Here is a 57,671-nt window from a genome sequence, read left to right as displayed (position 1 = left end):
TTAGCTGACTATGTTATTGAAATTCCCGATGCTCACGAATTCGTTGTTCCAATTTTAGCAACAATTCCGCTTCAATTAATTTCATATTATATTGCTGTAATGAGAGGTTGTAATGTTGACCAACCTAGAAACTTAGCCAAATCAGTCACTGTAGAGTAAGTTTTACTGACGTTTTGGCATAAGATGAAGCACGGCAACATATTTGCTGCTGCTTGATTATGTTCAATAGTAAAGTAACACGTATATCTTTTACAATCGCACTTTCCGTGCTAACCATTATGTGGTTGGTATTTATATTGGACTATTCGCTTGGCTTAAAATTGTATAAATACGGTGTTTACCCACAGCGGAATTCGGGATTAATTGGAATAATTACAGCTCCATTTATTCATAGTACTAAGGACTTTTCACACATTTTTAGCAACTCAGGTCCTATATTTATTTTGACCTGGTTATTGTTCTATCATTATAGAGATATTGCAACTAGAGCTTTCGTTTCTATTTTTTTGTTAACCGGAATTAGTCTTTGGTTTTTAGGCAGAGAGAATTATCATGTGGGAATGAGTGGAGTTATATACGGACTAACAGCATTCTTAGTATTTAGTGGTTTCTTTAGGAAAAATATGCGTGTAGCTGGAATCTCACTATTTGTTATTTTTATTTACGGCAGCATGGTTTGGGGTGTGTTACCCTGGAAAGAACAAGTGTCTTGGGAAGGACATTTACTTGGACTTTTTTCCGGGTTAATTATGGCTGTCCTTCTTAAATCTATCGGACCTCAGCCTGAGAAACTACGATATGAAATTGAAGAAGAATTAGGTATTGAACCGGAATTAGAATATTGGAAAGAGGATTTTGTTCCTCCAACTACAATAGACCCCGATAGCGGAATAGAAACGCCGGTATATGTTTATAGGTTTGTTCCTAAACCTCCGCCCACCGAAAATAAAGAGCCTAAAAACGATTAATCTTCGTCTTTGTCAAATTGATTGTAGTCCTGGCTCTCAACATTATCATTGATTCGATCCTGTCTATCATCAACTCCATTTTTATTTTTATCGATTTTAATTTTTGGCAATTGGCCTAAAAGTACTTCTCTTACATTTTCTCCTCGATGAGCAATCAAAGCAATCGTCATAATGATACTCGAAATCAATACGACGAATAATAAGATGCCTGCATCAAAGTTTTCTATTACAAACTCCTTATGACTAGTTACAACAAAGAATAATAAAATAGTTATTAACCCTCTAGGCGCAATATAAAGTTGTGGTGTTATATCACGTCCAACTATCAATTTAAGTAGGATAAAACGCACGAGATACAACAAACCGATGATAGCTAAACTAATTAAAGCTACATGATAATCTAGGATCGACGCAATTGTAATGGACATCCCGAAAATAACAAAGAAAAATGTTCTGATAACAAAAGCAGATTCTAGCGTTAAAATGTGAAAATCATGAAGAATTGGTTTCACCGTCGCTTCACTCACCCAATTTTGCATCTTTTTCCCAATAAAAAATATTCTTACGTTATTGAGGACTAATCCAAAAGCTAAAATAATTAGCAACGACGATAAATGTAGTTTTTTACCCAAGGCGTACATTAACATTAAAACCGCAATCACCAAAAATAATTTTACTTGTGATGTTAAACGTTGGAAAATAAATACCAATATATAAGCTAAAACAATTGACACCACTAAAGTAAGCGTAATATCAAAAGCAATGTCAATTGCTATGTTTCCAAAGTTTTCTTCCTGATCAGCACCAATAAGGAAATAGAAAAACATAATTCCAAGTATGTCTGAAAATGTACTTTCATACACCATAAACTCCTTTTTAGCGCCAGTTAAACCACCAACACTTGGAATGATAATAGCAGAACTCATAATAGATAATGGAACCGCATAAACCATACAATTATAAAAACTATCGGCACCAGGAATTAAATAATAAATGATGCCAGCGATGCCAAAAGATGAGACAACTAAAGCGATTAAGGCCACGAAAAATGAATTAATAATCAAGCCCCTTTTATCTTTGGTCAACTTTAAATCTAAAGCGGCTTCAAGGACAATCATCACCAAACCAACATTTCCGATTATTTCCAAAACACCTAGGTTCACAAAAAGATCAACGTTAATTGAAGCTGGTGCAAATTCTTTAATTAAAACACCTAAAGTTATCAATAATAAAACACTAGGTATGTTTGTCTTTTTAGATATTATATTAAAGAAGAAAGAAATAATAATAATCAGCGAAACGCCAATAATGAGGGAATACGTATCCATTTAATCTTTTAGTTTGGCGAAAGATACAAAAAAACTTGTGCCTCGCCCTAATTCTGATTCAAACCAAATTTTACCTTTTAAGTTTTCTACTATTTGTTTTGACATTGCTAAACCTAGACCAGTACCTTTGGATTTTGTTGTAAAGTAGGGTACAAACATTTTAACTTTTGCCTCATCACTTATGCCAATTCCGTTGTCTTTGACTTCAAATAAGTACCTTTCTTCTACCGATTTAAGGCGAACATGAATTATACCTGCTTGCCCAGACTGAACGGCTTGAATAGCGTTTTTAATTAAATTGTTAAAAACCCTTAGTAATAAATCTTTATCAGCCCATATCATAGGAGTTTCGGTTAATTCAATATCTAATTTTATATTGTGTTTGTCATATTCAGCGAACATAGAAACCGCGCTTTCGACAATATCTTTTAAGTTAACTTCTTCCTCATTCGCTTTTGGCATTTTCGCAAAATTCGAAAACTCATTCGCTATATTCGTTAAAGCATTAATCTGCTCTATGAGAGACTTAGAAACCCGACTTAATTTATCCTTCGACTCATCATCTGCCAAGTTGATGGATCTACTCAAATGTTGAATAGATAATTTCATTGGCGTTAATGGGTTCTTAATTTCATGTGCGACTTGTTTCGCCATTTCTCTCCATGCACTCTCTCTTTCACTTTTTGCCAATGCTTCAGCACTTAATTGCAGTTCTTCAACCTTCTTATTATACTCTTTAACCAATTTGCCTATCTCGTCGTCGTTCTTGTAAACAATAGGTTTATACAATGGTCCAATTTGAACATTTTTTAAGCTGAGTTGGATTTCTCTTAACGGTCTAATTAAACGATTGGATATGGCAATTGACAAGATCGTTGAAAAAGCCAACATAAATACCATTATATTAATTATCGCCAACAATAACCCAGAAATCTGATCTTCTAAATCATGTTGTCTTGAAATGTATTGCACATTAACATAGGCTAAAAACTCTCCTTTTTGATTAAAAAATGGCATATAAGCAGATAAATACTCCAAATTTCCAACCTTTTCGTTGTGTATTAACTCGCTTTGTTTTTGCAAATGAATTGCTTCATATGCCGTTGAATTCATTCTAGCAGATATTAAACCGTGCGAATAAATTTTTGGTTGCGATGAAGCCAATAACACTCCGAACCGGTCATAAAGATTCACATCAGTAACAAAAACATTCGAAAATTTTCTTGAAATAAACGCTAAATAATCCGCTAGATTACTGTTTAATTCAGTCTCATTCTTTAGTTTATTCTCTAATTCAATTTTAACTGATCCTAATTTCTCTTTTATTGCATCTTTATTCGATTCATAATTCTGCTGTGCGACATAAGTGCCCGCACCAATTGCAAAGGCAACTAAACTTAACAATGTAAGTCCAATAAGTACCACTTGAATTTTTACATTTAATTTGATTGTTTTAAAATTTATTCGCTCGTGCAGTTTATTATAAGTCAACGGGAAAAGCAACAATACCCCGAATAGAATTAATAGATATGAAAAGGACGTGAAACGCGTTAATAATGAACTGTCTATTTTAGATACGATAGTATAATTCGAATAGCCATCTTTGTATACATAGTGACTATAATCGTCCTTATAAATAAAATCAGCATCAATATCAAACCAACTGGCATTAACTATAGGGTAATTAAAGTCTCCTTTACGTAAAACTAATTTATGATTCACATATTTGGCTATTGAATACTTATCAAGCGGATTGATATTGTCTGCAGTACCATCTAATAATAACGAAGGTAAACCAATGTCTTCCGGGAAATTTTTAGATCTAAATTCAGTAACTAAATAACCTTGTAATGAGTCGTCATAATCAACCGTCATCATGGCGATATAATTAATCTTTTCCGTATAATCTTTTATGTAAAATAGATTCTCAGATATACTGGATACTTTACCAGAATTTACTATGATATCATCATACCGCTCGAACGACTTTTGATCAAAATTGCCAGCATCTTTAATTAAGTTCTTCTCAGCATCAAAAAGGTAAAAACTCAATTCATAATTAGCCATTAAGCCAGTATAGTATTTCTCTTCTATTTCTGCGCTAAATTTCTTCTGATCAAAACGACCATAGAAATAAGGGAGAACGAATCTATCAGCAATCATTTTACCCTCTAATTCTTGATAGTCAAATTCGGTCACTACATCGTCATCATGTGCTATCTTTTCAGCTTGAAGTTTTCGCAACTCTTTTTCCTTATCATTACTATAACCTTGAAGGATATATGATCCATAAAATGCAATAAATGCGAGCATTATTATTACATGAATAAATTTGATGTCTTTATCTTTATAATGAAACCAAAGTAAAGAACCCGATAAAAAGATTGGCCAAAACGATGTCAACAATAATTCGTTAAAATAAAATTGATCAATTATGATGTAAATAAAAGAAGTAATAACCCACAAAAACGCCAACTTATTCCATTCAAATCTGCAAATTTTAAGTTGGATAATGATGTACTGAAATAGTCTGAAATAAGCATAAAAACTGGCGCCTATCAACGCTAAACTAATAAAACTATACTTGTCCAACTCGAATAAATGTTCGAGATGAAATGATATTTTCGAATTGTAAACCAACGAATAAATTATTTCGTTGATTTGAAAAGCCATATAAAAACTGATTAAGAACAACGGTATAACAACAAAAGCCAATTTTAACTTTTGATTCCCATTAGAAAACCAATCCCTTGTACGTTTCAATAAAAAATGAACGATAAAATAAAAAATCGCAATATTTATAGCTAAATCACCCAATGAGGGCGCTAATTCTGACGATGCAAATAACTCTGGATTGAATAATTGAAAATTCTCAAACAAAAAATTAATCTCAAGTTTAAGCCAGAAATATCTGAGTAAAACAATGCCTACAGGAAATAAGATTAACAAATACGGCTTGGCTAACAAGACCTTTTGAAAGGCATTAATCAAGAGTTGCAACAAAATAAACAACCCAGTTAAATAGAGCAAGAATATTAAAACTTCCAGCGATTCATTTTGTGAAATTTGCTCTAATGGAACTATATAAAAAAGTAAATCACCTCCCTGCGATTTAATTGCAATACCTTCACCGGTGGTATTTAAGTTCGCACTAAAATGAAAATCAAGTTCAGGAGAAAACCCATTCACTAAATCTACATTTTCATACTTATATTCAGTTTTAATTAAAAATGTACCTACAAATAACCGGTCATCTCTAGTAATCGAGCTCAAATAATACCAGCCATTATTTAATTTTACAACCGTATCATTATATTGTTGAATAGTATCTGGCAAGGTTACTTGGTTACTCGTCCAAACTTCAAGTTGATCACCACGATAACTGAAAAAAGAAAAATCAGCATGTTTACTTAGCTTTTCAGCATAAGAAAATTGAGCTATTTGCCCATTCGAATCTGGATAGTTCTCAGAAAAATGAGCTAGACTTTGTGTTAATTCAAAAATTTCGGATTGAATATGCTCTTCGAATTCAACTAATTTATCATCGCTGAATTTTGGCTGTAGTTTAAAATGAAACAAGTACGAACCTAATGCCCAAAAAGCAAATCCTATGATTACAGTCCATAAAAATTTTCTACTCAATTTCATTATTGCGCGCTTATTACAGCTTCTATCTTTTGCTCTAAGATAAGGATATTCTCATCAAATTTTTCATTATTTACCAAGACAATGTCAGCCGCATCCTTATACGGTTCTATATATGCTTTGTTAGATGGCAAGACATGATTGTGCCATTGATATAAGGCATCCTCTTCTGTAATCTTACGCTCTCTAAAATCACGTTCCAATCTGCGTTGCAATTGTAATTTTTCGTCTACGGTAATGAATACTTTTAGATCGAGTATTGAATTGATAAAATCAAAGTGAAAAACAAATAAACCTTCGATGATTAATATTGGTTTTGGTTCTATAAGAATACTTATGACTGCTTCATCTGCATTATTAAAATTATATTTCTTTCTATGCACCACTTTATCTGACAATAGCTCTGCAATATCAGCTTTAATAGCAGCTATGTTTAAAGCCGTTGGTAAATCAAAATTAATCTTACCATTTTCATCTTTCTGCTGATCTTCGATGGGTAAATAATAATTATCCAGTGTGATTTTAGCAATGTTATTCGCATACTTATCATCAAGAATTTTTAATAGTGTGCTTTTGCCTACTCCACTTCCTCCTGCAATTCCTATTATATATTTTACCATTCAATAATTGTCTTTTTAGAAAAATACAAATTTAATGCCTTTAGCTACATTGTTAAATTTGATTTCCGTTTTTTTATTGTACAATTGCAAACATAAAAATGCTTTTTAACCGTTAATTCCTTTTAATTTAGTTGTTTTGTTGCCTATTAATTCTCTAACTAAAATATCGCTTGTTTTACCATGCTTTAATCCACCTGAAAATTGGGAAAAAGTAGTTGTTCAAACGGTTTTAGATTTGATCTCTAAAAATCATGTTTTTATTGAATTGATTTTGGTTAATGACGGCTCAACAAATGGTGTAACTAAAGAACACATCAATTATTTAAAGGATCATCTTGATAATTTTATTTATGTTGATTGTTCAAAGAACAGTGGAAAAGGTGCTGCGTTAAGAGCAGGGGTTAAAAAAGCAAGTGAGGAACTAGTCATCTATACTGACATCGATTTTCCATATACTGAAGAGAGCCTATTGTCTATCTTGAATAAATTAAATGAAGGTAATGATATTGCATTAGGACATCGCGGTGAAAATTATTATACCAAAACGCCATTTGTAAGAAAGTATGTTTCGAAATTGTTGAGATGGTCGCTAAAAACTTTTTTAAGATTGCCTACTGACGATTCTCAGTGTGGAATTAAAGGATTCAATTCAAAAGGAGCAACAATATTCTTAGACACGCAAATTGATCGATTTTTGTTCGATTTAGAGTTTATAAAATTAGCGAGTAAATCTGATTGTAAAATTGTAATTTCAGAAGTTGTATTGAAACCGAATGTGGTTTTTAGCAAAGTTAATTTGAAGATCTTATCTCGCGAAGCACTTAATTTTATCAAGGTCCTATTCCGAAAATGAATCCGATTTTAACCAGTGATTATTATAAATTAAATAAGACATTCCGTCGTGTTCCGCTTTTCTAAACAATGGTGGTGCACCTCTTGGATAAATGAGTAATTCATCAACTAAGAATGATTTATTGTCAACATTAGATGAATTAATTAAAATAACATCTTTCATTTCAGGGGTAAAACTAAAATCCATCTCTATCAAACACCAATCGCCTACAATATTTTTTGACTGTCGTATATCAAATTTATTCAATAAATCTAAATCCAAATCTGAAGTAAACGATTTAGAAGCGATGTGCATTTCTATAGGCAAAGAATAAGCATAATTGTACCAAATTCTTAACGTATAATCACCGTAAGCTAGTTTTGAGCTATCTAAAGTATAAATGTCTTTCCAACTGTGGTTAAGATCGCTGTATGAATCTCCTTTCCCAAGTGAATAAGGCGAAGGTACCGCATTGAGATCATCAAAGTTCTCATAAATAAAATCAAAAGTTGAATCCGAATACCAGCCGTCTTTCATTTTGATGTTTGATTTTTCCTCTTGCTTTATAATCTCATCATAATAAATAGATGAATTCCATTTATCTCTGTCAAATTCAAACACATCGTATTTATCATTTTGCATACTCAAGTCAAACGTCCAAATCATTTTTAATTCAGATTCATCCAAAACTGCGCGTGATTTAACTACTCCAATTTTAGCATCCTTCGGTAAATGATCAATAAATTCTTTGTCTACATATTCGTTCGCAAATAAACTTTGAACAATGGCTGCTTCACTCAATGACATTCTAGATGAATTGGAATTAATAAGTGGCACGCCGGCATGATAACTAACCATAAAAGCATCGTAATTCGTTGGCTCTTCACCAAGTATCATTAAACTCTCACTGGACATATGATGGAACGGCAAAAAGATTAAAGCATCATACTTTTCCTTTTCCACAAAGTCAATTAATTCTAATAATTCAGCGTCTAAGTTTTCTTTTATGAAAGCGTTATTCTTTGATGTGATAATTTGATGATTGACACGATGAGGAGTAAAAAATTCTGCGAATTGAAAAATTAAACCAAGAATGAAAACTAGTCTAATTTTTTTGGAATGATTGCGAAGGTATAATCTATATAGTCCTACAACGGCAACAACATTAATGACATAAAAGAATACCCAAGTAAAACGACCTAATATTCTGAACTGTTTCAATGGACCAAAAAAATCGGTTATCCATCTTAGCCAAAAGTATTTAAGCGGAAAACAAAAAGAGAATATTAGAATGACATATGCAGCCAAAAAGAACAACATTAATTCACTTTTGAAAAATTTTTTAAATTCGAATGTTTTACGCCTTTTAAATAGGTCCCATAGAATAATAATTACCGCTACTATTGTTCCAAATCCAATATAAGACCATGATTCCCAATTTCCAATATCAATTTTCATCCAACCATAAAGGCTAGACAATGGTCCATTATGGGCAATCAAAACAGACTTCCAACTTGCATAATATGAAAAGAAACCTGCAGGATTGGATAAGCGATTCAAATGATGATCCGTTAATGCAATAAAGGTCTGCAAAACAATGAATGGCAATATTGTTTGAATGACAATAGTAAGAATCGTCAACCCAATTTCTTTCTTTAAAAGTATAATTTTAAAGAGCCCATAAAACACGCTGAAAAAGGCAAGAATAATTGCCAGATACGGGTGTGTAAAGAAAAAGGCCGTTAAATAAACACCTGTGATTACCGACCAAAATATTTTACGATTTTGACTCGATTTTATCAATAGTAACCACATCATCGGAACCGCAAAAACATATGCCATTGAGAAGTGGCCAGTCATCCGATAAACTTGAGGACTTAAAAAAGTAATAATAATGGCAGCACTAAGCGCCCACCATTTATCTACTTTATAATGAATGAGTATCAAAAATAAAACAACAGCACTAATTGGATAAGAAAGCAGCATCAATAAATTGACGATTCCAATGGTATAATCCGCCATTCCAAATTGCCCAATTATCCATGACAATAAGGGTTGTGCATCTGTATAAATAATGTGTTCTCCAAAAGGATAATGCATACCGGAGAAATCTGCGAAGCTTGTGTCGTATTTTGCATGATAGATACAGGTATAGTAATTTTTTATACCATCTCCATGGGATGAAAATATGTAATCATTGGGATGCAATAAAACGTCCTGATAGAAAAATAACAATAAAAGTAACGCCCCTAAAAACGTTAAAACCGGAAACTTAAAGCTTGCTAATTTATTTGACATTAAATTGAATCTAAAACCAAAATTAATAAAATATCTGGCACAAATTATTCTACCGAACGTGCTAACGTAACGAATTCAAAATTATTAGCATTCATTTTAACGTTAATACCGATTGGCAAGGTGTATTTATTTACAATATGCCCAAAATTCGCACCCTTGAATACTGGATAATTTGCATCCTTGAAATATTGATCAAAAACTTCGTCAATCGTAAATGATTCTAATGGAAACTCAGCTTCACATTTTTCAAAGGCCCCAATTATTAATCCATTAATTTTGTCGAAAACATTGGCTTGCAACATTTGCTGCAATAAACGGTCAATGCGATAAGGTTCTTCTCCAATATCTTCAATAAATAGAATCTTATTCTGCCAATTGGGTTCAAATTCTGTTCCGATCATCGATGATAATACGGTTAAATTTCCTCCTACTAATTTACCAGTAGCCTCACCTCCAACAATTGTTTTAAGTTGATTGTTATCTGATTCAAAGTTTTCGAATGATGTTTTACTTCCATTCATTAAGACTTTATCAAAATAATTCATTGAGTATTTGCCCCAAGAAGAATAAATGCAAGGACCATGGTAAGTTACTATACCGCAATTTTTATAAATAGCGTTCAATAAATAAGTAATATCGCTAAACCCCATTAAAATTTTTGGGTTTTTTGCTATGATATCAAAGTCCAACAAGTCTAAAATACGATTGCTGCCATAGCCTCCCCGCATAGTAAAAATAGCTTTGATGGAGGAATCTTTAAAAAAACGTAGCATTTCATCAGCACGTTGCCGATCAGTTCCGGCCAAATAACCATCTTTCAATCTTGTTGTTTCACCCCATATTATCTCAAAATTATACGGCTTAAAAACCGCTTCTATCTTTGCAAAATGTTTATCCGCCCAAACCGCACCCGCTGGCGCAGTTATTGCAATTTTATCTCCCCGATTCAGCTTTTTTGGTAATTTACTTATATATTCTTTTTGATCAAATTCTATCATCCCAATACTCGCGGCTGCCGCTAACCCAAAACCCGATTTAATAAATTTATTTCTGTCCATAATTGTATCAAGATCTTGTATAAAAATACCCATTCTTTTAAATTACCTCTTGCTTTCTTTCAATCCCAATTTTTTCAGCTTAACTTTGTACTAAATATTTTACGATGGAAGAAACACGTGTACCGATTACATTATATGCAGAAATGACCCCAAACCCAAATACAATGAAGTTTGTGGCGAATAAATATATTCTAATCACCGAACAAACGGTACAGTTTGAAAGTGGCGCAGAAGCGAAGGGTTATTCTCCTTTAGCAGAAGCACTTTTTAGCTTTCCTTTTGTAGATGGCGTTTTTATGTCTGGTAACTTTATTACGATCACTAAAACCAATAATGTTGATTGGGATTTTATTGTGATGGAAGTTCGTGATTTCATTCGTGAGTGGCTCGTAGCTGGCAAAGATGTTATTGTGATGATGCCAAACGAACATTCGAAAAAAGCAGAAGCACTTAAGCCGGATGCTAAACCTCGTAAAACTTTTGACGCTTCAGAATTTGATGAACAAATTTTAGATTTACTTAATGAATATGTACGCCCAGCTGTTGAAAACGATGGCGGTGCAATTGATTATGTAGGGTATGAAGAGGGAATTGTGACTGTAGAATTGAAAGGTTCATGCGCAGGCTGTCCTTCCTCAACTGCCACTTTGAAAGGTGGAATAGAACAATTGCTTATCGCAAACATTCCCGCAGTTAAACAAGTAGTAGCGCTCAGCGAGTAAATTAAGTCATCTCGGCGTAAACAACCGGATTAGCGATTTCTTTTTCAATAAAACGAATGCCAAACGTTTCTAATTCGTTTAGAATTGGACCGTAAACCTCTGGATAAATAGGTAATTGCACACCTTTTAATTTGATTGAACCGTTCAATATCAACTTCGAACAAATGGCTAGTGGAATACCAACCGTATTACTCATCCCTGTATAAGTCTGATCTTCACCAATAGCAATCATGTGACTATTAATTTCATGCACTTTACCGTCTAGTTTATAAACAAATTTGTGCCACATCACAATCATGTCCTTATCATTCGGTTCAAGTTGCCATTTATCTTCAAGTATCATTTGAAGGAACTTCGCTGGCGTAATATCCGCTTTTAACTGATATTTTTTGTCTTCGAATATTCCAAGCCAACATAATTTATCAAAAAGAGGATCATCTTGATCTAACTTTAAATAATGTTTCAACTTTAACTCTACAGAATCAGTAGGATTATAAGGTAAGAAAGAATTGATAAAATCTCTTTTACTCATGTCTTTACTTCCCTCTAAAATATACGTATCGTCTGTTGCTCCTATTTGAACCAGAGCATCCCAAGATCTTGAAAATCCCTTGCGTCTTAAAGTTCCACGAAATATAGTTGGAATGTTGTCTAAACTATAAATCTCACGGTATTTTAACGAATCTCGATTGGCATACCCTTCAAAATAACCGTAATCATCAATATGAATTATTTCAGTTCTTCTGAATAATTTATTGTAAGGAATGTATTTATATTTTCCTTCTTGAATGAATTTTGCGGCACCGCCTTGTCCAGCTAAAACTACATTTCTAGGATTCCAAGTAAATTTATAATTCCATGGATTATTATCACTTTCAGGAGCTACTAACCCGCCGGTAAAAGATTCAAAAATATGCATCTTCCCTCCTTTCGCTTCAATTTCATCTAACACCTTTTTGGCACTCATATGATCCAACCCTGGATCCACTCCAATCTCGTTCATTATTATAATGCCAGCCTCTTCTGCAGCTTTATGTAAAGCCTTCATTTCGTCAGATATATAAGAAGGTGTTATCAAATTTGTTTTGAATTTGATACAATCTTTTGCAATTTCAATGTGGAATCTCGCTGGTAACATTGAAACAACTAGATCTGCCCAAACAATGTGCTCTTCTCTACTTTCAGGATCCAATGCATCTAAGGCAAAACCTTCCGCATTTTTGTAATTTGACACTTTTTTTGCTGCTTTATCTCCATCTTGATCACAAACTCTTATCAACCAATTCTCTTTTTCAGAATTTTGTAAAAAATACCTCAACATTGACGAAGATGACAAACCCGCACCTATCACAAAAATTTTTTTCATTTCTCTTAACCGTTAATTTGATTATAAATTTACAAGAATATTTCTGTTAAAAATAAAACCAACAATTAAAATTTTGCGAATAAATTCACGGATTTATATAAGCCGCTATTCTTCCCGCTTTTAGTTAATTTAAATTACTCCGTATTTAGTTTACGTTCTGCCCCAATATACTTGTATCAAAATAAAGCATATGAACGCAAATACATCTATCTACGAAAAAATTATTGTCAAAGAAGTAACATTCGAAACAGGTGACAATATAGTTAAAGCAAAGTGCGACCTAGTAATAGGAAATGTAAAGCACGCTACAGAAATGTTAATTACGCATACTGACTTAAATAGAATCATTGCTAAACTTTCTGCAACAGGTTTCGAATTCAAACTTAAGCAAAATAAACCATTACAATTCGCTGATGGGACTGAGATAATAGATTATTCTTTCGAAAATGTTTTTGGCGCTGAGGCGATCTTAGAAAATTTTTATTTCACAAATAATATTCAACAAATAAGAGCTTAATTATGGAACAATTAATGAATAATATGCCATTTGAAATTGCAGATAATTTTAATATGAATACGATTGTTGCAATTGAGGAATTGATTAATTACGATATGATTTATATCTATCATCATCTTCAAATTGGTTCGAAGGTAGAATTAAAAAAAGCAACCGAAAACATCAAAGGTGACATGCGGTTTGCAGTATATTTCAAGACATTTAAGCTTGGATACATTACAATCTCATCTTTTTTAGCGCCTATATATACTGACATTTCTGTTATAGCTTGTGAAATTAATAGCTTTGTAAAAGAAAAATTTTTACCAATAAAAGCTATTGATTTAAAATTACAGGCAACCAAAATTAAACTGGTCTCGTAATTCTGTAAAAAAAAGTTTATCTTTACAAAAACTACTATTATGAGAAAACTATATATACTAGGTGTTATAGTGGGAATTATTTCATTTAATTCTTGTGTTGATCACACAATTATTCCCCCACCATTACCACTGGTAGAGCTAGAATGTGAATGTCAAGCATACGTTAATGATTCTTTGGTTAAATATCAAGGACTTTGTGCTTATTCTTCTACGAAAGAAATTGTTGCATTAGGCCCATCTAGAGCTCAGTATAAAACAAAAGTCTCTTCTGATGATTTACCAGGAGGTTTAGAGTTAGAAATTAGATCAATGACATGGGTCGATAACGGTACAAACAATCCAGATCTTGATGATTGGAAAGCTTTCTTAATTGACAATCCTACACCTGGATATTCTGGTGGCATTGAACATGATGGTGTTGTAATTCGTTGGACTGACCCTAACGGTAAAGTTTGGGTAAGTGATACAACAAATGATGCATGTATTCAAACTTTTATCTTTAATAAAATGGTTCAAGAATCTGATACTACTGGTAAATACATGAATTACGAAGCTTCGTTTGATTGTAAATTAGTTAATTCTGATTACGGCGCTGATAGCGTAAAATGTGTAACTGGCGGAACAATTTATTCGTCATTCAAATTAGAATAATAAAAACATTCGATTTATATGTAGGGGAACGCGAAAGTGTTCCCCTTTTTTTATGAAATTTATTAATAAAATACTTGAATGGATACAAAACCAGAAAGAGGATGATGCGTGGAATGTTTTCTCAGATTCTCCTTATTCGTTAATTGTTATTGCAATTGGCGCCCTATTCGTGATTCCTATGATATTTATAATTATTTGGTTGGACAACTTTTTCTAATCAATTTAATCAATCGCTACTTTACCTAAAAGTTATTAAAAGTGTACTTTCTTTGAAACTCACAATATTTTTCATTACCTTAGTACATAAGCGATAAGCAGTGATTATGGAAGAAGCTCTTAGGATAGTAATTATTGGTGACTATAACTTCGCTTATCATTCTCATAACGCGACCAATCAAGCATTGCAACATGCCGAAAGTGTTCTCGACCAACCGGTAAATTATTATTGGCTAAACGAACGAGAATGTTGCGAACAGCCAAATAGCATTTACGAAAGCTACGACGGTGTAATTATTGCTCCTGGACCCTATCAACAGCCATTCTTTTTGAATGAAATAATAAACGTGCTTTTACAAAAAGAAGTCCCTGTACTTGGAACAGGTGATTGTTTTAAATATCTCGTTCAACAATATTTTTCTAATCGCGGATTTGATTTAGGCGCTGAGAAAATAATTTCTGACAATTTAGTCAGCGGGAACCACTTCACAGGTGTTTCATTGGATAAGTTTTCTGCTGAATTTAGTAAGATCTATTTGAATAGAGGGGCGTCAGAATACAGCTCATCAAGATTCTCTGTTTTACCTCAATATTCTGAACTGTTAACTGAAGACTTTGAAATTGGAGCTAGAAACCAATATTTTGATCCAGAAATATTGAAGCTTAAAAAGCACAATTTTTTCTTATTTACCATGTTTTGCCCGCAAATGATGTCGAGCACTGACATACCGCATCCGATTTTTACATACTTTATTAAATCGGTTCGGAGAATATTGGATATTAAAGCAAGCGATATAGTTTAATCGATATCTAATTCGATTAATAATTGATTCTTCTCCACACTCACACCTTCTTCAATTAAAATACTTTTAATTACCGCATCACTTTCGGCCTTTAAGACATTTTCCATTTTCATTGCTTCAAGAATTACTATTCCATCTCCTTTTGAGACACGATCTCCAACAGCAACAATTACTTCTATTACCTTACCAGGCATTGGCGCTTTAACATCAGTATTTACAGTTTCTACTTTACGTTTGATACCCATTTTATCCAACACCAAATCCAATTCGTTTTTGAATACAATATCATAAACTTGGTGATCTTGTCTTACTTTAAGTGTTTTTAGGTCAAAATCTACTGCCAATACTTCTAAAATATAATGTGCGGATTTAGACCCAACACGATAAATACCTTCACCTAGTTTTGTAATGTCTAATTCGTTAAGCTGATCTTCAAGATTGATTGTGTGGATTGTATTTAGCATAATTCTATATTTCTACGTTCAAATCTAATTAAAAATCACTTTAATCAACTGTGATTTCTTTTATTTTTCTGCTCGGTCTGATAACTAAATATACCCCGCTAAAGATTAATAAAGCGGAGAACACCTTAGGCCAAGTAAAATCTTGAGTATAGTTTTCTAAACCTAATAAGAAGAAAAAATAAATGAAAATGGTTGCCCATAAAGGTTGAAAATAAATATAAGTACTGCTAACTGAAGGACTCAATCTTTTCATAGCGTACACAGTCAATAAATAGGTCAGGAACGTTACCCCAACTACCACAAATGTCAATTTACTAATCGAACCGAAGCTTAAACTTAAAAAGTCGACCGTTACAAATTCAGGAATACTTAACGGCCAAATAGCAACATAAATTAATCCGAAAGTAAATACCCAAGTTATAACTGTAAGTGGACGGTATTTAACCATTAAAGGCTTAACTAAAACCATATATAAACTAAATGAAATTGCGTTTAACACTATGTACAAATCTCCTGTAGTGGAACTGTAACCAACATTTATACTAAGAACAGTGAACAATATAGAACCGGTAGCTCCAATTAAAATTCCAATTAATTTTCGCTGATTCACTTTTTCATTTAATATAATAATTGACATAAAAAGTACCAAAATAGGTGTCAAAGTCATTATAATAGGTCCATTCAATGGCGATGTAATCATAATTCCATTAAAGAAAAACAGTTGATTGATCGCAACGCCAAATAATCCACAAACTGCTAAACGAAATAAATCTTTTAATTCTACTTTTTGATAATTAAAAACAAAAAGGATCCAAAACAATATCACGGCTCCTAAAACCCGTAATAAAATAAATCCATTCGGTTTAATAACAGCAGGCATTAGTCCTTTGGCTATCACAAAATTTGCTCCATACATTAAATTCACAACGAGCAATGCTAAATGTGATTTCAAATGACCTTGCATTATTGGCTTAAGCTGAAATTATTTTGGCTTTTGCTGCAGCAACCACCTTCTTAGAATTCCCAACATAAATTTCACCATCTAATAATAAAACAGGTCGTTTAAGGAAAGTGTATTCATCAATAATCAATTGACGCATTTCTGATTCAGAAATTGCTCTTTCATGCAGTCCCATTGCTCTGTATTTCATGGCACGTTTGGAAAATAATGCCTCTGCACTTCCTGCTAGTCGAATCATTTCATCTACCTGCTCGGCTGTCATTGGTTCTGTTTTAATGTCTTGTATTTTAAACGAACTGTCAACTTCCCATTCTTTTAGAATGCGCTGACAAGTTGAACAAGTTGAAAGGAAATATATTTTCTTCGTCATTTTTACAACTTAAAATTCTGCTCTTTTTGGCGTACGTGGGAAAGGAATAACGTCTCTAATATTTGTCATACCAGTTACAAACATCACCATTCTTTCAAATCCTAAACCGAATCCTGCATGGGGTGCCGTTCCAAATTTTCGTGTATCTAAATACCACCAAACATCTTCTTCTGCGATATCAAAAGCTGCACACTTTTCTTTCAATACATCATAACGCTCTTCACGTTGCGAACCACCAATGATTTCGCCTATTCCAGGGAATAAAATATCCATTGCCGCTACTGTTTTACCATCGTCGTTCAATCGCATATAAAATGCCTTGAACGATGCAGGGTAATCCGTTATAATTACTGGCTTTTTGAAATGTTTTTCGACTAAAAAACGTTCGTGCTCACTTTGTAAATCTGTTCCCCACTCAACTGGGTACTTAAATTTCTTTTTCTTATACGGTTTTGAATTTCTTAATAAATCAATTGCATCTGTATAAGTTATTCTTTCAAAATCGTTATTGATTACAAAATCTAAACGTTCAGACAATGAAAGTTCATTTCTTTCAGCCATCGGCTTCGCTTGATCTTCTTTCAATTCACGCTCGTTCAAAAATGCGATATCATCTGGACAATTTTCAGTTACATATTTACAGATATAACTCAAAAAGTCTTCTGCCAAATCCATATTGTCAACTAAATCATTGAATGCAACCTCAGGTTCAACCATCCAAAACTCAGCTAAATGTCTTGTAGTATTCGAGTTTTCAGCTCTAAAAGTTGGTCCAAAAGTATATACTTTACCCAATGCCATAGCCGCTAACTCAGCTTCTAATTGACCAGATACAGTTAGATTTGTTTCTTTTCCGAAAAAATCTTCCGACCAGTTGACTGTACCATCTTCATTTAAAGGCGCATCTGTTGGTCCAAAATTGGTAACACGGAACATTTCTCCCGCGCCTTCTGCATCCGAACCAGTGATAATTGGTGTTGCAATATGATAATAACCATTGTCATTAAAATATTTATGAATGGCAAAAGATGTTGCATTTCTTATTCTGAAAACAGCACCAAATAAATTCGTTCTGAATCTTAAATGCGCCTGTTCACGCAATAGTTCTAAACTATGTTTTTTTGGTTGAAGGATTGTTTTGCTTACCTCATCCGGATCAGCATCTCCAAGAATTTCTATTTGACTTACAATTAAATCAAATTTTTGTCCTTGACCTTGAGACGCTACTAATTCACCAGTTACCGCTACGGCAGCTGCTGTAGTAATTCTCTTTAATGTTGCTTCGTCTGTATTTTCAAAATCAATGACCGCTTGAATATTATGGATTGTTGATCCATCATTAATTTGAATAAATCTATTTTGACGGAAGGCTTTTACCCATCCCTTAATCAAAACTTTGTCTCCAAAATTAGCCTCAGCTAACACTTGTTTTATTTCGCTTCGTTTCATTGATTTTGTTTGAAAAAGCAAATTTAAACAAATTGCTTTAGTATCTCCGTCAAATATGTAATCAGATTTTTGCATCTCAATAAGAAAAAGTCTATCTTTAATCGTTTTCAAGATTGAAAACAGAAACTACTTAACGCTGTATTACAATGAAAAAAATTCAAATTATTGGTTTAACAATGTTAACCATATTAATCATTTCGTGTAGAAAAAAAGACATTCAACCGGTTATTTCCTTGAATGGAGCATACGAACAGACACTTCCTTTAAATGGAACATATTTTGAAAGTGGCGCAACCGCAAAAGATAATCGCGATGGCGATATCTCTGATAAAATCGTAATTTCCGGGAGTGTTGACAATAATAAAACAGGAGAATATCGCCTTTTTTATAATGTGCAAGATCAAGAAGGAAATAAAGCTGCTACTGCTACACGATTTGTAAATGTTGTGAATAGTGCTGATTTTATGATCGGAACGTATGAAGCGACCCCGACCTGTACAGGAACGATGACTGCAGAAAATTATCATACCACAATTACTACCTCTACAAGTAGTAATAACGAAATATATATTAAGAAAATAATGTATAGCGTAGAAGATCAACCAGTTATAGGAAAAGTTTCAGGAGATGTTGTCAATATACCAACACAGTTAATTGGAACCAGAACTATTTCTGGTAGTGGTACTATTAGTTCTGGAAACATACTTTTAGATGTTGACATTTCTGGACCAGGCGCTTATGACTGTTCTATCAATCATGTGAAATTGTAGTCATTAAAAACTTGCCAAATAATTTTATTTTAAAAGGAATACTGATCTTAGTATTCCTTTTTTTTCTTTGCTGCCCATGGGTATGTGAAGCTTTCTGCATCGAACCAACCAATGTTCCGCGGTTTTTTGTTGCCTCTCTTTTTCTTATACTCGGAATAATAATTCATTTTTTTAGAAAAAAAGTATACATTCTGCCTCCAACAACATTAATTGTGTTGATATTTGCCTTCTATTTCGTTAATATAATTAGTGCAACATGGGCACTTAATGCAACAGATGCCATATTCGAAAGTCAAAAAATCGCATTGGGGATTCTCCTTTTTATTTGGGTTTATGATCAAATATCATCAGCAATAAATGAACGATTTATCTTAAACACATTATCTATTGTCTTCTTTACAACACTATGCATCACTTTCTATGAATGGTCTATACAAATCAATGAATTTAAAACTTCAATTTTCGGCCATAAAAATCTTTTAAGCTCATTCCTTTTTCTCAGCTTAGCATTTTGGCTGTATTGTTTTCGTGTTGTCACAAATAGACTTAAATGGGTTTATTTGATCGGTTTTATTTTAACTGTAAGTTGCATTCTATTAATCCAAACAAGAAGTGCCATTTTAGCATTAATAGTTGCTGTCTTCTTTTTTATTATGACTTGTATTTATGCTCACTTAAAACTGAAAGCGAGAAGGATATTTTTGACAACAATTAGCGCCACCTTTTTAATCGTAGCTTTTTATGGTTCAAAACATTTTACAAATATTTTGAGCAATACAAATGATAAAAATGCCTCTCTAGTTGAGCGTGTCGAGCTTTGGAAGAATACCACTGAATTAATTAAAGAAAATCCAATTATTGGTGTAGGCACAGGTAATTGGCAATACAATTATTCGAAATTTTCAATCAATAATATCGATAAAGCAAGGAATTACAATACCTTTTTTAAACGTCCGCATAATGATTTTTTATGGGTACTCTCTGAAAACGGAATTATTGGATTTGTTTTACTCATTTGTATTATTGGCTATATCGGTCGGGTGTCAATAAAGATGTTTCTAATAGATAAAGACATCAATCGTTTAATCCTATTATCAGGCGCTGTTGGATTTATAATGATATCGTTTTTTAGCTTTCCAAAAGAAAGGGTGCCACACATTATACTCGTAGCCATATTATTGGCATTTCAATTCAAAGGTATACACTTTGACCATGCTAAAAAGTTGAAGTTAAATTTCAAAAACGTATTTGTAATAATCGCCTTACTACTTCTAAATTGCACAATCGGATATTATCGATTAAAGGGTGAGTTTTATACCAAAAAAGCTGTACTCGCGCAAACATCAAAGGAAGCAGATAAGGTTATAGAATTTGGCACCAAAGCAATTTCTTATTTTTATACAACTGATCCTTCAGGCACACCAATCTATTCCTATATTGGTTGGGGGTATAACTTAAAAACAGATCTGAACGAATTGCTAAGTGCAAATGAAAAAGCATACCAAATTAGCCCTTACGATTATAAAGTACTAAGCAATTATGGATATGCACTTTTGCGCATTGGATTGTTCGATTCGGCTAGTAAAGTATTAAGTGAAGCTTATAGAATTAATTCAAGCTATGAACCTATTTTACTCAATTTATCTGTTCTTGAATTTAACAGACGGAACTATGCGCTTTCATTAGAGTGGCTAGAGAAAATTGAAAATTATCAGATAAAATACGCTCAAAATTATGAACGAATTCAAATGAAGATTTCAGCTAAATAATTAGATTCAAATTTAGGTTATGCAAATAATTTCTTCCAAAATGAAGCAATAATTATTGCAGAAACTGCAAATACTAACCCAAAATAAATGGCTTGAATTGGATCACCTAATAGATAATTACCTGTTGCAAATAAAGCAGCATAAATTCCAATACACCCAAAAACCATAGAAAGGACTTTATATCCCATATTCTTAAACTTATTACCAGATTCGAATGCCCTTACCTCGAATTCAGGATTGAGATATTTATCATTCATCGTGAGGAAGGTTACTGTTACCCACGCGGCGGTTGTAATTCCTACGCCCATTAATAATTTAAAATTTCCTGAATATTCTAAACCGTAACCTTTATCTGCTATAAAAAATGAGATGGCTACTAAAAATGAAACTGTCATAGCTGTGATTTCACTATAAGGATTGATTGCCTTCCAAAACCAACGCAGAATGAATAATAATCCGGTTCCTGCACCAATGGTTAAAATCAAATCAAATGCTTCTTTTGCCTGCTCCAAAACAACCGATAACAATGCAGCTAACGCCATCATCACAACAGTTGAAATTCGACCAATAAAAACCAGTTCTTTTTCCGACGCATATGGATTCATGAAACGTTTATAAAAATCGTTGACAACATATGATGAGCCCCAGTTTAAATGAGTAGAAATAGTAGACATAAAAGCAGAAATTAAAGAAGCTAAAACCAACCCTAACAATCCAGCGGGTAAATAAGTTAACATGGCAGGATAGGCTAAATCATCCTGATAAAGGCTCTCTTCTAAACCTGGGAATTGCGCTTTCATATCAGCCACTGTTGGAAATAAAATTAAAGATGCCAACGCAATAATAATCCATGGCCACGGGCGCAAAGCATAATGGGCAAAATTGAAAAAGAGTGTTGCGGCTGTTGCATGTTTTTCATCTTTGGCAGCTAACATTCGTTGCGCAATATAACCACCACCACCAGGCTCAGCACCAGGATACCAAACACTCCACCATTGCACAGCTAATGGAATAATTAACAAGGTTATCCAAACATCCCAACTGTCATCACCGGTAGGAACAAAATTTAACTTTTCTTGCACCAATTCGTTACTCAATAATCCCTCCATACCCCCAATTTCAGGCATATCAATAATAAAGTAAGCCGCCCAAATGGAACCAACCATTGCAATAATGAATTGAAAAAAATCGGTAAGAATCACACCTTTAAGTCCTCCTAGAAGCGAATATAAAACCGTAACAACACTAGCAATGCCCAATGTTTCAAAAGCGGATAAGCCCAACATTGTATGACCGATTTTTACACCAGCCAAACAAACAGTTGCCATAATCACAACATTAAAAAATACACCAAGATAAACGGCTCTAAATCCTCTTAAAAATGCTGCGGCTTTTCCTTTATAACGAATTTCATAATATTCTAAATCGGTAGAAATTCCTAATTTTCTCCATAGTTTGGCATAGATAAATACAGTAACCATTCCAGTTAATAAAAATGCCCACCAGACCCAATTTCCTGCAATACCATCTTTTCGAACAATTCCAGCAACAAGATTCGGCGTATCGGCAGCAAAAGTTGTTGCGACCATCGAAACGCCTAATAACCACCACGGCATATTTCTACCAGACAAAAAGAATTCTGACGAATTTTTCCCTGCTTTTCGTGAAACTGCTAGACCAATTAAGAGGGTAATGATAAAAAATCCGATAATAATTCCCCAATCTATATTGCTTAACTGCATAAAATAAATATTAGCTTAAACGGCTAAAGTAGGGAATAATAGCGAGTAGAAATTAAGCCACTCAACGAGTTTACGAAAGATGAAATGTTAATTGAATTTTACATTATCAATAGCGATGGACAACTTTACCCGTAAAAACAACTTCATGCGTATTCTTGTCAATCAATCGATATACAAAACTCGATTTGGCGATGTCATTGGTGTAAATAGTTGCAATTTCCTCAGTTATTATCGCTGTAAAAACCTCTTGCCCAGTAATTGTAAACAATTGAAAATTCATCCCTAAATGTTTAAACGGCAACTGAATTGATATTTTATTCTCTACGTAACTTATGACCGGTTTTGGATCATTAGGTATGATTTTAAAAAATAACCGTGTTGTATCTGAACATCCATTTCTATTAAAATGAATAAGTTCTGCTACCTCTTCTTCTGCCTTAGAATAAATATAAGGGGAATCAAAATTCAAATAATCACTATCTTCAAACTCACCAACTTTGTAGAGTTTAAAATCTTCATGCAACGAAGCTCGGAAAAAAAACACTCCTCTTGAAGGTGCTGGCTCTGCTAAATACAAATTAGATTCGTTGATAAATTTAACTTCTGATCCAATTTTGCCTTCAAAATAAATCGGCCCTCCAATTAAATCTTCAGATGCTACATCAAGCAAAGCTTTTGGTAGAATAGAATCGACAAAAACGGTATCTACGATCATAGTACCGACGGCATCAGTTACAGTGATTTCGTAATACCCAGTGTTTACCCCTCCCCAAAACGAACTACCGAAAGAAACACCGGTTTGTATGTCCAACCATGAATAAGAATAATCTGGGACACCTCCCGAAGCTGCACAATAAAGAACCCCGTTACCACTTTGAAAATCATACAATCGACACTGAGCAGGTTCTGATCTCAGTTCTACGAATCTCAAAGACTCTTGAGCACTAGCCAAAAACAGAAAAAAAAGGCTGGCAATAAGGAATAAAAATTTCATATTGTTAGGTTTATTATCAGACCAATTTTTTAATTTAAAAGTTGCATGTTGAAGAAAAATTGGAGTCGATTTAAACCTCTTTAATCCTTATATTTACCAAACTAACGTTAAATCAACGAATGATGCATAAATCACTCAATCCATTAAAACTTGGTTTTCTTTCTATTTTAACTTTCACTCTACCTTGGTTGAGTCTCGCCCAAGAGTTATTTGTTGAAAGCCCAATAGAAGTTGCAAGTGGTTATGGTTTTCATCATCCACAATTAGAAATTTCAAATGACGAATTACCATTGGTTACTTGGACTGATCCAACTGCGCAAGCCATCTATTTTGCAAGGCATAATGGTGTTGATGGGTTTAACACTCCATTGATGTTAAACCCACCAGGTTTGGCAATTCAATCATATTCTTGGAGTGGACCCGATTTAACAATTGATGGTGATAATGTCTATGTAATTTTTAGATCAGCTGATTATGAAGAAGGGCATATCTATTTGGTGAAATCTACAGATAATGGACTAAGTTTTGGCGATACTGTTCGCATAGATAATTTAGTTGAAGGATTCGGGCAATATCCAGATATAGCAGTTTATCAAGATACTATCTTTGGAACATTCATGCTGCACAATGAGATTGGTATAGACCCTCAATATGTTTTTGTTCGATCGACTGATGGAGGTTCAACATTTGAACCCATAGTTACCGCTGGAGAATTATTGGGCGCAGAAGCCTGTGATTGTTGTCCACCAGAAATTATTGTGAATGAAGATAAAGTGATCATCTTTTTTAGAAGAAACAATGACAATCTAAGAGAAATTAAAGCGGTTGTATCTTATGATAGAGGTGCTAGTTTTTCGGATTGGTATTCTGTTGATGACCATGGTTGGTTCTTAATGTCATGCCCATCAACTGGTCCGGATGCAAGATTCTTAGACGACGATATTACATTATCCATCTATAAAACCGAATTTGACGATGCAAATAGAATATTTTTTAATTCGTACAATACAGTATCAGCGGAAAGTGATCTTCAAGAAATTTACGCTGATGGTTTTGAAAACACGAATAATAACTACCCTCAATTGGCGATTCAAGATGAGGAAATAGGAATTGTCTGGGAATCTGTTCAACCAGGTACAAGTTCGGATGTGTTTTTTAACAATACAACAGCTGTTGATCTTGATTTTAATCCTGAAAATACAATAAATATAACGAATACAATTGGTGTCCAAGCCAAACCTGATAAAGCAATTTCAGATGGAATATTCCACTTAGTATATGCCAATTCTCATACATTATCCGTTGATTATTTAAGGATTGGAGCTACACTTGAGATTAATGAAAATGATAATATCAATCCCCTTTCTATTCAATATGATAAGTCAAAAATGATATTGACTGTTTTTACAGAAGAAATAGAATCAGAACGGATTTCAATTCACAATTTAAATGGTCAATTAATTAAAACTATACCTGTTATTAATGCTGATCAAACGTATATCATAACGAATGATTTGCCGGAAGGGATGTATTTTGTATCCATTACCTTTAACGGTAAAGTCTACACTGAAAAATTTGTTAAGTAGATATTCTAAAAAAATAAGAGCTAATTCAATAACGAATTAGCCCTCATTCCAATATGTTTTAATTTTTAATACAAGTCATCGTACAATTATCAGTAAAAACACCATCCGTTGCCGAGTATATAATTGTCAACGTTGATTCTGCAATTGATCCTGAACCTTCGAAATCAATTCCATCCTTTGATTCATTGAATTTTATATTATTGCCAATCACTTCAGCTGTTATATTAACTCCGTAGTCACCAAAATTACTAATTACGATATACTCCTTACCATTATCTGATTCGTTTACAACTATCGAAAATACAGTTGTGCCAACCGAACAAGATTCAGAGACATCATATCCGCCTATAAACTTGTCACTATAATATGTACAAGACCCATCTTCATCTTCTGCATCTGCTGTATAGTTTTCAGCAATAGTATCTGTACAACCTTCCTTCCGGCAAGAAGTCAAAACTACAGTTGAAGTCAGTACAATAAATAGGAGCATTCTTTGCATAAATTTTAATTGTGATGCTTTTATCATTCTTTTATTTTTAATTTCTATTGAACACAAGATAATAAAACTTGCGTAGATTAATATTATTCACTCTTTTCTAGTTAAACACGGATTTAATTTTCTCTTTTAAGGTTGATGAATTATCTTTTTTATTCTTTAATTTTTCAATGTCTATCGTATTGTCTGTATTCTTTGTGAATGCTTCTATAAAAGCATTTTTAAATATATTACCGATCGTTGGAAAGATAGCAATATCTGGATTTTCTATTTTTCCTTCAATTGGAACCTTAGTTGCGGATTGATCATTTCTTTGATTTTCTGTTATCTCAACACAGAATCCTAGAAATGCTTGCCAAAATTTATTTAGTGTTTTCCCTTCCTCTTTAAATGAAAACACATTAACATCTTCAAGAATCGGTTTAACATACCCAAGGATTTCACTGTCCATCATTGCGAATTCTGCTGCTAAGGAAAAGTTACCTTTTTCAAAATCAAATGCCGCATAAGCTTCTGTAAAATCATTCAATTCTGTTAAGTCAACATTCTTTATGTTTATATCAAGATCCATATCAGGCATATCTTTAAGTATATTCATTTTCCCAGTGACTTCTAGATTGCCTTTGTCATATATAGTTGATCTTAATATGACATCAGAAGGCAATGAATCATTCTCCTGTTGGGCATTGGTTAAATTGGTGGCTAAAAACTCAATACCTGTTAATTCTAAATTTACTGCTGGTGTCGATTTATCATTTGCAAATTCGACTTTACCATCTACAATTTCAAGTCGGTTAATTTTAAGTGGTATGAAATCTAGAATTGGTTGCACCCATGATACATCACCGGCTTGCTTTTCACTTTCATCCTCACCATCCGAAAAGTGCATCACTGGTTGATCAATATAAATCTCTCCTACAATCGCGCCTTGCAGAATTGCTCTCCATTCGACTGAAATATCTGCTTCATTTACGGCGACATAAGGTTCTGGTACTTCATTGTCGGTTAACATAATTTCAAATCCTTGTAAAACCATTGCTGCTCTGAATATAGAAATGTCGACATCCTCAATTGTGCAACTATAATTTTCAACCTCGTTAATCGCAGCAACTAATTTGTTCTTCACATAATAAGGCAACCAAATTCTGAAACCGATTAATACCGCAAGAACAATTAGTAAGTATTTCCGTTTTTTGATAAATGTTTTTACTCTATTCATTTTTATAATTATTTTTCTTGGATTAGTTCTTGGTTATTACAAACCAAATTCCATTCCGATTATGAAAAACAAATTATTTACATCTATTATTAAAATCACTAAACTGACCTTTGAAGGGTTTAGTACGCACAGCGTTATGACATACGCAGCTGCAATAGCATTTTACACGATATTTTCCCTACCCGGTCTATTGCTTACAGTCATTGTCACCGCCGGTTTTTTTCTTGGCCAAGAAGCGGTACAAGGTGAATTAGTATCTGAATTACAAGGATATATAGGCACTGCTTCTGCAGAAACTGTTGAGAATATTATTACTAAAATTCAACTATCTGGAGACCTGACCGTTAAAACACTAATAGGCGTTGGAACATTACTTTTTTCTGCTACAACGATTTTTATGGCCCTTCAAGAAGCCTTAAATAGGATTTGGGATGTAGTTGCGACTCCAAAAAAAGGATTCGTTAAATTTCTAATTAACAGAGTTTTATCCTTTGGGATGATCGTGTCTTTAGGGTTTATATTATTGGTATCACTCTTACTAGACTCCGTATTAACTTTATTCTTTGACAAGTTAGAAAACGCGCTAGGTGAAACACCTAGTATTGTTTTGGATTTAACCGGTAGTTTAATTTCGATAATTGCAGTATTTGCGGTAATTATGCTCGTATTTAAAGTCTTGCCCGACGTGAAATTAAAATGGAAAAATGTTTTGATGGCTGCATTATTCACTACCCTTTTCTTATCATTCGGTAATTTATTAATCTCTTGGTATATATCAAATAGTGATTTTTCCGAAACTTACGAAGCTGCGGGATCTATTATCATCATATTGGTGTGGGTATATTATTCCACAGTTATGGTGCTTTTTGGGGCAGAGATTACACGGGCGTACATGCTCTATAAAAAACATCCAATTGAACCGTCTAAAGGAGCAAAAAAGATTAAAACGATTCAAGTTGACTATGACGAATATCAGTCTGAACTATAAGTTTTTACATAATATATTAAGCAGTTAAAAATGGTATTTTATAATGTTCGTATAAGACTTTAATTTAGTGGCTATTTAATAATAAAAACTTCTTCTTGGCATAAAATTTCCATTGTTAAAGGCAAGAAACAAATTATTAACTAAACACATAAAATTATGAGTGCAACAACAGATAAAATTAAAGGAAACTGGAATCAATTAAAAGGTAAAGTAAAGCAAGAATACGCAGAACTTACTGATGACGATTTAAAATATGCCGAAGGTAAAGAAGATGAGCTATTAGGTAGAATCCAGGAAAAAACGGGTAAAACCAAAGATGAAGTAAAATCTTTTATTGACAAACTGTAAAAGTCAAAAATTGATCAACCAAAGTTGAGTTTATATTTCACTTGGTTTCAAAAGAACATCTTTCATTCAAACGAAAGGTGTTCTTTTTAGTTAATAGAAAGAACAGCAACTGGAGTTGCGTTCTAAACATCGAAAATAAAAAATATAAATAATGGATAAAATTCAACAGACACTAAATAATTACTGGGACATTTTCTTGTTAAGCGTTCCTAAGATTGCCATATCAGCAATTATTCTTGCTGTATTCGTTCTAATAGGAATACTAGTTGCAAAAACACTCAGAAAAAGAGTCCAAAAAAAAGCAGACTCCCCTTTAGTTGCCGACTTTTTAATTCGACTCGTTAAATTGATAATCATCACTGCGGGTCTTATGTTGGCGTTAAATGCCTTAGGATTTACAGGTATAGCTGGAGGTTTATTAGCAGGTGCTGGAATGAGTGCAGTGATTTTAGGTTTTGCTTTCAAAGAACTCGGTGAAAACTTTTTAGCAGGCATTCTTTTAGTGTTTGATCGACCATTTAGTTTGGGAGATACCATTACTATAAATGATAATATTGGTGTTGTGAACGCCTTAAAATTTAGAACGACAAAATTAAAAACCTTTGATGGCAAAGACGTTTATATTCCGAATAGTGATATTGTCACCAATACTGTTTATAACCACACAGAAGATGGGTTTTTAAGACAGTCCTTCTTGGTTGGGATTGATTATGACAATGATATTGATCAAGCTGTTAAGGTTATCACTGAAGTGGTCAACAATCATCCCGAAATATTAACCGACGAGAAAACACAAGTATTGATTAATGAATTCGGAACAAATACAGTGAATTTAGAAGTTAGGTTTTGGACCCAAACTAAGGATTATAAAGTAGCAGCCGCTCAAATTAAATTCGACGTAATGCGAGATGTAAAACGAACGCTTATGGATCACAAATTCGGTATGCCTGCCAACATTCAAGAAGTGAAATTATATGGTGATACACCGTTGGTGGTGCAGCTAGATAATAAAGAGGTCTAAAATCAACTAGTTATTAGTTTAGCAATTTAGGTATCAGAATATTGTCGGATGAATATCCTCCACGACGAATCTTAAGAAAATACGCGAAAGATTCGCACATTAGTAGGTGGTAAGAATGTGTTTCGCAGCTGAATTTTAGTGATTAGTAAAAAATTGAAGGAAAAGGTAACGTTACTCTTCAGCTTCGAACCAACTCGCATACATTCGGTAATTCTGAGCGATACGCATAACCTCATCTTTAAACTTCTCGGGACTTAAGTCCTTTACTTTTTTGGCTGGAACGCCTGCCCAAATTGATCCAGACTTGACATGTGTGCCTTCTAAAAGAACTGCGCCTGCTGCAATGATACAATTCTCCTCAATTAGACAATTATCCATTACAATGGCTCCCATACCGATTAGTACATTGTCATGGACTTTACATCCATGCACTAAAGCATTATGACCTACCGAAACATTGTTCCCTAATATGGTCTTTGTTTTCTCGTAAGTACAATGTATCACTGCTCCATCTTGAATGTTAACATTGTCACCTAGTACAATCGAATTCACATCACCTCGAACGACAGCATTAAACCAAAAGCTACAATTCTCACCCATGGTAATATCACCGATTAAGGTTGCATTATCTGCTAACCAACTACTCTTTGTAATTTGCGGTTCAAATCCTCTTACTTTTTTAATTAGTGCCATTTATTATTGATTAGTTCGGTTGTAATTTGCAGTCGAATAAAGCCTTCAACTTGAAGCAAGGTTACTTTATATTTATAGTCTTTTGAAAGGTAATTAAAAATAGAATACTGCTTATTTTCATGAAACGAAACTGCATTCGATTTTAAGAAATTTTTCAATTCCATTCCATTTTTCAACATAGAAGTATCCTTTATAAAGACGGTATAATCCCGTAGGTTATTCTCTTCATTGAAAACGATGTCGAGATTAAATTTTTTTATATGATAATTAATGACCTCCCCTTTATAGACTGGTGCACCATAGAGACTATCCATCAATAAAAACACTTCAGCCATTGGTGAATTCAATTCGAAATTGAGAATTCGAACATCCGGATTAAAACTAATGAATGGAAAAAAGGATGGTTTATCGATTGCCTTTTCCTGACTTGAATTACAAGAGACGAAAGCAAGACTTATCAGAACTGATAACAGAAAGTAATATGATCTTAACAAGGTAATTATAGGAATTAAAAAGCCCATCCGAAACCAATATAGTTAAGGATGGGCTAAGATATTTTAAATAAAATTATTTTGCAACCAATTGATCTGCAGAATAATTAATTTTTAATGCGTCAATTGTTCTTAAGCCTTCTTTCACATCAGATACAATTCTCATACCTACTGTTTTATCTACTTTTAAAGATGTCACAATATCAAATGGTTTTTTACCTTCTCTTGCTTTTTGTTGTTTCCAAATTGGAACAAAAGTAGGATCTGGCGCCAATGCATCATCTAACTGAATTCTTGGTTCTGTACCTTCTTCAGCATCATAAGGACGACCGATGTAAATAAAATCTACATTATCCTTATCCTCAATAGCCATTGCTTGTGTAGCTTGCGGTTTCTTAACATCAACTTGCATGTCCACCTCTTTCATAGTAGTTGCTACCATGAAGAAGAAAAGCAACATGAAAATAATATCTGGTAAGGCAGATGTATTTACACCTGGTATACCTTTTTTGCCGCCTTTTTTAAATTTTGACATAATTATTTTTCTATTTTCGCTTCAACAATTCTTTCCGGAACTAATATTCTCAAACGTTCAATCGTCTCAATATCCTCTTCAACCGTTTCTTTCAATTCTAAATACGTTCCCCATCCATACTCTTCAGCTTTTTCCGATCTTAAATCGTTTACCACTTTTTTAAGGATATCTTGAATATCAATATATCTTCCGAAACTTGTATTGGCCTGATTCTTTAATTGAATAATTGCCTTATTACTAATTTCTCTGTATGAATTATTCGGTATGCTTTCACAAACCGCCAATTTTGCAGTCCATTTCGCAAGCTCCTGATTAGCAACATCATTTTTTGGATTAGTTGCTAAAGCCGCTTTACTTGCTGCTATTTTTTGCAAACATTGCGTTCTTGAGATTGTCGTATATAATGGCAAATCAGGATTTGTTTCACTGTCAAGATTTGCTAAATAGAAATCACGAACAACTTCTTCTAAATCTTCAATTTGAAGTTGTCTATTTTCTACTAGTAATTGATCGTTCTTATTCGCCATGATATCCAATACATCACGCTCGTTGATTTCAACGGGTGGCGAATTTTGATCTCTTTTTAAAGGTAACGTTCTTCCAATACCAGCATCAACTTCCATTGTTGTTGTTACTAAGAAGAAAATCAATAATAGGAAGGCAATATCAGCCATTGACCCAGCATTAATTTCCCCAACTTCTCTTCTTGCCATAATTTGATATTATTTTGTTAGGTATCCTACAACGCCTCTTATCATTTGGAAAAAGATAAGACCGATTGCTACTACCAATAAAACCAATGTCGTTTTAATTCCTACTCCGCCCCATAATAATGTATCTGGCGTTGTACCTTCAAGTCCCATAATAGGACCAGCAGTTTCAATTGTTACCAATGCACGACCGATTCCAATTAAAATACCAAAGACTACAATTCCGATTGCTGTAGGAATAAATCTTTTAGGATTTGTGATTATAGCAATTACAGTAAAGATTGCAATTGCAGCTAAACCAACATATAACATTATCATAGTAAAGTTCACTGCACTTGAAACGTTTCCAGCATCACCTTTAATTAAACCAGTTGTACTATCCACTTCCGCAGTAGAACCCATTGCTAGAACAATCATGATAACTGATATTACGGCCAGCGCAAAAATCACCAAATTAATTGCCAATGAGGTTATTTTATTGTTCATATTTCTGTTTTTTTAATGAATTAATAATTAAACGATTGATTAAGCTTACGCTTTAGATCTATGTTTAATTAAAATATCAATTAACGAAATTGAAGCATCTTCCATATCATTTACAAGACTATCGATTTTCGCCAATAAGTAATTATAAAAGATTTGTAGGATAATAGCTACAATCAAACCGAATACTGTTGTTAAAAGTGCAACCTTAATACCAGATGCAACAACCGTTGCAGAAATTGTACCAGCAGTAGCAATATCATCAAAGGCTTGAATCATCCCGATTACTGTACCCATGAATCCTAACATCGGAGCCAATGCGATAAATAATCCAATCCAAGACATTCCTTTTTCCATCAATCCCATTTGAACGCCACCGTAAGCAACAACAGATTTTTCAACCATGTCAATTCCTTCGTCTGAACGATCAAGACCTTGATAAAATATAGAAGCGACTGGACCTCTTGTATTTCTACAAACTTCTTTAGCAGCTTCAACGCCACCTGAAGCTAAAGCGCTTTCAATTCTTTCGATTAATTTCTTTGTATTTGTAGTTGACAAGTTCAAATACACGATACGCTCAATAATTAGGGCTAAACCTAAAATTAAACAAATCAATACAATTCCCATAAATCCTGCACCACCTTCAATAAATCTTGTCTTTAACTCAGTTGTGAAAGAATAACCACCCGTGTTGTCGTCAACTGGTGCAACTTCTTTTACCGGCGCAGCTTCTTCAACAACTTGTTCTACAGGTTCTGATACTGCATTCGAATCAACTACAGGCTGATCTTGAGCCAACGCTACATTTGAAATTCCAAAGGTTAAAAACCCCGCAAAAGCGACTAATGCTAATACTTTTCTCATTTTTCTTTGTTTAATAAAATTTATTTAAAACTTGTGCTTATTTATTCGTTATGCTCAAGCAGGTTGCTAAAGTACAAAAATTTATAATCTAAATTAATATCACTCTATTTTTTTGCCCATTAGAAGGTTAAATTTACGTTAACTCCCCGCATAAGTTTTTACTTAATTGTTCAATTTTCTCTGTCCTACTAGTGTCTTGACCCAGTATGTACATCATTTTTGTTAATGCAGCCTCCGAAGTCATATCCTCTCCACTAATTATGTTAAAGTCTGTGAAAAATTTACTTGTTTCATATTTTCCGTGCGCTACTTTGCCTGTCACGCACTGTGTAATATTCAAAATTATACCGCCCTGATTTATAAAATCGCCTACCATTTTTGCAAAATCAGCATTGGTAAAAGAATTGCCCGATCCGTAACTCTCTATTAAAATTCCTTTTACCAAATCAAAATTGAACAAAGACTTTAAAGCTTTGACTGGCATACCTGGATATAATTTTATTAAAGCTATTTCTTCACTAAAATTTGTGTTCAACACCAATTCTTCTTGTTCTGTTTTATACAAAACATGCTCAATTATTTCGATATTTACGCCCGCCTCTGCTAAATTCCGGAAATTTGGACTTGCAAAAGCTTCAAAATGTTCTGAACTTATTTTTTTAGCTCTATTTCCTCTATATAGTGAATATTCAAAATACAAAGCAACTTCTTGAACGGCTGGTTCACCTAACTCATTTCTCATACCAGCAATTTCAACGGAGGTAATAATATTCTCTTTACCATCCGTTCGAATTTGCCCAATTGGCAATTGAGACCCCGTTAATATTACTGGCTTGCGAAGCCCTTGTAACATAAAACTCAAAGCTGAAGAAGTGTAAGCCATGGTATCAGAGCCGTGTAAAACAACAAACCCATCATACTTAACATAATTGTCAAAGATCGTTTTAGCAATATCAGCCCAATTTGAAGGTTGCATTTCTGAAGAATCAATTGGTTCTCCAAGAGAAATAGCTTCTAAAGTATATGCGAACTGTTTTAGTTCGGGAACACTTTTATATAGATGTTCAAAATCAAATGGTTTTAAAACGCCTGTTTCCGGATCGTTTATCATGCCAATTGTTCCTCCCGTATAAATAATTAAAACCTTCGGGTTTTCCATTACGTTTCAAATTAACGATTAATAAAACAAAAATAGTATAGAAAATGAGTCAACTGCGTAAATGATTTATTTTACCGTATTAAATAGGGCTAAAGCGTTTTTTGAAGTTTGTTCAGCCACTTTCTCAACGCTTATATTATGCACTTGCGCAAGTTTTTGAGCAATCAAAGGAATGTATTCGCTTAAATTTCTTTTACCTCGGTGCGGTGTTGGTGCTAAATAAGGTGAATCTGTTTCTAGTATTAAATGCTCTAGAGGAATACCTTCAATCACTTTATCCAATCCGCTATTTTTAAAGGTTAAAACACCACCAATTCCTAATTTAAACCCACCATAATTAATAATATGATTGGCTTGTTCAATGTTTCCAGTAAAACAATGAAAAACACCGGTCAATCGTTCATCATTTAATTCGTCTACAATTGCCAAGCATTCATCAAAGGCATCTCGTACATGAATAGCAATTGGTAAATTATATTCTTTTGCCCATTTAATTTGTTCACGAAAAGCTAAATCTTGAAATTCCAATTTTGTTTTATCCCAATATAAATCAATTCCAATTTCACCAATGGCACAATATTCATTGGTTTCAAGATGCGATTTAAGAACAGCCAAATCTTTTTCCCAATTTTCATCAACTGAACATGGGTGTAAGCCAATCATTGGAAAACAATTTTGTGGGTATTGCTTCACCAAATCATGCATTGGTTGAACTGAAGGCAAATCAATATTTGGTAAAAACATTTTATCTACACCTGCAGCAATTGCGCGATCAACCATTTCAAATCGATCCTCAGAAAATTGCTCAGAAAATAAATGGGTATGTGTATCGATAAATTTCATTGGGCAAATTTAAGGCAAATAAACTAAAGGAAAAATTATCTTTTAGTTCCAGTCGGGACAACTACCACATCCATTTTTAGAGCGGAGGTAAAAAATTACTCCTCCTAGTAATTCCCATTGACCATATAGATAATCTTGTTTTGCATAACTGGTATTATCAATAGTAGAATTTTTTAAAAGATTAATATAGCCGCCAGACCAATTAGACTGAAAAAAGAATCGATTAAAGAAATCAAATCTTACACCCGTATGAATTGAAACACCGAATCCTCCGAAACTTGGTGTTGTATGATAAGTTACACCATCCCAATCAAAGTCAGTTTGAGTAAGAACTGGGCCTAAACCTACCCCTAAACGTCTTTGAATGACAAAATTTCTGCTATTCGTTTTATAAAGCGGCACTGTATTATTCAATTGAACAGAAATATAATTTAATCCATTCGAATTTTCATAATGTAATTCATGATCATAAATTGGAATCAAACCATCAGCATCAGTAAATTGACCATTTACAAAATTTGTATTAGTTGTGGTTTCAGATATATATCCATTAACATACACAGATTGACTATTGCTCATCACGTATTTCATGTGGTCATAACCAAATGAAATATCCCAACGGTGTTGAAAATACCAGCCAAGACGTATGTTAAATTGAGGAACAGTAATTTTTGCAGGATCTACATATGTTTTAAAATCACGAACTGGTCTATCCGTAGCTTTCGCTTTTTTTACAGTAAAATCGTAAGTTTCACTATAAAAATTGATATCACTTTTCGTATAGATGGATCGGTTATATCCCCAATAAAAATAAACCGCATTTTTTTGGTTGCCAAATTTTTTCTTAAAAGAATACATCTGACCAAAAGATGTCTGCGCAGATAGAAAAAAGAACAAAAATGCCAATATCGAAAAAATGCTTACCTTCATTTCAGTATAATGATTGAGGACTAGATTGTTACAAACAACCAATATAGCCGCCTAAATTGTTAAATATCAAAATTAGCATTAAAATCCATTTCTATCAAGTATAAAAATGGTTAACATTCGAAATAATACATGGCAGAACATAATGAATTAGGAATAAAAGGTGAGGCAATTGCTGCTGAATATATAGTCAAAAAGGGGTATAAAATATGCCATAAAAACTATCGATACAAAAAGTGGGAGATTGATATTGTTGCCTTAAAAGATGATTTATTAATTGTGTTTGAAGTAAAAACGCGACAGAGTGAATTCATGGCTGGTCCCGAGATTACCGTAACAAGGGCAAAACAAAAAACTATTGTTCGAACAACACATGAGTATATGTTGGAATATGATATTGATCTTGAAGTAAGGTTTGATATTATTTCTATCATTCTAAACGAAAAGACACTCGAAATCGATCATTTAGAAGATGCTTTTTATGCATTGCTTTGAATAGTATATAAATGAACAGCAAATCAATTCAGAATTAAAATTATTTAATTGTTGATTTTTCATATATTTAGATTACAATTAAAAAATAATACTATGAAGAGAATTTTTACTTTTAAACATGCACTGGTGTGGTGTTTATGTTTTGGAATGGGTATTGCCTATTCCCAAACATACACTTTCACACATTGTGGTGCAACAGGACAGGATGGGCCGACAGGTCCAGAAATAACTGCAGAATATGAAGGAACCGATCTGGAAGGCTTAGTTACTGGCATATCTGGAATTCAATATTGGACAGTACCAAGTACCGGAGAATATTCAATAGAAGCATGGGGAGCAGAAGGCGGTGCTGACGGTGGATTAGGCGCAAGAATGTATGGGGAATTTTTACTTACTGAAGGACAAGAAATTAAAATCTTAGTCGGTCAAGAAGGCGGATCATCAGATGGTTTGCATGGCAGTGGCGGCGGCGGTTCGTTTGTTGTTTTAGCTGCTGATGATACACCCTTAGTTGTCGCTGGCGGCGGCGGTGGTCACGGTAAAACAGCCCCAGGAATAAGTGACGAAGCTGATGGTACAACCTCTACTGCAGGTCAAAATCCAGGAGGCGGAGGACCAGGTGGAACTGATGGTGGCGGTGGCGCTGCGGCAAGTGGAGATATAGGCGGTACTAGAGATACTCCTGGCCAAGATGCTAGTGGATCAACATGGTCTAGTGGTGGTGGAGGATTTTATACCGCAGGCGGAGGAATGAATTCAGGAGACATACCTGGAGGACAAGCATTTGTAGACGGAGGTCAAGGTGGAGACCTTGCCTTTACTGATGGCGAATGGCCTGGTGGTTTTGGAGGTGGCGGTGGAGTTGGCGACAGAGGCGCTGGCGGCGGCGGCTACTCTGGTGGAGGCGGCGGTGAAGAGAATACTGTTGGAGGCGGTGGCGGTGGCTCTTTTAATGATGGAATTAATCAGGATAATGAAGGTGGAGTAAGATCAGGTAATGGGCTAGTTGAAATAACTATTTTATGTAGCCCATTAACAATTACTGTTACTGATTATGATCCATGTATTAACGAATATATTACATTAACTGCTGATTCTGAAACTGGCGGAATCACTACATGGGAAGATGGCATAGAATCGGGAGTGCCATTCATTCCAGGTGGACCAGGTTCATATTTTTATACTGCGAATAGTACAAACCCAGACGATTGTGGTCCTACAATAGAAATTGTTGTTCACGGTTTTCCTGATGTAGTTGCCAATGTGACTCCTACTGAGATTTGTGAAGGTGAAAGTGCTATTTTATATGGCAGCGGAGCTGATACTTACGAATGGAGCCCTGGTGATGTTGATGATCGTGATGTGATATACCCAAGCGAAGGAACGATAACTTATACCTGTACTGGAACTGATATCTATGGTTGTGTTAGCGACGATGAGGTAACGCTTACTGTTTACCCTGCACCAACATTAACGATTACTGCTGATAATACGGTTATTTGCCAAGGTGATGAAGTTACTTTAACAGCATCAGGTGGTGTTGAATACGATTGGGATAGCCCAGTCATCAATGGCGTGCCTTTTACAATTGATGCTATTGGATCTTTTACATATGAAGTTGAAATGGAAGATGAAAATGGATGTGAAGTAGAAGACGAAATAACAATTACTGTTGGCGCTCCAATTGAAATAACATATACAACTATTGAAGAACTTTTAGGTGATGACGGATCAATTGATATTACCGTGACAGGTGGAACAGCTCCTTATACTTTCGATTGGGATAACGACGGAACAGGTGATTTTGATGATCCTGAAGACTTAACAGATATTGGAGGAGGAACTTACGAAGTTGTTGTTAACGACGCAGGTACTTGTTCGAAATCAGAAATGATTATAGTTGATTCGCAATTAGGAATAAATACGAATAATTCAATTGATGTTAATGTATTCCCAAATCCATTTGTTGAAAATTTGACAATTCAAATTGAAGGCGAATTTAATTATGAAATAGTCTCCACATTAGGACAGACAATTTTATTAGATAAATGTATTGATCAAACAGTCATAAACGTAAAAGATTTAGCTAAAGGATCTTATTTCCTTACAATTAACTCGAATGAAAATACAAAAACCATCAAATTAATTAAGCAATAAAATAATCTTTCTTTCTAAAAGGCGTTTAACGAAAGTTAAGCGCCTTTTTTGATTCCCAACGGTTCAATAATTCTTACCTTTACAAGTAAAAACAGATATGAATATTCCAAATGTTGAATTACCTAGAATTGTAATTATTGGAGTAGGTTTTGCAGGTTTAAAATTTGCAAAAGATATTGATACAACAAAGTATCAAATTGTTGTATTAGATAAAAATAATTTTCACACTTTTCAACCTCTTTTATACCAAGTTGCATCTGCTGGTCTAGAGCCAGACTCGATTGCTTATCCAATAAGAAAAATTCTTGGTAAACAATCAAATACTTTTTTCAGAATGGCTGAAGTATTAGAAATTGATCAAACAAAGCAAGAGATCAAAACCAATATTGGTAATTTGGATTATGATAAATTGGTTATCGCAACCGGTGCGGGAAATAATTTTTTTGGTATTGATAGTATTCAGGCTTCTGCTATGCCAATGAAATCAATTGTTGAAGCTTTAAACTTGAGAAGTAAAATTCTTGAAAATTTTGAGCGCGCCATTAATTCTAATGACAAGGAAGAACAAAAAAAATTAATGAATTTTGTTGTTGTTGGAGCTGGTCCAACCGGCGTTGAATTATCTGGCGCCCTTGCAGAATTAAAAAACAAAGTACTACCCAAAGATTTTCCAGATTTGGATTTAAAATTAATGCGGATTCATTTAATTGAGGCCGCGCCAAGAGTTTTAAATGTCATGGATAAAAAGTCTTCAGCAAATGCGAATAAGTTCTTAAAAAAACTCGGTGTAGAGATTCATACAGATACACAAGTTAAGTCTTATTTAAATGGATGTGTAGAAACAAACTCTGAAAATTTTATTGCTGATACTGTGATATGGGCAGCAGGAGTTAAAGGACAAATGCCTGAGGGTATTAAAGCCGATACAATTGGTAGAGGGAATAGAATAATCGTGAACGAATATTGTCAACTAAAAGACAATGAAAATATTTATGTTTTAGGAGATGTGTCATTAATTCAATCTGATTTATATCCAAATGGATTACCCATGCTCGCATCAGTAGCGTCTCAACAAGGCGCTTATTTGGCCAAGATGATGAATAGAATTGTTGCCAAAAAAAGTACAATTCCATTTATCTATAAAGACAAAGGATCAATGGCTACAGTAGGTAAGAATTTAGCGGTAGTAGAATTGAAGAAATTTAAATTTCAGGGAACATTTGCATGGTTTGTGTGGATGTTTGTTCATTTAATGTTGCTCGTTGGATTTAGGAATCGTGTGATAGTATTTGTAAATTGGACCTGGAATTACTTTAAATATAACAATGGATTACGTTTAATTATTCGTCCATTTAGGCAAAAAACCACTAATGAATAGATCGATATTTATACTTTTTATATGCACAGCAATATCTTTATTTGCGTTTATAAAACCAGGGCAATTAAAAAGAATTGTTCGCTGTGAACTTGTATATGATGCCGATAGTTTATACCCTGGAAACACAGTTACGATTACAATGAATACCATTTTTGAAGACAGCCAAGTTGTTACTTCAAGAGATGGTTTTTTTAATGTAAATTTTTCAGATTATACGTTCGTATTAAACAGTGGTGGATCCATCATAAAAAAGACACGCAAAGAAATTACGTTACGCATTACTGATAGTTTGAACGTGCAACCATATTTAGATGTCGAATTCTATTTAACACGTATTCCGAATATTAAGTGGGTTAAAAAAATACCTTTTGAATTTGATTTGGGTCAATCAATAAGCTTTAAAGGAGCCGATGGGTATGACCCTCGCGCCTTAACTGATGATGGTTTTAAAAAAATACCATTAGGCAAAACAAAAATTAACATTCAATTTATTGATAATACAGCTACATTAACCAATAATGATGACCCCGCAATATTAGGTGGCAAAGGGCCTGATTTATCTGTTTATGTTTCGCTTGTAAAGAACGATTTTCAAACAGAATTCTTAAAAATTCAAATTGTTAATGACGCTTTAGATATCGATGAAATTCGCTACTTAAAACCTGACTTGGGCAGCTTAGATATAATAACTATTGGTGGCAAGGGAGGAATTAGTAAGAACGGTGGAAAAGGTGGAGACGGTGGTGATGTAAAAGTTTATTTAACACCTGAAGCTCGACCATATTACTACCAAATCTATATCACCAATTTTGGCGGTTTAGGGGGCGATTTATGGCGTCCAATAAAAGGTAAGTCCGCCTATGGCGAAAGAGGCAACTTAGGGAAAATCGATGTTATTGAGTGGAGCAATTAAAATCAACTCTACTGAATAACTACTTTTTTCACACTCACACCATTGCTTGTATAAATCTGTACGAAATGAATTCCTTTAGCGAGATTATTTAAGTTCAATTCAACACGTGTCTCATCGCCATTAAATGTCACATCATTCACAACCCTTGAAGATTCATCTTGCATTATAATACGTTGAATAGGCAAGCTAGATTCTAAAGTCAACAATTCATTTTGTCCAGCAGGATTTGGATACATTTTAATGGCAGAAAAATCATTGAACTCAACCGATTCAACTTGCGAATATTCAAATGCACCATCAAAATCAACTTGTTTCAGTCGGTAATAATTCATTCCTGGATTTGGGTTAAAATCTTCTACTTGGTAACTTAATCTTTTAACACTATTTCCGGCACCATCTACCTTTGCAATTTTCGTATAATTAATCCCATCATTTGATCTTTCAACATCAAAATAGTCGTTGTTAATTTCAGAGGCAGTTAACCAATTAAGTTGCACAAAATCATTCTGTTTTTCAGCATCAAAACTTAGTAATTCAACCGGTAATGGATTGGCTCCACTAATTGTTGCCAATGTAAATGGACTAAAATCTGTAACAGCCCCTAAAGTGCTCACCCATCCATCTTCTGGAGTACCTGAAGTGCCTCCATTGCCATGATCTTGCCAAAATGAACCTGTATATCTAGCTACCATAAGATCCGCTTGTTCCTCAACGCCACTACAATCTCTTGCATCAAAATCTAAATAAGACAATGAAACAACAACTGGATTAGTTGTTACCAATCTATCTAATATCCAATATTCACAATCGCTGATATGGTGTATTGTTGGATCGGTTGGTCCATCAGGTATACCATCATCTACACAATCAACTGGAAAAAATTCACCTCTAAAAGTAGCACTACCACTTGACGGTGCTGTTGTTAATTCTATTGGTCTATAATACCCAACTTTTCCAACAGGAAATGTGAAAATATCATTCCCTACTTTCTCAACTGGACCGTCAACATATGCATCATGCGAAACAGAAGATACAGTAGCATTATCAGTCACTGTTAGAATATTCGTTAAGCTCGAAATCAAATTACCTTCATCCAAATCTAACTCTGTAATGACAGAGATCGGCGTGCTTAATGTAATTTCATCGACTGTATTTAACGTTTGTAAATCTCTAAAACGAGGTGCAGGTGTTGCTCCAATTGCATTAATCGTCTGAGCAGTTACACCATCCAATATAACACGGCCATTACCAGCGTTACCAAAAGTGACAATTTCTGGAGAATCAACAGTTATATCTCCTGCGTATGTACTTTCAGAATTATATGTTGGATAAATAATACCTCCAACAGTACTATTATATGTTACATCAGCATTAAAATCATTTCCTGTTCCGTTTGCAGGCATAAAATAACCAGTACCTGTATTTCTTAATATTGTAAAGCTATTAAAGATATTGCCTCCGCCACTAGCGTCATTCGTTGTGCCATTCTTTTCTAATGTAGCGTTACCATTATAAGTTGTCCCATTTGTGAACATCGCTGCTGATCTAAAGTCAACATTGCCATTCCATTCCGAATCAACACTTTCAAATCTTGTATCAGCACCTGTTGGTATTAATGTTTGTGCAGTACCTCCAATTTGTGTGAATGCTCTGAAATATAGGTTGCCCCCAATAAAGCCATCCGCACCGATAGAAACTGTCTTTGTGTCGACTAATGAACCCGTACCACCATATCGTCCAAAATAAACTCCGTCTGAAGCTACCTCATCACAGTTTATAATAATGTCATCATTATAAAGATTAACAGAATTACCTCTTTCATTCAGCGAAACTTCTGAGTAAGTAGCATCCGAAGTGTTTGATATATCAACGGTCCCTGTGAAGTCAATATCTCCGTTATAACCGATAAACATACGTTTACTTGTTCCAGTTAATCCATTATTTGTTATTGATGTATTACCTAAAACATTTACGGTAGACTCTGTATTATTTGCGAATCTAATATCTCCACTTGTACCAGTCGGTGTATTGATTAACGTTACATCCCCATTGAAGTTTATGTCGCCATTATCTCCGATAACCATATTGGCTGTTGTTGTATTCCCTATATTCTCAAAAGTAGCATCCCCTTCAACTGTGATTGTCGATTCGGTATAATTAGAAAGATAAATTGTTGCCGTTCCTGCACCAGTTGAAGAATTAGTTACACTTAAATCACCTTCAATTATATTTCCAGCACTACGATAACCAATATGCATATTATCACTACCGGTATTTAAAACATCTAAATCTCCATTCCAAATGTCGAAATTATTATTCCCCATTAGAAAATAAGCGTCTCCTGAATTTCTAAGTATACAATCTCCATCGAAGACATTACCTCCGGCAGATGGATCACTTGAACCACCAGTTTTTTCAAGGGTAGTAAGCCCTCGAAATCTTGAGTCTTGTGTATTCATTCTAGCGCCAGTGAATTCAACATCACCGCCCCAGTCTGCATTATTTATCCTGAAATAAGCTGTCCCTGTGATTGTAATATCTTGAGCAGTTGGCCCATCTTGTGTAAAGTTTCTAAAATAAAGATCTCCAGAAATAAAAGGACCTCCTAAACTTACAGTATAACTATCGGCTAAAATAGCAGAACCTCCACCTTCACCGAAGGAAATTCCATCAGCATCTGCACTTGTCGCAGAAAGCACAATATTTCCATTATATTCAGCTGTAGATGTTGCCCCTTGATTACAATAAATTTGGTTATTGGTTGCATCACCATTATTATCGATTATAAAATCTCCATTATACTGAATGGTTCCTTGATTTGCCAGGTATGTACGTTTAGTTACACCACCAGTGGCGTCTACTGTTAAATTAAAATCCCCATCAATTGTCACATCTGACGTCGTTCCAGAAGCTAAATAAAAGTATCCATTATCTCCTGTTGGACCATGCAAAACAGTTAAGTCTCCAGCAATATCCACATCTCCATTAGCGCCTAAAGTTGTATTGGTTGTTCCTGCAGATCCAGTATTTGTTATTTCTACATCTCCATTAATTTCGATTGAAGAAATACTACTATTAGAAACAGTTAGGTAAGCACCTCCAGCGCCAGTGGCAATATTAGTCGTAATTAAATCACCTTCGATTATATTGCCAGGACTGTTGTAAGCTATTAGTAAATGACTTGTCCCTTCATTATTCATTGTTAAATTCGCATTGAAGACATCTGGTGAAACATTCCCCATATAAAAGTATCCGTCTCCAGAATTCTTTAATTCAGCATCCAGAGTAAAAGTATTCCCACCATTAGAAATCTCACTAGATCCACCTGATTTTTCCAAATAAGCGGTTCCTCTATACAAGGTTCCTTCTGTTAGCATTCTACCGCCAACAAAATTCACATCACCACCCCAATCACTATCCCTATTTCTAAAAAAAGTAGTTCCGGTAGCATTTAAAGTTTGTGCAGTTGCACCTATTTGATTAAAATTTCTAAAATTTAAATTACCTGCTACAAATCCTCCAACTCCAATTGTAATTGTTTTAGTAGCAGCTAATGTTCCCGTACCTCCATTCGTGCCAAAAGATACACCATCAGACAATACGTCTGTAGAAGAAATAATAATATCATCTTCATAAACACCAACACTTTCTGTCCCTGCATTACAGATTACTTCATTAGAATTTGCATCTGAATTATTGATAATAGTAAGAATTCCCTCGACTAATAAATCACCGTTATTACCAATAAAAGAATTCTTCGTATTTCCCCCAACAGCTGCTTGAGTTAAAGTTAAATTTCCATTAATTTCTACATTAGAATTCGTTCCATTCGCTACATAAACAGTACCTGCTAATCCTGTTGGCTCATGGTCTATTGTTAAGTCTCCTTCTATAACAACATCTCCTTGATTTCCAATATATACATGATTACTTGCTGCATCTCCTTGATTTAAAACAACAACACTGCCTTCAATTAAAAGGCTACTACCTGTTGCATTTCCGAGTAAAAGTCTATTCACTCCAGCGCCAGTACCAATAATATCCATCCTAACATCTCCAGAAACATAATTATCTAACGAATTATAAGCCCAGTCAATATAACTGCTTCCACTTGTAATTAAATTTAAGTCACCAATTACAGAATCTGGTAAAACATTACCCATTTGAACATAATTTGTAGACCTATTATCATAATCTAATCCCGCTTCAAATAGATTCCCTCCATGATTACCGTCATTACCGGATCCTGATTTTACCATACTCGCTGCTTCATGATAAACCGTTTCTTTTGTTAAAATTCGCGGTGAAACAAAAGAGATTTCGCCCCCCCATTCTGAAAGGTTTAAATAAAGCAAAGCATCGCCTGAAAGCGTTAATGCTTGAGCCGTTGCCCCTAATTGCGTGAAGTTTTCAAATCTTAATTGACCTGCAACAAAACCATCAGGACTAATTGATACCAATTTAGTAGTCGCCAAAGTTCCATTACCCCCCGAACGTCCAAAAGATATCCCATCACCATCAATATTACTCTGTGTTAATAAAATATGATTATTGTATTCGTTTGAACTATTTGCTGAGTTATTACAATAGATTTCATTATTTGTACTTCCGGAATTATTCTCAATAATCAACGAGTCATTGAATACAATATCTCCATTTTCTCCTAAATAAAATCGTTTAGTAACACCTACAGCATTATTAACAACATGTGTTACACCATTTATTTCTACCTGACTGTCAGTTCCCTGAGCAATATAAAAATAAGCATTATCACCCGTCGATAATTGTTCGAAATCCAATCGTCCTCCTATCGTTACATCTCCCGATACACCCAAATAAAAATTCGAACTATTTGCATCAGAATTTGATAAAATATTTACATCGCCATCAATAGTAAAGTCACTAATTGAAGTCGTACTTAAATAGATATTTCGGCTTGAAGCAGTTAGGTTCGCCGTTAAATCGCCGTCTAATTTGTTCCCGGCACTATTATAAGCAATATATATATGAGAAGTTCCGACATTATTCAACAATAAATCTCCTCTAAATTCATCAGGATTGCCATTACCCATAACAAAATAACCATCGCTTGAATTAATCAATTCAGTATCACCTTCAAAAAATGAGCCTCCTATTGAATAATCATTTGTACTACCTGTTTTTTCTAAAATTACATCGCTAAGAAAAGTAGATTCAAAAACATAAATCTGAGGAGATCTTCCGGTGAAAGCCCCTCCAAACTCAGTAGAATTACCTATCCGTAAAATAGCATCTGCTGTCAATTCTATGTCAATAGGTGTTGCACCTAATTGTGTAAAATTGTAGAATCTTAAATCGCCATCATTATAACCATCCACGCCAATATTGATTGTTTGACCTGCAGACAATGTTGATGTACCTCCACCATCTCCAAAATAGATTCCTCCGCCATCAGTAGAGTTTACAGTGATATCACCATCAAACATATTCCCTGCTACATTTTGACTCAATCTAATTGTTCCTGCTCCAGAATTGAGCAAAGTTAAATCTCCATTAAAAATATCAGGGCTTGCATTTGCAAATAGTAAATAAGCTGTACCCGAATTAGTAATACTTGTCGTGCTATTAAAAGTAACACCTCCCGTTCCAGGTGTATTACTTCCACCCGTTTGTTCAACAGTAGTGATCTCATTAAAAGTACCTCCATTAAATGCTAACCTTCCACTCACAACATCTACTTCAACATCGAAAGTAGTACCGCTAAAATATGTGATGTTGGTTGTTGTATAAGAGACTGAAGAAGTACCTGGGGTATCTTGAATTGTGCCTGATGCAAAAATACAGATATCTGTTCCAGAAACCGTTGGATTAAATACAAACCCATCTATTTCAATAGTACCTACATAGCCTGTAGTATTAATCCCATCAAATTCAGCATCAATATTTATATTACAATCGCCAATACTATTTACGTCAAAATATGCAAAATCTCCAACTGTAGGAAAAGATGCTCCGCCCGCTCCTCCACTGGTAGTAGACCAATTTGCAATATCATTCCAGTTTCCTGATCCGGGTGCTACCCAATATCTATTTGCGCCAAAGCTAAAATTGGAAACAAGTAGTATCAATAGACCAATAAAATAATGCTTTTTCATGCTTTTGAGAGTAATATATATCCGTTAAAATACTTACGTATAGTAATAAAGTTTTGTACAAATTTAACAAAAACTTAGTTTAAAGCATCAAATCAATAGATAGACGCCGCCTTATTAACGTTAAAATGCAAAAAAGGTTTGCTCGGACTTTATACCTAGATAAGTATCAATGTGTTCAGTATAGATATCTATTGAATTGAAGGTAGATGACCGATAGTTAAGGCTGGTTTACTCACAAATAATCATTAATTTTGCGTCCTACAATTTATTCCGTATAAAATGAGTAAAAAATATCCTGAGTATAAAGGTCTTAACTTACCCAATATTGCAAATTTAGTTTTAGAAGATTGGGAATCGAACCAAATTTTTAAAAAAAGTGTTGACACACGAGAAGGAAATCCTCCTTTTATTTTTACAGAAGGACCACCATCAGCGAATGGTATGCCTGGCATTCACCACGTCATGGCGCGTTCAATTAAAGATATTTTCTGTCGATACAAAACTTTGAAGGGTTTTCAAGTTAAACGAAAAGCTGGTTGGGATACGCATGGATTACCGGTTGAATTGAAGGTGGAGAAAGAACTTGGTATCACCAAAGAGGATATCGGAACTAAAATTTCTGTTGAAGATTACAATAAAGCTTGTCGCGAAGCTGTATTGAGATATACCGACGAATGGAATAAATTGACACAAAAAATTGGATATTGGGTAAATATGGATGATCCATACATAACTTATGAAAGTAAGTATATGGAAACAGTTTGGTGGCTTTTAGGTCAGTTTTACGCTAAAAATTTACTTTATAAAGGATATACAATTCAACCATATTCACCAAAAGCTGGAACAGGATTGAGCTCTCACGAAATCAATCAACCTGGTGCATATCAGGACGTGAAAGACACAACTTGTGTTGCACAATTTAAAGTGAAAGCTGGAGAGAAGGTACCGTTTAAAAATGCGAATATAGACAAGATGTATTTCATGGCCTGGACAACAACGCCATGGACTTTACCTTCTAATACTGCTTTGACTGTTGGTCCAAATATAGATTATGTATTGGTTAAGAGTTTTAATCAATATACTTTCGACCCGATTGAAGTGGTTTTAGCTAAAAATTTAGTTGGAAAGCAATTCAATAAAAAATATAAACCTGTTGATGCATCAGAAGATTTAGACTATACAGCTGGAGATAAAACAATTCCTTATCAAATTATTGGTGAATGTAAAGGGGAAGACTTGATCGGAATTCGTTACGATCAACTTTTAGATTATACATTACCATTTGAAAATGCAGATAAAGCATTTGTTATTATCGGTGGTGATTTTGTTACGACTGAAGATGGAACAGGTATCGTTCATACTGCACCGACATTTGGTGCTGATGACGCCTTGGTAGCAAAAGCAGCTGGCGTTCCTCCGATGTTGATTTTAGATGAAAATGGCCAAGGTGTGCCGCTTGTTGATTTACAAGGACGTTTTAGAAAAGAAGTCTCTGATCCTATTTTTGGTTTTGCCGGTGAATATGTTAAAGCTGAATATTTAGAAGGTGATGATGAAGCAAATGAATTAAAAATTCAACGTGAAAACCTGAAAGATATCATTGCTGACCTTAAAGGCTATATGAGTGTTGACGAAAGAATAACGCTCAAATTGAAGATAGAAAATAAGGCTTTTAAAATTGAAAAATACGAACACTCTTACCCACATTGTTGGAGAACAGATAAACCAATTTTATACTACCCGTTAGATTCGTGGTTTGTAAAAGTAGCAGACAATAGAGAAAAATTAGTCGCTTTAAATAAAACGATTAATTGGCAACCTAAAGCGACAGGCGAAGGCAGATTCGGGAATTGGCTTGAAAACGCAAACGATTGGAATTTGTCACGTTCAAGATATTGGGGTATCCCTATTCCAATCTGGACAAGCGAAGATAAAACCGAGCAAATTTGTATTTCATCAATCGAGCAATTAAAAGCAGAAGCTGATAAAGCTGTTGTTGCTGGTGTTATGGATAAAAATCCATTGGCCGATTTCGAAGTTGGCGATATGTCAAAAGAAAATTACGACCAAGTAGACCTACATAAAAACTATGTTGACGAAATCACATTGGTTTCAGCTACTGGGCAGCCACTTAAAAGAGAAGCAGATTTAATTGATGTTTGGTTCGATTCAGGATCAGTCCCTTATGCACAACATCATTATCCATTTGAAAATAAAGAATTAATTGATAGTCGCAAAGGTTTTCCGAGTGACTTTATTGCGGAAGGTGTTGACCAAACTAGAGGTTGGTTTTATACACAACATGTAATTGCCGGATTAATTTTCGATTCTGTAGCCTACAAAAACGTAATGTCTAACGGACTTGTTCAAGACAAGAACGGGCATAAAATGTCAAAAAGTAAAGGAAACGCTGTTGAACCTTTTGAAATTCTTGAAAAATATGGTCCAGATGCCACACGTTGGTATATGGTAACAAATGCACAACCTTGGGACAATTTAAAATTTGACGAAGAAGGTATCACTGAAGTTCAACGTAAATTTTTTGGTACCCTATACAATACTTATTCGTTCTTCTCACTTTATGCAAATATTGATAATTTCAATTTTAAAGAGGATGAAATTTCTATTGAAAAACGTCCAGAAATTGACCGTTGGATTTTATCTAAATTAAATACATTAATACAAACTGTCGACGAAGCTTTTGAAGCTTATGAACCAACAAAAGCAGGAAGACAAATTCAACTTTTTGTAACAGACGAATTATCGAATTGGTATGTTCGTTTATGTAGAAGAAGATTCTGGAAAGGTGACTATTCGACAGATAAAATATCTGCTTATCAAACCTTATATAGATGTTTGGAAACAGTTGCCATTTTAAGCGCACCGATTGCGCCATTTTTCATGGATAAATTGTTCCAAGATTTAAATTCAGTATCCGGAAGATTTGATGTTGAGTCGGTTCACTTAACTGATTTTCCTGTTGCCAATACGAAAGAAATTGATTTAGACCTTGAGGAAAAAATGAGCATCGCTCAAAAAATATCGTCAATGGTATTAAGTCTTCGTAAAGGCAAACAAATAAAAGTAAGGCAGCCATTACAAAGAATAATGGTGCCGATTCTTAACGAAGATTTTGCGAGAAGATTAGAAGATGTAAAAGACATCATCCTCTCAGAAACAAACATCAAAGAGATTGAGCTATTAAAAGATACAGAAGGTGTTCTGATCAAAAAAATTAAACCTAATTTTAAAACAATTGGACCGAAGTATGGCAAACAAATGAAAGCCATTGCTGGTCTAGTTAACCAATGGACAGGTGCAGATATTTCTGCAGTTGAACAAAATGATGGTTGGAAAGGTGAGTTAAATGGAGAGGTTATTGAGCTAGTATTAGAGGATTTCGAAATTAGCACAGATGACATTCCAGGTTGGTTGGTTAGTTCTGAAGGTAAAATTACTGTAGCTTTAGATATTACACTATCTGACGAGCTAAAAAGCGAAGGAATTGCTCGTGAATTGGTCAGCAGAGTTCAAAACTATCGTAAAGAAAGCGGTTTAGAAGTAATGGATAAAATTAATCTATCATTCCAAACAAACGATAGTATTAAAGCGGCGATTGAATCGAATGCCGATTATATTTGTGAAGAAGTTTTAGCAGAAGGAATTGATTTTACGACTTTAAAAGCTGAAGAAAATATTCTTGCAGATTTAGAAGAAGGAGATGTAATCATACGTTTAGTAAAAGTTTAAATCTTTTATAATTCAGCTAGTTATTACAATTTATCTTCTATTTTAGTGCATCTAAAATAGTTTTGATGAAGCAAATTTCTGTGTTTTTAAAGTCTACTCTTGTTACCTGCTTGCTTGTATTTTCTACCTTTTCTTTTGGTCAACAAAGTAAGGAAGCCGAATTAGATTCATTGCTCGGACTTGCAACCAACACCAAGGTAGAAGACAGTCTTCGTATTGAAACATATTATCGTTTAGCAAGAGAATTTGTATTCAGCAATCCGGACTCAGCAGAGTATTTTGTATATAAAGGACTGGAAATTTCTGAACGGATAAAGAATAAGAATGGCTTAGGCGAAGCTTATGGTTGGATAGGATATTTAAATGCCGAAAAGGGCAATATTGCAACAGCAATTGAATTTAACCTAAAAAGCCTTTATTTAGCAGAGGAGCAAGGCTTAATTAGCAACTACCCCGTCATTCTTAATAACCTTGCCCAATTACATACCAATATTGGAAATGATGACCAGGCCTATGAATATTATTTAGAATGTGTTGAAATCAATTCTGAATTAGGTGAATTAACAAGTCTAGCCACCAACTATAATAACATTGGATCTTATTTTAGAACTAAGGAAGATTTTAAGTCCGCTTTAAATTATTACCGGAAATCTATAGATATCAGAAATGAGTTAAAAGAGTATGCCGGCATATCTTACACATATAGTAATATGGGGAGTGTCTATGAACAAATTGGAAATTTAGATACAGCGCTGTATTTTTATAAAAAAGGATTTAGAATAAGAGATTCATTAAACCTTAACAAGGCCAAAGCCCTATCATTATATAAAATAGGGAATATTTACTTGCAAAAGAAAGACTATGCCAAAGCAAAGAAATTCGCTGATCGTTCGTATCAGATAGCCTCAAAATGGGGATATAAATACGAAACTCACGAATCAGCAAAACTACTATACAAAATAAATAAGCAACTGGGCAAACATCAACTCGCCTTAAACTATTTCGAAATTTATTCAACAATCCGAGATAGCATCAACAACATCGAAAATCAAAGGGCAACATTGCAAAGTAAATATCAATTTGAATACAATAAAAAACATTTATTAGATAGTTTAGAGAAGGATAAAATATTACTTGAAAATAAACTTTTAGACGAAGAGAACAAAGTAAATCTTAGTCGTATGTCTGTTCAACGTTTATGGTTAACAATTGCTGTATTAGGCATTATCATATTAATTATAATAATTTTTGCTTCACGTAAAAACTCAAAAGCGAGGATGGATAATCTCCGTGCCGAAATTAAGTTAAGACTGAATGAAACTTTAAAATTAAAAGATGAAATTGACTTGATAAGCGAATCATCTCCTCAGTCAGCCTTCCCTCATGATTTAAATATTGTTCTACATGATAAATTAACTGAACGAGAACAAGAAATTTTAGATGCCTTGGTTTTAGGATTATCAAATAAAGAAATTGGCGAGAAATTATTCCTTTCTGTGAATACAATTAAAACACATATACTAAGTCTTTACACCAAGTTAGATGTAAAAAATAGAACACAGGCTGCTATTAAAGGGAGTTTATTAAAAATTCAAGAAAACCAGTGATTTTATTGAATTTCACCCAATCGGGTGAAGCTCATTTTTATGTTTTGAAATATGTTTGCTGCATTATTATTAATTAAAACAGCTAAACATGAAACATTCATTACTAATCTTTATCGGACTATTATTTTTCGGCATTAATGCCAATAGTCAATTATCATTAACAAAATTTAAAAATGCCGTTACATCAACAACAGGTTCAACGAACACACAATCGAGTAGTTTAAACAGCAATTCAAATTCTTCAACCTCAAACGTTAACACTTCTAAAACAACGCCAAAATTTTCAGCACCCGGTCGTGAATGGTATGTGAGTAGAACACGTGGTACAGGACAGTTAGGCACTAAAGAAAAACCAGCAAAAGATTTAGGAAATATCATCCATCACTTAAAACCTAATGACATTATATATATCGCTGCAGGAACTTATACAAGTAAAGGTGATAGAGGTGCAGATGAAATCAACGTACCTGTTAAAATTTACGGTGGTTATGACGATAATTTTACAACGAGAGATCCTTGGGGTGCATACAAAACTATTTTTACTGGTGTAAATGAATATATGAAGTCTACTGATCCTAGAATTTATATTAGAACAGATCAACAAAGAGAAGATAATGGTCAATTATCAGAAGGGTCTGAAATTGTTGTGGACGGAATTATTGTGGACAATGGACCACGAAATAGATACCATGAAAATAAAGATTTGGCAATTAGACGTCAAGCAAGCCCTCCTTCAGGACAAAATCCAGCACCAGAATCAGGTGGAATTGTAATTACCCCTAGTAAGTATACAAATATCACTGTTAAAAATTGTGTTGTGATGAATACTGCTCCAACACAAGGCGCGCTATCTGTTCGTGTTCATAAAGGCGGAAAAGCCTTGATTCAAAACAATTTTTGCATTAACAATACAGGTAATGCCATCCAATGTCTAACAGGTTATATGGGTAGCGATCCTAACGAAATTCCAGAAATTATAGTGAGTCAAAACACAACATTATTCACTTGGAAACACGATGCTATTGCAAGTTATGGAGGGAACGGCTGTAAACTAGATCAGAATCTAAAAGTGACATTACAAAATAACGTATTTGGCTTCGGTCATATGGGTGGTGTTTACAGTCAAAGCACACCTTTACTAATGAATAATAACTTGTTCACAGGTAATTCAAAATACGACTTGAAAGAGCGTAATACGATGATGAATGTAAACGAAATTTTAGATGAATCAGTAAATCTTGATCAAAACAGTGAAGGAAACGAATCTGCAGTCATTAAAATTAATGTTGATCCAAGATGGGCGAATATATACGGAAGCCGTAAAGAAATAAGCAGAGCAGATGTTGATGCAGCTGCGACTGCAAGTAATTCTGGCGCTAACCAACTAAGAAGTATGTTAGGATTGAATTTACAAGGAAATAGTGTAGGTATGGATGCGGAAGTATTCCTACCAAAAATTACTATCGAAGAAGGACTACCTGCCGGCTTATTACCTTGGAACGGTAAAGGTTGTCAAAAACCGACATTTAAGTAGCTGTTTTAGGGATAATAACCCCAAAATAAGCCTCCCGTTCATGCCCTATTAAAAGGACGGGAGGTCTTTTTATTTTGCTAAAAACCCTAATCCAACCGGATTATTTAGCATCCACCCTGTAATACTCAAACGTTTTTCATTGGTCATTGCAACCTCATGTAATACATCCGCACTCTTAAATAAAATCAATCGATTTTTTATAGGCTCAACCACTATTTTACCTTTCTCTTTATGAATGATTAACTCTCCTCCATCTCCTTTTTTCCAATCCTCATTCAAATACAAGACAAAGGAAATTATTCGATTATTCCTTTCTTTAAATTGATCTACGTGTTTTTTATAAAATGTTCCAGCCGGATAATGTGCTAAATGACATTCAAAATCTGATAAACTAACAAAGCACAATCGTCGAATTTGATCCATCATTTCCTGTATCATCGAAAAATATGCAGATAGTTCATTCTCCTCTAACCAATAAACATAATCACCTCGAATTTTTTTCTCAACAACATGTAATCCCATCGCTCCAATTCCAGCCTTCTCAAGATCATTTGCAACCAATTTTTCTTCAAAAAATGTTGAAATTTCTTGAAACATATCGTCATCGATAAAATTGTCAATCACAACAAAGTCTTCCTCCGCTATGGCATCCATCCACGCTATATACTGTTCTTCTTTAAAATAATTCATTTAAACCAATTAAAATCGCGGTAAGCTAGTCATAAATATCATTCAGCTTTATAAAATTTTAAATTTCTGCCGCTTTAAGAATTTGATTAATTTATTTCCCTATTCTAAAATTGTATTCGCACATTCAACAACAAAATTAAATACTGATCCCCAACTTATTAGAAAGAATATACGTCATTTAATTATTTATGTGTTTTTTCATATCTAAAAAAAATGGTACTTTACAGAAAAAATATTTGTTTACACATCTAATGAAAAAGATATTATGAAAAGAATAATTTTATTAGCTGTTTTAATTTCAATAGTTATTGGTGTAGGTATAGGATATTATTTTTACAATAAGAAAGTCCCTACTTTAGATGATTTTAAACCTGACTATAAGATATCCGCGAACGACTTAACCTTGGCATTTGAAAATGATGAGGCCGCGGCAACAAATAAATACGAAGACAAAATTATTGAAGTGACCGGTATAATTCAGAGCATTAAAAATGATTCAACCAACTCTAACATTATTCTTGAAGCTGATTTGGCGATGATGGGTGGCGTTAATTGTTCATTTAAGTATATACAAGATAACAGTATAAAAAAAGGGGATGAAGTTATAGTTAAAGGTCGCTGTCAGGGCTATTTAATGGACGTGATTTTGAATAATTGTATTTTAGTAGAATTAGAATGATAAAAAAAACAATAGTATTTGGCGCAATTATTGCCGTTATAAGTTCGTGTTATAAAGATAACGAGGAAGATTTGTATAAAGATTCGGAATGTGATGTGACTGATGTAAGCTTTTCGGAAGACATAATGCCAATCATTAACGCAAGTTGCGCAACTGTAGGTTGTCATATTGCTGGTGGAAGTGGAAATGGAGAATTTATAAATTATGCGCAAGTTTTTACAAAAGTAGAAAATGGATCTTTAATGAATCGAGTCGTGACCTTACGCGATATGCCCCCGTCTGGCAGTTTAACTGATTGTCAAATTGAACATTTTGAACAATGGATCAATGATGGAGCATTAGATAATTAAATAATAAAAAAATTAAACGATGAAACGAATAGCAATTTTAGCCTTTTTAATCGGATTTAGTAGCATAGCTATGAGTCAAAAGGTAATGACGCGAAGTGGAAAAGTAACTTTTCATTCAGAAGCTACTTTAGAGAATATAGAGGCTGTAAACAATCAAGTTTCTAGTGCAATTAATGTCACTAATGGTGACCTTGCATTTACAATGCTTATGAAAGCTTTTACATTTGAAAAAGCCTTAATGCAAGAACATTTTAACGAAAAGTATGTTGAAAGTGATAAGTTTCCTAAATCTAATTTTAAAGGCAGTATTATAGATTTTGATGTTGCAAAGCTCACAACAAAGCCTACTGAGTTTACAGTTACAGGTACTTTAACCATTCACGGAGAATCTAAAGAGATCACTGTCAAAGGATTCATTCTAAAAAATGCTGCGGGTGATATTGAAGCAACTTCAACCTTTCTAATTAATTTAAGTGATTTCAAAATTGAAATACCATCAACCGTTAAAAATAACATCAGTAATAGTATTGAAATTAGAGTTAAAATGACTTATGAGCCAGTATAAATCAAAGTTTTTCTGTTTAGCAATCATCATTATTTCAACATTAAATGCCGCTTGGGCGCAAGACGATTTATTGGATTTACTTGAAACTGATGAACCTGCTGTAGATTATACAATTGCAACATTCAAATCAACCAAAGTGGTCAGCGGCCATTCGGTTGAAACAAACGCGAAAGGTGTTTTACAATCGACAATTGGTCATAGATTCGGCAGAATTAACGGTGGGTATCAAGAAATGTTTGGAATAGACAATGCTACCATTCGTTTTGGTTTTGATTATGGACTAACCGACAATATGAATATCGGTTTTGGTAGATCATCTTATCAAAAAACATATGATGGCACCTTCAAGTGGAAATTGCTGAAACAAAAATCCGGTGCAGAAAACTTTCCAATCACCGCAACATGGGTGAGTAGTATTTATATCAACTCTCAAGCTTGGCCTGAACCAGATCGGGAAAATTTTTTTTCTAGCCGATTATACTATCATCATTCGGTTTTATTGGCAAGAAAATTTTCTAACCTTTTTTCAATTCAATTAATGCCTACCATCGTTCATAGAAATTTAGTAAAAACAGCGAAGGATAAGAATACCGTTTTTTCTATGGGTGCAGCAACATCAATTCGCTTAACAAAATCCCTTCGCTTGAATGCGGAATATTATTTTATTCCTTCAGGCCAAATTGAAAGTACAATTGGCGGAGAAAAAGTTCAAAACTCATTATCGGTAGGAATAGACATTGAAACTGGCGGTCACGTTTTTCAATTGCACATTACAAATAGCAGAGGGATGACAGAAAAATACCTGATTGGTGAAACAACAGGTAATTGGCTAAAAGGTGATATTCACTTTGGGTTTAATGTTACGCGTGTTTTTACACTCATTAAACCTAAAGAATTTAAAGATCTTTAATCCACACCCAACTTATCTTATTAATAGCATCTACCTCAACAAGCCTTGCTTAAACAAGGTGAAAGATTAATTCGCAGATTAGTAAATATAAAAAAGTGGCTCAACCTAAGTCGAACCACTTCATTTACTATGTTTTTTTGATTTTCTTAAATTAGAATCAGCTCCTTATCTCAACACATTTGTTTCTTTTCCGAACTGACGAACAGAGATGAAAACGGCTATCGCAGCCAATGCAATT

General features: G+C 34.0%; 52 protein-coding genes (2 of these 52 cut by a window edge). 26 read left to right on the top strand and 26 right to left on the bottom strand.

The genetic code is table 11. The annotated features are described in order from the left end of the window. Nucleotides 1-159, top strand: the final stretch of a protein-coding gene (glmS, locus tag T367_RS0104450) for a glutamine--fructose-6-phosphate transaminase (isomerizing) (RefSeq protein WP_027418768.1). Its footprint begins 1,686 nt before the window's first position; only the last 159 of its 1,845 coding nucleotides appear in the window; its start codon lies off the left edge, out of view; its stop codon occupies nucleotides 157-159. Between the two features lie 59 nt (nucleotides 160-218). Beyond that, nucleotides 219-968, top strand: coding sequence for a rhomboid family intramembrane serine protease (locus T367_RS21355; RefSeq protein WP_051568342.1), 750 nt, complete (start codon nucleotides 219-221; stop codon nucleotides 966-968). Here the strand turns inward: T367_RS21355 and T367_RS21350 are convergent. The 3 genes from T367_RS21350 to T367_RS0104430 are packed head-to-tail and all read right to left on the bottom strand — an operon-like array spanning nucleotide 965 to nucleotide 6,561. After that, nucleotides 965-2,296: a cation:proton antiporter domain-containing protein gene (locus T367_RS21350; RefSeq protein ID WP_035842468.1), complete on the bottom strand. Its 1,332-nt coding sequence runs from the start codon at nucleotides 2,294-2,296 to the stop codon at nucleotides 965-967. The two genes, T367_RS21355 and T367_RS21350, sit on opposite strands and share 4 nt — an antisense overlap. Then, a complete protein-coding gene (locus T367_RS0104435; RefSeq protein ID WP_027418767.1) occupies nucleotides 2,297-5,944 on the bottom strand; it encodes a sensor histidine kinase in 3,648 nt (1,215 codons plus the stop codon). It lies immediately after the preceding gene. Further along, entirely contained in the window at nucleotides 5,944-6,561 is a 618-nt protein-coding gene (locus T367_RS0104430) for a uridine kinase family protein (protein WP_027418766.1), read from the bottom strand. Before T367_RS0104430 ends, T367_RS0104435 begins: the two co-directional genes overlap by 1 nt. 136 nt (nucleotides 6,562-6,697) lie before the next feature. On the opposite strand from T367_RS0104430, the gene T367_RS21345 reads away from it, so the two are divergent. Then, complete coding sequence (locus T367_RS21345) at nucleotides 6,698-7,414, top strand: glycosyltransferase family 2 protein (protein WP_051568341.1); 717 nt, start codon at nucleotides 6,698-6,700, stop codon at nucleotides 7,412-7,414. Here the strand turns inward: T367_RS21345 and T367_RS0104420 are convergent. Continuing rightward, on the bottom strand, nucleotides 7,400-9,691 hold the full coding sequence (locus T367_RS0104420; protein WP_027418764.1) for a hypothetical protein: 2,292 nt from the start codon (nucleotides 9,689-9,691) through the stop codon (nucleotides 7,400-7,402). The two genes, T367_RS21345 and T367_RS0104420, sit on opposite strands and share 15 nt — an antisense overlap. A 44-nt stretch (nucleotides 9,692-9,735) precedes the next feature. Further along, nucleotides 9,736-10,782: a S66 peptidase family protein gene (locus T367_RS21340; protein ID WP_051568340.1), complete on the bottom strand. Its 1,047-nt coding sequence runs from the start codon at nucleotides 10,780-10,782 to the stop codon at nucleotides 9,736-9,738. A 71-nt stretch (nucleotides 10,783-10,853) separates the two neighbouring features. On the opposite strand from T367_RS21340, the gene T367_RS0104410 reads away from it, so the two are divergent. After that, nucleotides 10,854-11,471 carry a NifU family protein gene (locus T367_RS0104410; RefSeq protein ID WP_027418763.1) on the top strand — a complete coding sequence of 206 codons (618 nt, stop codon included), beginning with the start codon at nucleotides 10,854-10,856 and terminating at the stop codon, nucleotides 11,469-11,471. 1 nt (nucleotide 11,472) lies between these two features. On the opposite strand, the gene T367_RS0104405 is transcribed toward T367_RS0104410, so the two are convergent. After that, the gene (locus T367_RS0104405) at nucleotides 11,473-12,837 is read right to left on the bottom strand and encodes a saccharopine dehydrogenase family protein (protein ID WP_027418762.1); all 1,365 of its coding nucleotides are present in this window, start codon (nucleotides 12,835-12,837) and stop codon (nucleotides 11,473-11,475) included. 190 nt (nucleotides 12,838-13,027) lie between these two features. Between T367_RS0104405 and T367_RS0104400 the strand changes: the two genes are divergently transcribed. From T367_RS0104400 to T367_RS0104380, 5 genes are all read left to right on the top strand, one after another. Beyond that, nucleotides 13,028-13,354, top strand: coding sequence for a hypothetical protein (locus tag T367_RS0104400; protein ID WP_027418761.1), 327 nt, complete (start codon nucleotides 13,028-13,030; stop codon nucleotides 13,352-13,354). Nucleotides 13,355-13,356: 2 nt separating this feature from the next. Next, nucleotides 13,357-13,716: a hypothetical protein gene (locus tag T367_RS0104395; RefSeq protein WP_027418760.1), complete on the top strand. Its 360-nt coding sequence runs from the start codon at nucleotides 13,357-13,359 to the stop codon at nucleotides 13,714-13,716. Nucleotides 13,717-13,755: 39 nt separating this feature from the next. Next, on the top strand, nucleotides 13,756-14,367 hold the full coding sequence (locus tag T367_RS0104390) for a hypothetical protein (protein ID WP_027418759.1): 612 nt from the start codon (nucleotides 13,756-13,758) through the stop codon (nucleotides 14,365-14,367). A gap of 52 nt (nucleotides 14,368-14,419) precedes the next feature. Continuing rightward, a complete protein-coding gene (locus T367_RS24835) occupies nucleotides 14,420-14,584 on the top strand; it encodes a hypothetical protein (protein WP_157454123.1) in 165 nt (54 codons plus the stop codon). A 106-nt stretch (nucleotides 14,585-14,690) separates the two neighbouring features. Further along, on the top strand, nucleotides 14,691-15,386 hold the full coding sequence (locus T367_RS0104380) for a CTP synthase (RefSeq protein WP_027418758.1): 696 nt from the start codon (nucleotides 14,691-14,693) through the stop codon (nucleotides 15,384-15,386). Here T367_RS0104380 and T367_RS0104375 read toward each other — a convergent pair. The 4 genes from T367_RS0104375 to asnS are packed head-to-tail and all read right to left on the bottom strand — an operon-like array spanning nucleotide 15,383 to nucleotide 18,630. Continuing rightward, on the bottom strand, nucleotides 15,383-15,850 hold the full coding sequence (locus T367_RS0104375) for an acetyl-CoA carboxylase biotin carboxyl carrier protein subunit (RefSeq protein ID WP_035842464.1): 468 nt from the start codon (nucleotides 15,848-15,850) through the stop codon (nucleotides 15,383-15,385). The two genes, T367_RS0104380 and T367_RS0104375, sit on opposite strands and share 4 nt — an antisense overlap. A 40-nt stretch (nucleotides 15,851-15,890) precedes the next feature. Next, entirely contained in the window at nucleotides 15,891-16,814 is a 924-nt protein-coding gene (locus tag T367_RS0104370) for a DMT family transporter (protein WP_027418756.1), read from the bottom strand. Between the two features lie 7 nt (nucleotides 16,815-16,821). Next, nucleotides 16,822-17,181 carry an arsenate reductase family protein gene (locus tag T367_RS0104365; RefSeq protein ID WP_027418755.1) on the bottom strand — a complete coding sequence of 120 codons (360 nt, stop codon included), beginning with the start codon at nucleotides 17,179-17,181 and terminating at the stop codon, nucleotides 16,822-16,824. Nucleotides 17,182-17,190: 9 nt separating this feature from the next. Further along, nucleotides 17,191-18,630, bottom strand: coding sequence for an asparagine--tRNA ligase (gene asnS, locus T367_RS0104360; RefSeq protein WP_027418754.1), 1,440 nt, complete (start codon nucleotides 18,628-18,630; stop codon nucleotides 17,191-17,193). 146 nt (nucleotides 18,631-18,776) lie between these two features. Here asnS and T367_RS0104355 point away from each other — a divergent pair, with 146 nt between their 5' ends. Continuing rightward, nucleotides 18,777-19,400, top strand: coding sequence for a DUF5011 domain-containing protein (locus tag T367_RS0104355; RefSeq protein WP_027418753.1), 624 nt, complete (start codon nucleotides 18,777-18,779; stop codon nucleotides 19,398-19,400). A gap of 212 nt (nucleotides 19,401-19,612) precedes the next feature. Continuing rightward, nucleotides 19,613-21,169: an O-antigen ligase family protein gene (locus T367_RS0104350; RefSeq protein WP_169736023.1), complete on the top strand. Its 1,557-nt coding sequence runs from the start codon at nucleotides 19,613-19,615 to the stop codon at nucleotides 21,167-21,169. Nucleotides 21,170-21,186: 17 nt separating this feature from the next. Here the strand turns inward: T367_RS0104350 and T367_RS0104345 are convergent, their stop codons facing one another. Further along, nucleotides 21,187-22,911, bottom strand: a complete 1,725-nt coding sequence (locus T367_RS0104345; RefSeq protein WP_027418751.1) for a sodium:solute symporter family protein — start codon at nucleotides 22,909-22,911, stop codon at nucleotides 21,187-21,189. Between the two features lie 106 nt (nucleotides 22,912-23,017). After that, nucleotides 23,018-23,905, bottom strand: coding sequence for a hypothetical protein (locus T367_RS0104340; RefSeq protein ID WP_027418750.1), 888 nt, complete (start codon nucleotides 23,903-23,905; stop codon nucleotides 23,018-23,020). A gap of 122 nt (nucleotides 23,906-24,027) precedes the next feature. Between T367_RS0104340 and T367_RS0104335 the strand changes: the two genes are divergently transcribed. Then, the gene (locus T367_RS0104335; protein WP_169736022.1) at nucleotides 24,028-25,491 is read left to right on the top strand and encodes a T9SS type A sorting domain-containing protein; all 1,464 of its coding nucleotides are present in this window, start codon (nucleotides 24,028-24,030) and stop codon (nucleotides 25,489-25,491) included. Nucleotides 25,492-25,549: 58 nt separating this feature from the next. Here T367_RS0104335 and T367_RS0104330 read toward each other — a convergent pair whose 3' ends face one another. Then, entirely contained in the window at nucleotides 25,550-26,017 is a 468-nt protein-coding gene (locus tag T367_RS0104330; protein ID WP_027418748.1) for a hypothetical protein, read from the bottom strand. Between the two features lie 70 nt (nucleotides 26,018-26,087). After that, complete coding sequence (locus tag T367_RS0104325) at nucleotides 26,088-27,206, bottom strand: DUF748 domain-containing protein (protein ID WP_027418747.1); 1,119 nt, start codon at nucleotides 27,204-27,206, stop codon at nucleotides 26,088-26,090. Nucleotides 27,207-27,267: 61 nt separating this feature from the next. Here T367_RS0104325 and T367_RS21335 point away from each other — a divergent pair, with 61 nt between their 5' ends. The 3 genes from T367_RS21335 to T367_RS0104310 all read left to right on the top strand — a co-directional run bounded on the left by T367_RS21335 (nucleotide 27,268) and on the right by T367_RS0104310 (nucleotide 29,563). After that, a complete protein-coding gene (locus tag T367_RS21335) occupies nucleotides 27,268-28,194 on the top strand; it encodes a YihY/virulence factor BrkB family protein (RefSeq protein ID WP_035842518.1) in 927 nt (308 codons plus the stop codon). A 156-nt stretch (nucleotides 28,195-28,350) separates the two neighbouring features. Then, nucleotides 28,351-28,542, top strand: a complete 192-nt coding sequence (locus tag T367_RS0104315; RefSeq protein ID WP_027418746.1) for a CsbD family protein — start codon at nucleotides 28,351-28,353, stop codon at nucleotides 28,540-28,542. Between the two features lie 151 nt (nucleotides 28,543-28,693). After that, nucleotides 28,694-29,563 carry a mechanosensitive ion channel family protein gene (locus tag T367_RS0104310; protein WP_027418745.1) on the top strand — a complete coding sequence of 290 codons (870 nt, stop codon included), beginning with the start codon at nucleotides 28,694-28,696 and terminating at the stop codon, nucleotides 29,561-29,563. Between the two features lie 171 nt (nucleotides 29,564-29,734). Here T367_RS0104310 and T367_RS0104305 read toward each other — a convergent pair whose 3' ends face one another. From T367_RS0104305 to T367_RS0104265, 9 genes are all read right to left on the bottom strand, one after another. Further along, a complete protein-coding gene (locus tag T367_RS0104305; protein WP_027418744.1) occupies nucleotides 29,735-30,256 on the bottom strand; it encodes a gamma carbonic anhydrase family protein in 522 nt (173 codons plus the stop codon). Further along, entirely contained in the window at nucleotides 30,247-30,777 is a 531-nt protein-coding gene (locus tag T367_RS0104300) for a hypothetical protein (protein WP_027418743.1), read from the bottom strand. The genes T367_RS0104305 and T367_RS0104300 overlap by 10 nt, the downstream gene beginning before the upstream one ends. Nucleotides 30,778-30,823: 46 nt before the next feature. Beyond that, entirely contained in the window at nucleotides 30,824-31,282 is a 459-nt protein-coding gene (locus T367_RS0104295; RefSeq protein ID WP_027418742.1) for an ExbD/TolR family protein, read from the bottom strand. A 2-nt stretch (nucleotides 31,283-31,284) separates the two neighbouring features. Continuing rightward, entirely contained in the window at nucleotides 31,285-31,995 is a 711-nt protein-coding gene (locus T367_RS23645; protein ID WP_051568339.1) for an ExbD/TolR family protein, read from the bottom strand. A gap of 9 nt (nucleotides 31,996-32,004) precedes the next feature. Further along, nucleotides 32,005-32,478 (bottom strand): hypothetical protein, encoded by a 474-nt coding sequence (locus tag T367_RS0104285; RefSeq protein WP_157454122.1) that lies wholly within the window; start codon nucleotides 32,476-32,478, stop codon nucleotides 32,005-32,007. 45 nt (nucleotides 32,479-32,523) lie between these two features. Continuing rightward, complete coding sequence (locus T367_RS0104280; RefSeq protein ID WP_027418740.1) at nucleotides 32,524-33,342, bottom strand: MotA/TolQ/ExbB proton channel family protein; 819 nt, start codon at nucleotides 33,340-33,342, stop codon at nucleotides 32,524-32,526. A gap of 133 nt (nucleotides 33,343-33,475) precedes the next feature. Beyond that, nucleotides 33,476-34,501: an asparaginase gene (locus T367_RS0104275; RefSeq protein ID WP_027418739.1), complete on the bottom strand. Its 1,026-nt coding sequence runs from the start codon at nucleotides 34,499-34,501 to the stop codon at nucleotides 33,476-33,478. A 66-nt stretch (nucleotides 34,502-34,567) separates the two neighbouring features. After that, entirely contained in the window at nucleotides 34,568-35,344 is a 777-nt protein-coding gene (locus tag T367_RS0104270) for a TatD family hydrolase (RefSeq protein WP_027418738.1), read from the bottom strand. A gap of 42 nt (nucleotides 35,345-35,386) precedes the next feature. Then, the gene (locus tag T367_RS0104265) at nucleotides 35,387-36,274 is read right to left on the bottom strand and encodes a hypothetical protein (protein ID WP_157454121.1); all 888 of its coding nucleotides are present in this window, start codon (nucleotides 36,272-36,274) and stop codon (nucleotides 35,387-35,389) included. A 129-nt stretch (nucleotides 36,275-36,403) separates the two neighbouring features. Here T367_RS0104265 and T367_RS0104260 point away from each other — a divergent pair, with 129 nt between their 5' ends. The 4 genes from T367_RS0104260 to T367_RS0104245 all read left to right on the top strand — a co-directional run bounded on the left by T367_RS0104260 (nucleotide 36,404) and on the right by T367_RS0104245 (nucleotide 41,214). Next, on the top strand, nucleotides 36,404-36,766 hold the full coding sequence (locus tag T367_RS0104260) for a YraN family protein (RefSeq protein ID WP_027418736.1): 363 nt from the start codon (nucleotides 36,404-36,406) through the stop codon (nucleotides 36,764-36,766). A gap of 93 nt (nucleotides 36,767-36,859) precedes the next feature. Then, nucleotides 36,860-38,923, top strand: coding sequence for a T9SS type A sorting domain-containing protein (locus T367_RS25460; RefSeq protein WP_157454120.1), 2,064 nt, complete (start codon nucleotides 36,860-36,862; stop codon nucleotides 38,921-38,923). 97 nt (nucleotides 38,924-39,020) lie between these two features. Then, nucleotides 39,021-40,301, top strand: coding sequence for an NAD(P)/FAD-dependent oxidoreductase (locus T367_RS0104250; protein WP_027418735.1), 1,281 nt, complete (start codon nucleotides 39,021-39,023; stop codon nucleotides 40,299-40,301). Continuing rightward, on the top strand, nucleotides 40,294-41,214 hold the full coding sequence (locus T367_RS0104245) for a hypothetical protein (RefSeq protein ID WP_027418734.1): 921 nt from the start codon (nucleotides 40,294-40,296) through the stop codon (nucleotides 41,212-41,214). The genes T367_RS0104250 and T367_RS0104245 overlap by 8 nt, the downstream gene beginning before the upstream one ends. A gap of 8 nt (nucleotides 41,215-41,222) precedes the next feature. Here T367_RS0104245 and T367_RS0104240 read toward each other — a convergent pair whose 3' ends face one another. Further along, nucleotides 41,223-47,348 carry a T9SS type A sorting domain-containing protein gene (locus T367_RS0104240; RefSeq protein WP_027418733.1) on the bottom strand — a complete coding sequence of 2,042 codons (6,126 nt, stop codon included), beginning with the start codon at nucleotides 47,346-47,348 and terminating at the stop codon, nucleotides 41,223-41,225. Between the two features lie 279 nt (nucleotides 47,349-47,627). Here T367_RS0104240 and ileS point away from each other — a divergent pair, with 279 nt between their 5' ends. The 3 genes from ileS (at nucleotide 47,628) to T367_RS0104225 (ending at nucleotide 54,239) form a co-directional block, all read left to right on the top strand. Then, nucleotides 47,628-51,098, top strand: a complete 3,471-nt coding sequence (gene ileS, locus T367_RS0104235) for an isoleucine--tRNA ligase (RefSeq protein WP_027418732.1) — start codon at nucleotides 47,628-47,630, stop codon at nucleotides 51,096-51,098. A 65-nt stretch (nucleotides 51,099-51,163) separates the two neighbouring features. Then, on the top strand, nucleotides 51,164-52,705 hold the full coding sequence (locus T367_RS0104230; protein ID WP_027418731.1) for a tetratricopeptide repeat protein: 1,542 nt from the start codon (nucleotides 51,164-51,166) through the stop codon (nucleotides 52,703-52,705). 88 nt (nucleotides 52,706-52,793) lie between these two features. Continuing rightward, the gene (locus tag T367_RS0104225) at nucleotides 52,794-54,239 is read left to right on the top strand and encodes a hypothetical protein (RefSeq protein ID WP_027418730.1); all 1,446 of its coding nucleotides are present in this window, start codon (nucleotides 52,794-52,796) and stop codon (nucleotides 54,237-54,239) included. 69 nt (nucleotides 54,240-54,308) lie between these two features. Here the strand turns inward: T367_RS0104225 and T367_RS0104220 are convergent, their stop codons facing one another. Beyond that, nucleotides 54,309-54,929, bottom strand: a complete 621-nt coding sequence (locus T367_RS0104220) for a 2OG-Fe(II) oxygenase (RefSeq protein WP_027418729.1) — start codon at nucleotides 54,927-54,929, stop codon at nucleotides 54,309-54,311. 265 nt (nucleotides 54,930-55,194) lie between these two features. Here T367_RS0104220 and T367_RS0104215 point away from each other — a divergent pair, with 265 nt between their 5' ends. From T367_RS0104215 to T367_RS0104200, 4 genes are read left to right on the top strand one after another with little or no spacing between them, the layout of a single operon-like run. Next, a complete protein-coding gene (locus T367_RS0104215) occupies nucleotides 55,195-55,608 on the top strand; it encodes an OB-fold protein (protein ID WP_027418728.1) in 414 nt (137 codons plus the stop codon). Continuing rightward, nucleotides 55,605-55,958 (top strand): hypothetical protein, encoded by a 354-nt coding sequence (locus T367_RS0104210; RefSeq protein WP_027418727.1) that lies wholly within the window; start codon nucleotides 55,605-55,607, stop codon nucleotides 55,956-55,958. The genes T367_RS0104215 and T367_RS0104210 overlap by 4 nt, the downstream gene beginning before the upstream one ends. Before the next feature lie 19 nt (nucleotides 55,959-55,977). Continuing rightward, nucleotides 55,978-56,523, top strand: a complete 546-nt coding sequence (locus T367_RS0104205) for a YceI family protein (protein ID WP_027418726.1) — start codon at nucleotides 55,978-55,980, stop codon at nucleotides 56,521-56,523. Next, nucleotides 56,510-57,433 carry a DUF5777 family beta-barrel protein gene (locus T367_RS0104200; protein WP_035842461.1) on the top strand — a complete coding sequence of 308 codons (924 nt, stop codon included), beginning with the start codon at nucleotides 56,510-56,512 and terminating at the stop codon, nucleotides 57,431-57,433. Before T367_RS0104205 ends, T367_RS0104200 begins: the two co-directional genes overlap by 14 nt. Before the next feature lie 165 nt (nucleotides 57,434-57,598). Here T367_RS0104200 and T367_RS0104195 read toward each other — a convergent pair whose 3' ends face one another. Then, nucleotides 57,599-57,671, bottom strand: the final stretch of a protein-coding gene (locus T367_RS0104195) for an ABC transporter permease (protein WP_027418724.1). The gene runs 1,109 nt beyond the window's last position; the window shows 73 of its 1,182 coding nt (coding positions 1,110-1,182); the start codon falls outside the window, past its right edge; it ends in the stop codon at nucleotides 57,599-57,601.

Origin of the sequence: Crocinitomix catalasitica ATCC 23190 (genome assembly GCF_000621625.1) — a bacterium.
GTDB classification, from domain to species: Bacteria; Bacteroidota; Bacteroidia; order Flavobacteriales_D; family Crocinitomicaceae; genus Crocinitomix; species Crocinitomix catalasitica.
This window is presented reverse-complemented; position numbering and strand designations above follow the sequence as displayed.

Bases quoted from the DNA above. Each gene is read 5' to 3' on its own strand.
- T367_RS0104345 (WP_027418751.1), bottom strand. From the start codon at position 22,911: ATGCAGTTAAGCAATATAGATTGGGGAATTATTATCGGATTTTTTATC.
- T367_RS0104330 (WP_027418748.1), bottom strand. From the start codon at position 26,017: ATGATAAAAGCATCACAATTAAAATTTATGCAAAGAATGCTCCTATTT.
- T367_RS0104375 (WP_035842464.1), bottom strand. From the start codon at position 15,850: ATGCTAAATACAATCCACACAATCAATCTTGAAGATCAGCTTAACGAA.
- T367_RS21355 (WP_051568342.1), top strand. From the start codon at position 219: ATGTTCAATAGTAAAGTAACACGTATATCTTTTACAATCGCACTTTCC.
- T367_RS0104380 (WP_027418758.1), top strand. From the start codon at position 14,691: ATGGAAGAAGCTCTTAGGATAGTAATTATTGGTGACTATAACTTCGCT.
- T367_RS0104220 (WP_027418729.1), bottom strand. From the start codon at position 54,929: ATGAATTATTTTAAAGAAGAACAGTATATAGCGTGGATGGATGCCATA.
- T367_RS25460 (WP_157454120.1), top strand. From the start codon at position 36,860: ATGAAGAGAATTTTTACTTTTAAACATGCACTGGTGTGGTGTTTATGT.
- T367_RS0104335 (WP_169736022.1), top strand. From the start codon at position 24,028: ATGCATAAATCACTCAATCCATTAAAACTTGGTTTTCTTTCTATTTTA.
- T367_RS0104305 (WP_027418744.1), bottom strand. From the start codon at position 30,256: ATGGCACTAATTAAAAAAGTAAGAGGATTTGAACCGCAAATTACAAAG.
- T367_RS0104325 (WP_027418747.1), bottom strand. From the start codon at position 27,206: ATGAATAGAGTAAAAACATTTATCAAAAAACGGAAATACTTACTAATT.
- T367_RS0104200 (WP_035842461.1), top strand. From the start codon at position 56,510: ATGAGCCAGTATAAATCAAAGTTTTTCTGTTTAGCAATCATCATTATT.
- T367_RS0104430 (WP_027418766.1), bottom strand. From the start codon at position 6,561: ATGGTAAAATATATAATAGGAATTGCAGGAGGAAGTGGAGTAGGCAAA.
- T367_RS0104295 (WP_027418742.1), bottom strand. From the start codon at position 31,282: ATGTCAAAATTTAAAAAAGGCGGCAAAAAAGGTATACCAGGTGTAAAT.
- T367_RS0104240 (WP_027418733.1), bottom strand. From the start codon at position 47,348: ATGAAAAAGCATTATTTTATTGGTCTATTGATACTACTTGTTTCCAAT.
- T367_RS0104310 (WP_027418745.1), top strand. From the start codon at position 28,694: ATGGATAAAATTCAACAGACACTAAATAATTACTGGGACATTTTCTTG.
- T367_RS23645 (WP_051568339.1), bottom strand. From the start codon at position 31,995: ATGGCAAGAAGAGAAGTTGGGGAAATTAATGCTGGGTCAATGGCTGAT.
- asnS (WP_027418754.1), bottom strand. From the start codon at position 18,630: ATGAAACGAAGCGAAATAAAACAAGTGTTAGCTGAGGCTAATTTTGGA.
- T367_RS24835 (WP_157454123.1), top strand. From the start codon at position 14,420: ATGAAATTTATTAATAAAATACTTGAATGGATACAAAACCAGAAAGAG.
- T367_RS21340 (WP_051568340.1), bottom strand. From the start codon at position 10,782: ATGGGTATTTTTATACAAGATCTTGATACAATTATGGACAGAAATAAA.
- T367_RS0104365 (WP_027418755.1), bottom strand. From the start codon at position 17,181: ATGACGAAGAAAATATATTTCCTTTCAACTTGTTCAACTTGTCAGCGC.
- T367_RS0104340 (WP_027418750.1), bottom strand. From the start codon at position 23,905: ATGAAATTTTTATTCCTTATTGCCAGCCTTTTTTTTCTGTTTTTGGCT.
- T367_RS0104260 (WP_027418736.1), top strand. From the start codon at position 36,404: ATGGCAGAACATAATGAATTAGGAATAAAAGGTGAGGCAATTGCTGCT.
- T367_RS0104230 (WP_027418731.1), top strand. From the start codon at position 51,164: ATGAAGCAAATTTCTGTGTTTTTAAAGTCTACTCTTGTTACCTGCTTG.
- T367_RS0104215 (WP_027418728.1), top strand. From the start codon at position 55,195: ATGAAAAGAATAATTTTATTAGCTGTTTTAATTTCAATAGTTATTGGT.
- T367_RS0104395 (WP_027418760.1), top strand. From the start codon at position 13,357: ATGGAACAATTAATGAATAATATGCCATTTGAAATTGCAGATAATTTT.
- T367_RS0104250 (WP_027418735.1), top strand. From the start codon at position 39,021: ATGAATATTCCAAATGTTGAATTACCTAGAATTGTAATTATTGGAGTA.
- T367_RS21350 (WP_035842468.1), bottom strand. From the start codon at position 2,296: ATGGATACGTATTCCCTCATTATTGGCGTTTCGCTGATTATTATTATT.
- T367_RS0104410 (WP_027418763.1), top strand. From the start codon at position 10,854: ATGGAAGAAACACGTGTACCGATTACATTATATGCAGAAATGACCCCA.
- T367_RS0104370 (WP_027418756.1), bottom strand. From the start codon at position 16,814: ATGCAAGGTCATTTGAAATCACATTTAGCATTGCTCGTTGTGAATTTA.
- T367_RS0104275 (WP_027418739.1), bottom strand. From the start codon at position 34,501: ATGGAAAACCCGAAGGTTTTAATTATTTATACGGGAGGAACAATTGGC.
- T367_RS0104285 (WP_157454122.1), bottom strand. From the start codon at position 32,478: ATGAACAATAAAATAACCTCATTGGCAATTAATTTGGTGATTTTTGCG.
- T367_RS0104225 (WP_027418730.1), top strand. From the start codon at position 52,794: ATGAAACATTCATTACTAATCTTTATCGGACTATTATTTTTCGGCATT.
- T367_RS0104205 (WP_027418726.1), top strand. From the start codon at position 55,978: ATGAAACGAATAGCAATTTTAGCCTTTTTAATCGGATTTAGTAGCATA.
- T367_RS0104405 (WP_027418762.1), bottom strand. From the start codon at position 12,837: ATGAAAAAAATTTTTGTGATAGGTGCGGGTTTGTCATCTTCGTCAATG.
- T367_RS0104420 (WP_027418764.1), bottom strand. From the start codon at position 9,691: ATGTCAAATAAATTAGCAAGCTTTAAGTTTCCGGTTTTAACGTTTTTA.
- T367_RS0104315 (WP_027418746.1), top strand. From the start codon at position 28,351: ATGAGTGCAACAACAGATAAAATTAAAGGAAACTGGAATCAATTAAAA.
- T367_RS0104210 (WP_027418727.1), top strand. From the start codon at position 55,605: ATGATAAAAAAAACAATAGTATTTGGCGCAATTATTGCCGTTATAAGT.
- T367_RS0104280 (WP_027418740.1), bottom strand. From the start codon at position 33,342: ATGAGAAAAGTATTAGCATTAGTCGCTTTTGCGGGGTTTTTAACCTTT.
- T367_RS0104245 (WP_027418734.1), top strand. From the start codon at position 40,294: ATGAATAGATCGATATTTATACTTTTTATATGCACAGCAATATCTTTA.
- T367_RS0104390 (WP_027418759.1), top strand. From the start codon at position 13,756: ATGAGAAAACTATATATACTAGGTGTTATAGTGGGAATTATTTCATTT.
- T367_RS0104300 (WP_027418743.1), bottom strand. From the start codon at position 30,777: ATGGGCTTTTTAATTCCTATAATTACCTTGTTAAGATCATATTACTTT.
- T367_RS0104265 (WP_157454121.1), bottom strand. From the start codon at position 36,274: ATGAAGGTAAGCATTTTTTCGATATTGGCATTTTTGTTCTTTTTTCTA.
- T367_RS0104355 (WP_027418753.1), top strand. From the start codon at position 18,777: ATGAAAAAAATTCAAATTATTGGTTTAACAATGTTAACCATATTAATC.
- ileS (WP_027418732.1), top strand. From the start codon at position 47,628: ATGAGTAAAAAATATCCTGAGTATAAAGGTCTTAACTTACCCAATATT.
- T367_RS21335 (WP_035842518.1), top strand. From the start codon at position 27,268: ATGAAAAACAAATTATTTACATCTATTATTAAAATCACTAAACTGACC.
- T367_RS0104270 (WP_027418738.1), bottom strand. From the start codon at position 35,344: ATGAAATTTATCGATACACATACCCATTTATTTTCTGAGCAATTTTCT.
- T367_RS0104400 (WP_027418761.1), top strand. From the start codon at position 13,028: ATGAACGCAAATACATCTATCTACGAAAAAATTATTGTCAAAGAAGTA.
- T367_RS0104435 (WP_027418767.1), bottom strand. From the start codon at position 5,944: ATGAAATTGAGTAGAAAATTTTTATGGACTGTAATCATAGGATTTGCT.